We start from the raw sequence: 56,432 nt of genomic DNA on the forward strand, positions 1-56,432 counted from the left end.
GGCGGGCGCCCCCGCGCGGCGCCCCCCGCCCTGTGCTGCGTCAGGATCCGGGCCGGGCCGCGCGGCCCGCCCGGGCGCTCAGCGCCGACGTTGCCTGGAGTTCCAGTCGCGCATGCGCTGCGGGTAGCCCGTGAAGTTCACGTCGTAGACCGGGAGCTCGAGCTGCTCGGCGAGCTTGCGCGCGGTCCTGGCGTCGGGGACCCGGCGTCGCGTCCACTCCCCCGTGGTCGCGATCAGCATGAGGGTCGTGGGCGTGTCGTTCGTCGGTGGCTCGATGTACGCCTCGACGCCGACCCGGGTGCGCGCGAACTCGGCCAGGTGCTCGACCGTGGCCCGTCGCTGGTCTGCGGCGGACGGCGAGCCGGTGGCCCCCGGCGACGCGGAACCGTTCGCGGGCTTGCGGGAGAAGAGCTGGGACAGCCTGGACATGGAGGCAGAGTACTTGCTCTCCCTGGAGCGGGCCTGAGATCGTCCGTCGGCCGGGTTCGTGTCGCGGACGGCGGTGTCGCCTGGCGGCCTGCGCGCACCGCCTGCCTGCGTCGGTCCGCCGACCACCCGAGGGCCCGACGGCGAGTCCCCGGCCCTCGTCGTTCCCGTCCGCACCTGTCTTGAGCGTCACACCACCGACCGTGCGTTCCGATTGGGGTACGGGTGCCCAAAGTGCCAAGATGTCACAAGAACTTTGCTCTCCCTCTTTTCGTATGCCCCTAAGGAGCTGCACGTGGCCGAGACCGGCACACCTTTCGACGTCGTCGTCCTGGGCGGAGGCAGCGGCGGTTACGCCACGGCGCTGCGCGCCGCCGAGCTCGGCCTCGACGTCGCCCTCGTCGAGGCGCACAAGCTGGGCGGGACCTGCCTGCACAACGGCTGCATCCCGACGAAGGCCCTGCTGCACGCCGCCGAGCTCGCCGACAACGCCCGCGAGGGCAGCGCGTACGGCGTCCTGAGCCAGCTGCAGGGCATCGACATGAACGGCGTGAACGCGTACAAGGACGGCGTCATCGCCGGTCTGTACAAGGGCCTGCAGGGCCTCATCAAGTCGCGCAAGATCACGGTGATCGAGGGCCACGGCACGCTCGTCGCCGCGGACACGGTCGAGGTCGCGGGCCAGCGCTACACGGGCAGGAACGTCGTGCTCGCCACGGGTTCCTACGCCCGCTCGCTCCCCGGCCTGGAGATCGGCGGCCGCGTCATCACGTCCGACCAGGCACTGAACCTGGACTACGTGCCCAAGAGCGCGATCGTCCTGGGCGGCGGCGTGATCGGTGTCGAGTTCGCGAGCGTCTGGAAGTCGTTCGGCGCCGACGTGCAGATCATCGAGGCCCTCCCGCACCTCGTCCCCAACGAGGACGAGTCGCTGTCGAAGGCCCTCGAGCGCGCGTTCCGCAAGCGCAGCATCGGCTTCACGCTGGGCGACCGGTTCTCGGGCGTGACCCAGGACGACTCGGGCGTGCACGTGACCCTCGAGTCCGGCAAGACGTTCGACGCGGACCTCCTCCTGGTCGCCGTCGGCCGCGGTCCCCGCACCGCGGACCTGGGCTACGAGGCGCAGGGCATCACCATGGACCGCGGCTTCGTGATCGTGGACGAGCGCCTGCACACGGGCGTCGGCAACATCTACGCGGCCGGCGACATCGTCCCCGGGCTCCAGCTCGCGCACCGCGGGTTCGCCCAGGGGATCTTCGTGGCCGAGCAGATCGCGGGCCTGAACCCGACGCCGATCGTCGAGTCGGGCATCCCCCGCGTGACGTACTGCGAGCCCGAGGTCGCGTCGGTCGGCCTGACCGAGGCCAAGGCCAAGGAGCTGCACGGTGCCGACGGCGTCGAGACGCTCGAGTACAACCTTGCCGGCAACGGCAAGAGCAAGATCCTCGGGACCACGGGCTTCGTCAAGCTCGTCCGCCAGAAGGACGGCCCCGTCGTCGGTGTGCACATGGTCGGCGCGCGCGTCGGCGAGCTCATCGGCGAAGGCCAGCTCATCGTGAACTGGGAGGCGTACCCCGAGGACGTCGCCGCCCTGGTCCACGCGCACCCCACGCAGAACGAGGCTCTCGGAGAGGCCCACCTGGCCCTCGCCGGCAAGCCGCTGCACGCCCACAACTGACCCAACGATCGAAGGAGACCCGAGAGGTCATGTCTGACAACGTGCAGATGCCCGCACTGGGCGAGTCCGTCACCGAGGGAACCGTCACCCGCTGGCTCAAGGCCGTCGGCGAGAGCGTCGAGATCGACGAGCCCCTGCTCGAGGTCTCGACCGACAAGGTCGACACCGAGATCCCCTCGCCGTTCGCCGGCGTGCTCGAGCAGATCCTCGTCCAGGAGGACGAGACCGTCGAGGTCGGCACCGACCTCGCCGTGATCGGCTCCGGCGCAGGCGCAGCCCCGGCTGCTCCCGAGGCACCGGCCGCTCCCGCCGCCGAGGCTCCGGCCCCGGCGGCCGCGCCCGCCCCGGCCGCCGCTCCCGCAGCCCCCGCCCCCGAGGCCCCCGCCGCACCGGCGCCGGCCGCCGAGTCCCCCGCCGCCTCCGGTGGCGAGGAGATCAAGCTCCCCGCGCTCGGTGAGTCCGTGACCGAGGGCACCGTGACCCGCTGGCTCAAGGCCGTCGGCGAGACCGTCGAGATCGACGAGCCCCTGCTCGAGGTCTCGACCGACAAGGTCGACACCGAGGTCCCGTCCCCCGTGGCCGGCACCGTCCAGCAGATCCTCGTCCAGGAGGACGAGACCGTCGAGGTCGGCACCGTGCTCGCGATCGTCGGGTCGGGTGCTGCGGCTCCTGCCCCGGCAGCAGCAGCTCCGGCCCCCGCCGCAGCACCGGCACCCGCACCGGCTGCCCCGGCACCGGCCGCTCCTGCAGCACCGGCACCCGCCGCCGCGCCCGCTCCGGCACCGGCTCCGGCTCCCGCAGCCGCGCCTGCTGCGGCGCCCGCCGCAGCAGCTGCTGCCGCCCCCGCGGCCCCTGCCTCGCGTGCCACCTCGGGCGCGACCGGCGGCTCCTACCTGACCCCGCTCGTGCGCAAGCTCGCTGCGGAGAAGGGTGTCGACGTCGCGTCCCTCACGGGCACCGGCGTCGGTGGCCGCATCCGCAAGGAGGACGTCCTCGAGGCGGCCGCCAAGGCGGAGGCTGCCAAGGCGACTCCTGCACCTGCCGCTGCCGCGCCGTCGGGCACCGCGCCCAAGGCCCCCAGCGTCCCGGCCGTCTCGCCCCTGCGCGGGACCACCGAGAAGATGTCGCGCCTGCGCAAGCTCGTCGCGACGCGCATGGTCGAGGCCCTGCAGACCCAGGCCCAGCTCACCACGGTGGTCGAGGTCGACGTGACCAAGGTCGCCAAGCTGCGCGCCCGGGCCAAGAACGACTTCAAGGCTCGCGAGGGCGCCAACCTCACGTTCCTGCCGTTCTTCACGCTCGCCGCGGTCGAGGCCCTCAAGGCCTACCCGAAGATCAACGCGAGCATCGACGGCGACTCGGTCGTCTACCACCCGCAGGAGAACGTCGGCATCGCGGTCGACACCGAGCGCGGCCTGGTCGTGCCGGTCATCAAGGACGCCGGTGACCTCAACCTCGCCGGGATCGCCCGCAAGATCGCGGACCTCGCCGGCCGCACCCGCATCAACAAGATCGGGCCGGACGAGCTGGGTGGCGCGACGTTCACGATCACGAACACCGGTTCCGGTGGCGCGCTGATCGACACGCCGATCGTCCCCGGCGGCCAGGTCGCGATCCTGGGCACGGGCACGATCGTCAAGCGCCCGGTCGTCGTGACCGACGCCGACGGCAACGAGTCGATCGCGATCCGTTCGATGAGCTACATCTTCCTGTCCTACGACCACCGCCTGGTCGACGGCGCGGATGCAGCCCGCTTCCTGGGTGCGATCAAGAACCGCATCGAGGAGGGCGCCTTCGAGTCCGAGGTCGGTCTCTGACCCTCGGAGCTCGCTGAGCCCCACCACGGCCGACGGCCCCTCGACCCTCACGGGTCGGGGGGCCGTCGTCGTTCGTTCGTGGTCGGCGCACCGGACACGCCGGACGACGCGAGGCCCGAGCGGCGCAGGCAGGCCGCACGGGCCGTACCGTGGTCGCATGGACATCGTCGTGGCCGGCTCGCACGGTCTGATCGGGACCGAGCTGCTCGAACGCCTCCGCGAGCGGGGGGACACCGTGCGCCGCCTGGTGCGCCGTCCTCCCCAGGCAGCGCACGAGATCTTCTGGGACCCCGACGAGGACGCCCTGGACCCCCACGCGCTCGAGGGCGCGGACGCCGTGGTCAACTTCGCGGGCGCAGGGGTCGGCGACCACCGGTGGACCACCGAGTACAAGCGCACCATCCTCGAGTCCCGGACCCGCACCACCGGGCTGCTCGCCCGCACCCTCGCGCACCTCGACGCTCCCCCGCCCGTGCTCCTCCAGGGGACCGCGGTGGGCTACTACGGGGACCGGGGCGCCGAGGTGCTGACCGAGACGTCGGGCCCGGGCACGACGTTCCTCGCGCGCGTCGTCACCGAGTGGGAGGCCGCCACAGCCCCCGCGCAGGACGCGGGGGTGCGAGTGGCGCACCTGCGCACGGGGATCGTCCTGTCGCCCGACGGCGGCGCACTCTCGCGCATGCTGCCCCTCCTGCGGCTCGGCGTGGGGGGCCGTCTCGGGAGCGGTTCCCAGTACTGGAGCTGGATCACGCTGCGCGACCACGTCTCGGCCGTGCTGCACCTGCTCGACGCCGACGTGCACGGCCCCGTGAACCTGACGGGCCCCGCCCCGGCGACGAACACCGAGGTCACCCGCGCGCTCGCCCGGGCACTGCACCGTCCCGCAGCGCTGCCCGTGCCGTCCGTCGCGCTCAAGGTGGTGCTGGGCGAGTTCGCGTCCGACGTGCTGGGGTCCCAGCGCGCCCTGCCGCGCGTGCTGGAGGCGAGCGGCTTCAGGTTCGAGCACGACGACCTGGAGTCGGCAGCCCGCTGGGTCACGAGCGGCTGAGCACCTCTCAGCCGACCTCCCCGACGCGCCACGCGCCGTCGGCCCAGCGCAGCGTGAGCACCGCGACCTGAGGACTGGCCGCGGGGACCTGGATCACCGCGCCGTCCGCGGTGCGCTGCGTGTGGGCGCCCACGACGTAGGTCACCTCGACGCTCGCCTCGTCCGGGCTGCCGGCGGGGCTGCTGGCGGCGCCGTCCGCGCCCACCGCGTCCGGCCTGCCGGAGGCCGTGCTCCGGGCGTCGAGGACCTCGGCCCGGGCCCCCTCGACGACGACACCAGCGCCCGTGATGCGCTCGAGCAGCTCGGCGTCGGCCTGCTCCGCGGGCGAGCCGGGCACCACGACCTCGGCGAGGGCTCGGTCTCCCGCCAACAGCTCGACCCTGCGCTCGGTGAGTTCGACCGCAGCGGCGAGCGGATCGTCGTGGCGACGGGTCGGGTCGGTGCCCGCTGCGACCCGGTCTTCCGCGCGAGGTCCGGCGACCGCTGGGTCCCGGACATCCGTGGCGGCCCCGGCCCAGGACCGCAAGGCCAGCCCACCTCCCGCCAGCGCTGCACAGAGCGTGAGCACGAGCACCGCGACGAGCACCGGGTGGCGCGGCCCGCGCGACCGGCCGCCGCGGTCCCGGCCCGGTCCGGTGCGTCCGCCCGTTCGGCCCCCGGTCGGCGGGGCCTGGCCCGCCGTTCCTTCAGCCCGGCCCCTGCCACCGGCCCGCGCCCGGGCCGCGGCGCGGGTGCCCGGTGCGGGGTCACCGCCGTCGTGGCCCCTCGCCCGACGGGCGACGCGTCGAGGAGGGGCGTTTTCCTGGGAGACCGTGCCGCCTGCTGAGGCCCCGCGCCGAGGCCGTGGCCCCGGAGCATCCTCGGCGACCGCCCGGAGCGTTCCCCCCACGCCTCGGGGGCCAGGTCGTTCCGCGATGGCCGCGGCGGCCAGCCGCGCGGGGTCCGGGAGGACGATCGGGAGCGGCATCGCGGCCTCGTAGCAGAGCGCGGCGAAGGTCCCGGCCTCAGGGCGCCCGCGGGGGTCGGCGCGCTGGGCGGCGGCGAGCTCGGCGTGCAGCGCGGAGAGCGCCTCGTCGTTCCCCTCTCCCGGCCCGACGGCGCCGCGGGCTCCCGCGTGGAGCGTCGCCGGGGGCGGCACGAGCCCCGTGACGAGCGCGGCGAGCGCCCGGACGTCCTCCGCGGGGCTCCCGGTCGAGACCTCGAGCGGTGCGCGGAGCACCGCTCGACCGTCGGCGCCGACCGTCACGTCCTTCCGGTCGAGCGCTCCGTACGTCTGGCCGGCGACGTGGAGCGCCGCGAGCGCCTGCGCGAGCGGGACCACGAGGGTCACCGCCTCGCCCGCGCTCAAGGGTGCGCGGCACGCCAGGAGAAGGTCCAGGCTGGTCCCGAGCGAGCGTCGGGTCAGGACTCCGAGGTGCGCAGCGTCCCCCTCGACGACCTCGTCGATCGTGGCGAGGTGCTCGTGGTCGAGCGCACGCAGCACGCCCAGGCGCTCGACGACCTGCGCGCGCTCACCGGGCTCTGCGGGCACCGGCACGAGCGTCAGGTCGTCCTGGCGCCCGGCGCCGTCGACGACGACCCACACCGGGCGGTCGGCGCGCTGCGCGTCCCGGGACGGCCCGCTGCCGGAGACCTTCCAGCCCCGTCGCGCGAGCTGTGCGGCGAGCGCCGGCGGGAGTGGCGGTTCGTCGGGCCCGCCCCACGTCCTCCCGGGTCGCCGAGGGCGTGACTCGCGGACGGGGCGTGCACTCGACATGCCCCTATCCCATCAGGGCGGGCCGACCGTCCCGACTTGTCCACAGGCCGAACCTGGCCGTCGGGCCGCAGAGGGCTCAGACGTCGAGGCGACGTCCGCTGCGCGCGCTCTCGCGTGCCACGTCCAGCACGTGTGCCGTCCGCACGGAGTCGGCCGGGTCGACCGGGACCGGCCCGCCCGTGAGCCACGCGCCCACCGCGCGGTAGAAGTCGGCGTGCCCCCCGGGGGCGCGCGGCACGGGCGTCCTCTCGCGTCCGCGGGTGATCCACCCCTCCGTGCCCTCGGGAGCCGCGTCGTCGAAGACCTCGAAGGGGGAGGCGTCGTTCTCGAACGTGGTCACGACGTACGCGCCCGCGGTGCCGAGGACGCGCGTGCGCGGGCCGGGCGCACCCACGACGGAGGCCGCCCAGAGCCGGCTGACGACCTCTCGCCCCTGGCGGCCCTCGTGGTGGAGGGTCAGGAAGACGTCGTCCTCGGTCGGGGTCGTCAGGGCGCGCAGCTCGGCGTAGACCGAGCGCACGGGTCCGAAGAGCTGGGTCGCGGAGTCCACGAGGTGCGGGCCGAGGTCGAGCAGGAGCCCGCCCCCGACCGGGTCGTTCTCCTTCCAGCGCTGCTGCGGCACGGGTCGCCACCGCTCCCACCGGCGCTCGAACGTGTGCACCTCGCCGAGCTCGCCCGACGCCAGGACCGACTCGAGCGTGAGCTGCTCGGGGTCCCACCGCCGGTTCTGGAAGACCGTGAAGGGAGTCCCTGCAGCGGCCGCGACCGCGACCACCTCGGCCGCCTGCGTGCCGTCGAGCGCGATGGGCTTGTCGAGCACGAACGGGACGCCGGCCGCGGAGACCTGCGCGGCGTGCTCGGCGTGCAGCGCCGACGGGCTCGCGACGACCACCACGTCGTAGGCGTCCCGGTCCGCCAGCAGGCCGGCGAGGTCGTCGTGCAGGTGCACCCCCGGCCAGTCCTGCTCGGCCTCGGCGCGACGACCGGGGTCGCGCGCGACCACGGCGGTCACCCGGAGGCCCGCCTCGCGAGCGAGGCGGGCGTGGATGCCTCGGCCCGCGCCGCCGTACCCGACCAGCCCGACGCGCGCGACCTGTTCCTGCGTGCTGCTTCCGCTCATGGCGACCAATCTAGCGGCCGTCCCGGAGCACTCCCGAAGACTGGCAGAATGTACCGAATCCTCCTGGAACTGTCGTTCTCGGCATGTGTCCGAGTTCGGGAAGGTCGTCCGTTGAGCACCAAGAGCTCGAAGAGTCAGAAGAGTCAGAAGAGCGCGCGCCTGCGCCGCGCCGTACGCATCACCCTCATCGCACTGGCGCTGGGCGTCGTCATCGCCAACGCCGTGAACCAGCAGACGATCGAGGCCCACGAGGCCCCCGCCTCGGGGACCGCGCTCGCGGCGCTCGCGACACTCGACGTCAAGGGGCCCGCGGCCTCGACAGGGTACGAGCGCGAGAACTTCGGCTCGGCCTGGGCAGACGTCGACGGCAACGGCTGCGACACCCGCAACGACATCCTCGCGCGCGACCTCACCGATCTCACGTACTCGACGCGCGACAAGGCGTGCGAGGTCCGGACGGGCACGTTCGACGACCCGTACACGGGCCAGGTCATCAGCTTCGTGCGGGGCAACAAGACCAGTGCGGCGGTCCAGATCGACCACGTGATCCCGCTCATGGACGCGTGGCGCAAGGGCGCGCAGGCGTGGGACGCGCAGACGCGTCTGCGCTTCGCGAACGACCCGCTCAACCTGCTCGCGTCGGACGGTTCGGCGAACCAGTCGAAGGGGGCGCGGGACGCGTCGGCCTGGCTGCCGCCCAACAACGCGTTCCGCTGCACCTACGTCGCGCGGCAGATCGCGGTCAAGGTGACCTACGACCTGTGGGTCACCCCCGCCGAGCGCGACGCCATGGCCACGGTCCTGGACGGCTGCCCGTCGGAGCCGCTCCCCGTCGCCTCCTGAGGCTTCCGCACCGTGCAGGCCGTCCTGCACGGTGCGACCCCCTGGCTCGCGCCGACCCGGCAGCCCCGCGGCACTTCGCGACCTGCGGAAGGACCCGCAGTCACCTCACGCGGCACCACGAGCGGGTCCCGGGCGGCCGCCTGACGCGAGGCGACCGCCCGGGCCCGCGGCTCAGGGTGCGGCCCGGCGGAGGGAGCCCGGCCACCAGACGACGCGTCCGACGTCGTGCACCAGCGCCGGGACCAGCAGGCTGCGAACGATCAACGTGTCCACCAGGACACCGAACGCGACGATGAACGCGAGCTGCGCGAGGAAGAGCAGCGGGATCACCCCGAGCGCCGCGAACGTCGCGGCCAGGACGACGCCCGCCGACGTGATGACCGAGCCCGTGACCGCGAGCGCCCGCAGCGTGCCGCGGCGCGTGCCGATGATCCCGGACTCCTCGCGCACCCTCGTCATGAGGAAGATCGAGTAGTCGACGCCCAGCGCGACGAGGAAGCAGAACGCGTAGAGCGGGACGGTGGGGTCCGCGCCAGGGAAGTCGAGCACGTGGTTGAACACCAGGGCCGCGACGCCCAGGGCCGCGCCGAACGAGAGCACGTTGGCCGCCATGAGCAGGACCGGCGCGAGGATCGAGCGCAGGAGCAGCATGAGGATCAGGAGGATCACGACGAGCACGACCGGGACGATGACCCGCAGGTCGTGGTCGCCCGCGATCTGGGTGTCGAGCCGCTCGGCGCTCGCCCCGCCGACCAGCGCGTCGGGGGAGACCTCGTGCACCGCGTCGCGCAGCGCGGCGACGGTCGCGGTCGCGGCGTTGGTGTCGCTGGGGTCCTCGGTCACGACGTCGACACGGACGTCACCGTCGACCACCAGCGGCGGCCCCTGCGCAGGGGCGCCCGGGGCACCGCCCGTCCCGGCCTCGGTCACCGCTGCGGCCGACGCGACGCCGTCCGTCGCGGTCGCGGCCTGGAGCACGGCGTCGAGGTCCTCCTGGGGCGCGATGACGATCGCGGGCTGCACGCCCACTCCCCCGAAGTGCTCCTCGAGCGCCTGCTCCCCGTCGACCGAGTCGACCTGGGTGAGGAAGACGTCGGAGTCGCTCGTGCCCTCGGCCTGGAACGTGGGGACGAACGCCGCGCACCCTGCGAGCACGAGCGCCGTGACGATCCACACCGCGCGGTCGCGACGGCCCACGAAGCTCGCGACACGGGACCAGATCCCGTGCCCCGCGACGTGCACCTCGACGTCGTGGCTCGCGGCGAGCGCGACGTCGCGTGCGCCCTCGCCCGCGGGGGTGCTCGGAGCAGCACCCCCGCCCGCGGGAGCAGTACCCTCCTCGGCCGCGGCCGGGTCGTAGGCGGGCTTCTGCGGCCAGAAGATGCCGCGCGACCGCTTGCCGCCGAGCACGAGCAGCGCGGGCAGGAACGTGAGCGCGGCCAGGAACGCGGCGGCGATGCCGATCGCCCCGACGGGGCCGAGGCTGCGGTTGGACCCCAGGTCGGACAGCAGCAGGCACAACAGGCCCGCGATGACGGTCCCGGCCGAGGCGGCGATCGGCTCGATCGAGGCGCGCAGCGCCTTGCGGACCGCGGTGTACGGGTCACGGACCACGCGCAGCTCCTCGCGATAGCGCGCCACGACGAGCAACGAGTAGTCGACCGCGGCTCCCACGACGAGGATCGAGAGGATGCCCTGGGCCTGCCCGTTGAGCGTGAGCGTGCCGGCGTCGGCCAGGAGGTAGACGACGAGCCCTGCGAGGCACAGCGCGAAGACCGCCGTGAGGATGACGATGAACGGCAGGACCGGCGAGCGGTAGACGATCGCGAGGATGATGAGCACGGCACCGAGCGCGACGAGCAGCAGCACCGTGTCGATCCCGCCGAACGCGTTGACCAGGTCGGCGACGAAGCCCGCGGGGCCCGTGACCCAGGCCTGCAGGCCCGAGTCGGCCAGGGCGGTCTCGAGCTCGGCGCGCACCTCGGCGATCACGACGTTGTTGACGCGCTCGTCGTCGGCCATGAGGTCCGACACCTGGGACGCGTCGAGCGACGCGACGATCATGGCCGCCTCGCCGTCCTGGGACGGCACGACGACGGGGTCGCCCGTGAGTGCGTCCCCGACGGTCTGCGGGTCCTCGGGCCCTGCGCCGGGGAGGGGGAGGCCGGGCAGGTCGGCGGCGACGTCCTGGAGGAGCTGGAGCTGCTCGGGCGTGATCGCTCCCCCGGCGGTGGGCACCGCGACGACGAGGGCAGGAAGGCTCTCGTCGGACACGAACGCCTGCGCCTTCTCGGCGGCCTGGGTCGACTCGGCGCTCGAGGGCAGGAAGGCGGCAGAGTCGTTGGTCTGCACCGTGCTGAGCTTGCCCTGCGCCTGCCCGCCGAGGGCACCGATGGCGAGCCATACTCCGAGTACTGCGACAATGACCAGGCCTCGGAGCACACCACTCCAGCGATTACTCAGCATGCTGAGTACTATTGACGACGGAGGTCTCAGAAGCAAGTGGACGCCAACCCCGTGAGCAGGGAACCGAAGGACTGGCCGACGGGCCGGCTCCTGTCGGCGGTGACCCGTCGCATCGAGCGCGAGTGGAACCACCACCTCGACGGCTGGGACCTCAACCACGCCTCGATGCCCGTCCTGCTGCACCTCCTCGCCGGCCCACGGACCCAGCGTCAGCTCGCGGCCGAGTCGCACATCACGGAGCAGACCATGAGCCGAGTCCTGGCACGCCTCGAGCGGTCCGGGTACATCACGCGCACGGACGACCCGTCGGACCGCCGCCGCCGCGCAGTGGCCATCACCCCCACCGGCCGCACCGCCGCGCTCGCGGCCGCGAGCCCCCGACCGGCCGAGGCGCTCAGCACCCGGGGGCTGACCGACGAACAGGTCGCCACGCTGCGTGAGATCCTCATCACCATGGTCGAGGCGCACCCCCGCCCCGGCGAGGACTAGCCTGACCGCATGCACTTCCGCACCGAGGGGCCCGGCCTGACCGACTACCAGGACGCCTGGGACCTCCAGCGCCAGGTGCACCAGGACGTCGTGGACGGCGCCGCACCGGACACCGTGATCCTCGTGGAGCACCCGAGCGTCTACACCGCGGGCCGGCGCACCAACAGGTCGGAGCGGCCCGACGACGGCACACCGGTCGTCGACGTCGATCGCGGCGGGAAGATCACGTGGCACGGTCCGGGCCAGCTCGTGGCCTACCCGGTCGTCCGTCTCGCCGAGCCGGTCGACGTGGTCGCCTACGTGCGCGCCCTCGAGGGCGCGGTCATGGACGTGTGCACGAGCCTCGGCGTCGAGACCTTCCGGGTCGAGGGGCGCAGCGGCGTCTGGCTCGCCGCGACACCTGCCCGGCGCGAGCGCAAGGTCTGCGCGATCGGGGTCCGCGTCGCACGCGGCGTGACCATGCACGGGCTCGCGCTCAACTGCTGCCCCGACCTCGGCGAGTTCTCCCGGATCGTGCCGTGCGGCATCAGCGACGCCGACGTCACCTCGCTCTCGCTCGAGACCGGCCGCCGGGTCACGCTCGACGAGGTCTCGCCCCTGCTCGTCAGCGCCTTGCGCGCACACCTGGCGCCGCTGCTCGCGGAGCAGGTGGCGGCACCTCTCCCCTTCTCGGACGTTCGCCGCTAGAATAGGCCTCACCTCAAGGGAATCCTTGCGCAACCGGAGTACGGGTGGGTCGGTGCGCGGATCGGTTGACCCCTGAAGGACCCTCATGACCCGCACTCCCAGCCCTCTCGCGCCCTCTCGGCGCGACGTCGAGCCCGCCGCCGTCGGCACGCTCGGCTCTCCCGCTCCGGCTCCTGACGACGTCGAGCCCCGCCGCGGGACCCTCGCCACGTACGGTGAGCTGCCCCGCCTGGCCGGCAAGGCCTTTCTCCCCATCGCCTTCCTGGCGCGGCTCCCGTTCTCGATGATCACGATCGGCACGCTGCTGCTGGTCAGCACGACCACGGGATCGCTCGCGCTCGGCGGGCTCGCGAGCGCAGCCGCCGCCGTCGGGACGGCGCTCGGCGGCCCCACCCAGGGGACCCTCGCGGACCGCATCGGACAGCGCACGGTGCTCCTCGTCGTCGTGCCCCTCAACGTCCTGGCCGTCCTGGGGCTCGTGCAGGCCGCGAGCGCCGGGGCTCCCTCGGCCGTGATCCTCGGCACCGCCGCGCTCGTGGGGGCGTTCGCTCCGCAGGTCGGGCCGCTCGCACGCGTGCGCTGGATCGCCATGACCCAGCACCGACCGCGGACCCTGCTCGCCGCGATGGGCTACGAGTCCACGGCCGACGAGATCGGGTTCGTGCTCGGCCCGGCGCTCGTGGGCATCCTCGCGAGCGTCTGGTCGCCCCAGGCGGCGATGCTCTTCGCCGCGGGCGTGTGCGCGGTGTTCGGGCTGGCGTTCGCGCTGCACCCCACCGCGACCCCCGGCGCACCCAAGCCCTCGCCGGAGGCCTCGGCCGCCGCCGGGCAGGACGCCCACGGCTCGTTCGCTGGGCTCCTGCGCAAGGTCCTGGTCCCCGTGCTCGGCATGCTCGCCATGGGCATGCTCTTCGGCAGCACCCAGACGGCCGTCACGTCGTTCATGCGCGACGCGGGCTCCGAGTCGCAGGCGGGCCTCGTCTACGCCGTGCTCGGTTTCGGCTCCGCGATCACGGCCCTGGCCGTCGTGGCGCTGCCGGCCCGCTTCGGCGCACGTTCGCGCTGGGTGGCGTTCGCGTCGGGGCTGTCCGTCGCAGCCGTCCTGACGTTCGTCGCGGGCGGCAGCGGGTCGCTCGGCACCCTCATCGGTGCGCTCGCGCTCCTGGGCCTGTTCGTGGGCCCCGTCATGGTCACGATCTTCACGGTCGGCGGGGACTTGAGCCCCACGAGCCGCAGCGGTGCCGCCATGACGATGCTCGCGAGCGCGAACGTCGTCGGCGTGGCGATCGGCGCGAGCGTCGGCGGCCAGGTCGCCGAGGGGGTCGGGACCGCGGCCGCGTTCGCGCTGCCCGCGGTCGCCGCGGTGCTGCTCGTGGTCACGGGACTGTCGCTCAGGTCACGTCCGGCACCCGTGGACGCCCCGGCGCCCTCCGGGGCTCCTGGCGTACGCTGACTTTCACCCGATACCGGGCACGACTCCAGGGGGCCACCGCCCACCACGGACTGGGAGAGACCGCGTGACGATCGCACCTGAAGGGCGGCGCATGCTGCGGGTCGAGGCCCGCAACGCTGCGACACCCATCGAGAAGAAGCCCGAGTGGATCAAGACCCGGGCGACCATGGGACCCGAGTACACCGAGCTCAAGGGCCTGGTGCGCAAGGAGGGCCTGCACACGGTCTGCGAGGAGGCGGGCTGTCCCAACATCTTCGAGTGCTGGGAGGACCGCGAGGCCACGTTCCTCATCGGCGGCGACCAGTGCACGCGGCGGTGCGACTTCTGCCAGATCGACACGGGCAAGCCCGCCGACTTCGACGCGGACGAGCCGCGCCGCGTCGCCGAGTCGGTCCAGGCCATGGGTCTGCGCTACTCGACCATCACGGGCGTCGCCCGCGACGACCTGGCCGACGGCGGTGCGTGGCTCTACGCGGAGACCGTCCGCCAGATCCACGCGCTCAACCCCGGCACGGGCGTCGAGCTCCTCATCCCGGACTTCAACGCGATCCCCGAGCTGCTGGACGCGGTCAACGAGTCGCGCCCCGAGGTGCTCGCGCACAACGTGGAGACCGTGCCGCGCATCTTCAAGGAGATCCGCCCGGGCTTCCGGTACGACCGCTCCCTGTCGGTCATCACGCGGGCCCGCGAGGCCGGCCTGGTGACCAAGTCCAACATCATCCTCGGCATGGGCGAGACGATCGACGAGGCGAAGGAGGCCCTGCAGGACCTCCACGACGCGGGCTGCGACCTCATCACCATCACGCAGTACCTGCGCCCGTCGCTGCGCCACCACCCGGTCGCGCGCTGGGTCAAGCCCGAGGAGTTCGTCGAGCTCTCCGACGAGGCCGAGCGCATCGGCTTCCTCGGCGTGATGTCCGGCCCGCTCGTGCGGTCGTCGTACCGCGCGGGCCGGCTGTGGGGCCAGGCCATGAAGCGTCGCGGCATGGAGATCCCTGCCGCGCTCTCGCACCTGGCCGAGCCGCGCACGTCCCGCCAGGAGGCGGCGAGCCTGCTGGCCCGCTGACCTCCGCAGGACCGTTCGGCACCGCTCGACCGCGGGCCGGTCCCCGCTCCCGATCCTTCGCCGACGTGCGAGAGAATCGTGGGGCGGGGTCCGGCTCGCCGCCGTCCTCGCCCCTTCACCGGAGCACTCTCCGCCACCACTAGACTGAGGCACCATGGCCCGCAACAAGAGCACCGACCCCTCGACCGGGGTCGACGGCACCAAGCCGAAGAAGCAGAAGAAGCAGCGCTGGTATCACCAGGTCTGGGACGCGTACAAGATGACGCGCACCGAGGACCCGGCGGTCACCTGGATCATGCTCGCCGTGTTCGTCGGCATCCTCGCCGTCGCGATCGGGATCGGGCTGGCGTGGGGTCCCTGGGTCTACACGCTCATCGTGGGTCTGCCGTTCGCGTTCCTCGGCTCGCTGTTCGTCCTGACCCGTCGCGCCGAGACGGCCGCCTACAGCCGGATCGACGGCCAGCCCGGTGCGGCCCGCGCCGCGCTCGGCACGATCCGCCGCGGCTGGACCTTCGACGACGAGCCCGTCGCCCTGAACCCGCAGCAGGACCTCGTGTTCCGTGGCATCGGTCGCGCCGGCGTGGTCCTGGTCGGAGAGGGCCCCGCGCACCGCGTGAGCAAGCTGCTCGACGCCGAGAAGCGTCGCATCACGCGCGTGCTGCCGAACGTCCCGGTCACCACGATCCAGTGCGGCAACGGCGAGGACCAGGTGCCTCTCAAGAAGCTCGCACGCACGGTCCAGAAGCTGCGTCCGACGCTCACCAAGCCGGAGGTGGCGGAGGTCAGCAAGCGCCTGCGCGCGCTGGGTGGCGCCAAGCTCCCCATCCCCAAGGGGATCGACCCGACGCGTGCACGCCCCGACCGCAAGGGCATGCGCGGGCGCTGAGCCTGCGCACACCCGCACCGGCAGCCCGTCGACAGCCCGTCTGTCGGCGGCTGTCCGCGTCCTGGGCCGCTCAGCGACACCCTGCGCCGACGACGCCGGAGGAGAACGGTGAGCGACCCGTACTGGAACCACAGCACCCACTACCACCCTGGGCTCGCACGGCTCGTGACCCCCGGGACACGCACAGCCCTGGACGTCGGGTGCGGCGAGGGGCTCCTGACCCGCCGCCTGCGGGCGGCCGGTGCGCAGCACGTCCTGGGGGTGGACCTCGACCCCGACCAGGTGGGGCGAGCGCGGGCCGCAGCGGGCGGCCCGCCCGAGGCGACCGGGCTCGACTACGTCGCGGGCGACGTCCTCGCCCCGCTACCCGGGCTCGCCGAGCCGTTCGACCTCGTCACGACGGTCGCGACGCTGCACCACCTCCCGCTCGACGAGGGGCTGCGGAGGCTGCGCGAGCTGGTCGCGCCGGGAGGCACGCTCGCGGTCGTGGGGCTGACACGGCCGCGCACGGCCTGGGACCGCACGGTCAGCGCGGCCGCGATCCCCGTGGCCAGGATCGCCCGACGGCGCCGCGGCGAGTGGGAGCACGGCTCACCGATCGCGGAGGTCACCACGAGCCACGCCGAGCTGAACGCGGCGGCTCGCGTGATCCTGCCGGGGGCGCGCCTGCGCCGACGCCTCTACTGGCGGTACACGCTCGTGTGGCGCGCGCCCGCGAGGAGCGCGGACCAGGTCAGGCGCGGACGATGACCGTGCCCGCGGCCTTGTCGTGCATGCCGCGGCCGTCGCCGTCCCAGACCACGGCCGGGATGACCAGGCACAGCAGGGCCGTCCGCACGAACCCGCGCCACAGGCCGACCATGCGACCTTCGCCGCCCAGGACCCGCACCTGCAGGCCCATGACCCGGTGACCGACCGTGTAGCCGAGCGTGCTCACCAGGAGCAGGTTCTCGACCGCGAACACGCCGAGCGTCGCCATCGAGTTCGCGTCGAACACCAGGTAGCTGATGAGCATGCTCAGCAGCCAGTCGATGCACAGCGCGACGACCCTGCGGCCGAGCGTCGCCATCGAGCCGGGACCGTCGGGCGGCAGGCCGAGGCGGCCGCCTCGGCCGTCCTCCCCACCGGTCGGCGTACCCTCGAGCCAGGAACCCACATCTTCACGCGACACCACGGCCCCAGCCTACGTGTCGGCGAGCGAGGTTCCGGCGCCTGACCGGCTTGTCCTGGTTCGGGGTCCCCCACCACGCATCGTCGCGCCGATGTCACACGGCAGGGCGCTGTGTAACACGGACGAAACATTCGGTACACGGTGGGGAAACTCCCGGGGCCTAGGTTCGAGGCGCCACTGGAGGTACGGCCAGAGGACCCACTACCAAGGAGTTACGGATGTTCAAGAACGCGGAGGAGGCAATCGCCTTCACCCGGAACGAGGACGTCGAGTTCGTCGACGTCCGGTTCTGCGACCTGCCGGGCGTCATGCAGCACTTCAACATCCCGATCTCGCAGTTCGCCGAGTCCGCCTTCACGGACGGCATGATGTTCGACGGGTCCTCGATCCGCGGCTTCCAGGCGATCCACGAGTCGGACATGAAGCTCATCCCTGACGTCACGACCGCCTACATCGACCCGTTCCGCAAGCGCAAGACGCTCATCGTGAACTTCTCGATCGTGGACCCCTTCACCGACGAGGCGTACTCCCGCGACCCGCGCAACGTGGCCTTCAAGGCCGAGGCGTACCTGCGCAGCACCGGCATCGCCGACACCGCGTTCTTCGCCCCCGAGGCCGAGTTCTACATCTTCGACGACGTCCGGTTCAAGACGAGCCAGAACGAGTCGTACTACCACCTCGACTCCAAGGAAGCGGCCTGGAACACGGGCCGCGTCGAAGAGGGTGGCAACCTCGGCTACAAGACCCGTTACAAGGGTGGCTACTTCCCCGTCTCCCCCAACGACCAGATGGCGGACCTGCGCGACGAGATGTGCGCCGTCCTCGACCAGGTCGGCCTGGACGTCGAGCGCGCGCACCACGAGGTGGGCACCGCCGGCCAGCAGGAGATCAACTACCGCTTCTCGACGCTGACCGCAGCGGCCGACGACCTGATGAAGTTCAAGTACGTCATCAAGAACGTCGCCTGGGAGGCCGGCAAGTCCGCGACCTTCATGCCGAAGCCGATCTTCGGTGACAACGGTTCGGGCATGCACTCGCACCAGTCGCTCTGGAAGGACGGCGAGCCCCTCTTCTACGACGAGAAGGGCTACGGCGGCCTCTCCGACCTCGCTCGCTGGTACATCGGCGGCCTCCTCAAGCACGCTCCCGCGCTGCTCGCGTTCACCAACCCGTCGGTCAACTCCTACCGTCGCCTGGTGCCCGGCTACGAGGCCCCCGTCAACCTGGTCTACTCGGCGCGCAACCGCTCCGCGTGCATCCGTATCCCCGTGACGGGCAACAACCCCAAGGCGAAGCGCGTCGAGTTCCGCGTCCCGGACCCGACGGCCAACCCCTACCTGGCGTTCGCGGCGCAGCTGCTCGCGGGCATCGACGGCATCAAGAACCGCATCGAGCCGCCGGAGCCGGTCGACAAGGACCTGTACGAGCTGCCCCCCGAGGAGCACGCCGCGATCCAGCAGGTGCCCGCCTCGCTCGAGGAGGCCCTGTCCGCACTCGAGGCCGACCACGACTTCCTGACCGTCGGGGACGTCTTCACCCCCGACCTCATCGAGACGTGGATCGCGTACAAGCGCGACCACGAGGTGGACCCGATCCGTCTGCGCCCGCACCCGCACGAGTTCGAGCTCTACTACGACCTCTGATCGTCGGTGCTCGCGGTGGTAGTCGTGAGCTCCTGACCTGCAGTGATGGCACCCCGGCCGCCCGACGTGGCGACCGGGGTGCCACACTTTTGCCACCCGGCGCCCCGGCACGGCCTCCCGCCGGGCGATCACGGGCGCCGACTGCGCCGCCCCGCGCGACCGGGACGGTACGCGCCATGCACCCTCGGACCACTCCCCTGCCCCCGGTCGAGCTCACCGACCCCGTCTGGACGATCGAGCCGGGTCCGGGAGAGAACCCAGCGCTCTGAAGATATGGGCGGGAACACGCACGACAAAACACCCCGTGATTCGCTCAGTGCCTCAGAATTCACCCGCCCCACAGACGGTTCGCCGCCCATAGCCGTATACCCCGATCTTTCGCCGTGCCAGACTTCTCATGCCGATGCACCAGAATCTCCAGAGGAGTGGCCATGGCACTGCGCTACATTTCCCCGCCGAACTGGCCCCCGCCTCCTGCTGGATGGACACCTCCGCCAGGCTGGACATCCGATCCCTCGTGGGGCCCGGCGCCGCAGGGCTGGGAGTTCTGGGTCGACGACTCCGTCGGCGGTATCGCGGGATCATCGGAGCCCCCTTCCGCCACGACAGGACCCACGGAGCCTCCTCCCCCACTATTCACGGGAAAGCCGAGGACGAATTCCTGGTTCGCCCGCCACAAGATTCTCACTGGAATCGGCGCAGCCTCGATTCTGCTCATCGTGCTGGCTGCTGCACTGAGCGGAGGAGGCAGCGGCGGAAATCAGGAAAGGCCCGTCGCGGACAGTGCAACCACGCAGACCCCGGACGACGAGAAGTCAGCAAAGGACCTTGCTGCCGAAGAGGCCGCCGAGGCTGAGCGTCTGGCCGAGGAGGACGCGGCGGCTGCTGCGCAGGCTGAGGCGGACCGCATCGCGGAGGAGCAGCGCTTGGCGGACGAGGCAGCCGCTGCCGAGGCCGCTGCCGCCGAGGCCGCGCGGCTGGGCTCGGTCGCCCAGCAGAATGCCTATCGCTCGGCCGTGAGCTATCTCGACTTCACAGCCTTCTCGCGCTCCGGCCTTGCCGGCCAGCTCGAGTTCGAAGGCTTCGGCACCCCGGATGCAGAGTTCGCGATCGCCCGCTTGGAGACCGAAGGTGGCGTCGACTGGAACGCGCAGGCCGCGGCCAGCGCGGCGAGCTACCTTGAGTTCACCTCCTTCTCGCGCTCCGGGCTCATCGACCAGCTCATGTTCGAGGGCTACACCGCGGAGCAGGCAGAGCACGGTGTGAGCACGACGGGCCTCTAGTTCTGAGGTGGGACCGCCGCCGGAGCTTGTCCATCCGTTGACTTCCACGTCGCGCCGCAGTCACAGCCAGTACGACCACCGTCGGTCGTTGCGCGCGAACCAAGGCCTCGGGCCACACACCGAACCGCAGCGGTCCCGCACACCTGAGGGGAAAGCCCCTCGCAGGCCTCCGGGGTGGTAGGAAGGACGCGCCCACCCGCCACGAGCGGGTCCGTCCTGAGGAGACCCATGGCCTACTTCCGTCGCACCGGCGTGACGACCTTCGACCCGACCGAGCACGTGGGGGGCGCGTGGCGCACCGACGAGCAGCACGTCGCGCCCTCGCTCGGCCTGCTTGCCCACCTCGTCGAGACGGACCGCGACGAGCGCGGGCGCGGCGACCTCGCCGTGACCCGGCTGTCGTACGACATCTGGGGGACGTACCCGCTCCGCGAGGTCGACACCCGGCTCACGGTGCTCCGCGCAGGGCGCACGGTCGAGCTCGTCGAGGCGGAGCTGACGTGCGGCGACCGCCGCGCGATCACGGTCCGCGCGTGGCTCGCCCGGACCTCCGACACCACGGCCTTGGCGGGCGGCGCTCCCCCGCCCGTGTCCGGCCCGCAGGAGACACCCGCCTGGGATCCCGCGACCGTGTGGCCGGGCAGCTTCATCGAGTCGATCGACGTGCGTCGCGCCCTGGTCGAGCCCGGGCGCGGGACCGTGTGGGTCCGGACCGACCACGCGCTCGTCGAGGACGAGGACGCGAGCCCGCTCGCCCGTGCGGCGGGCCTGCTCGACGCGGCCAACGGCATGTCGGTGCGCGCGCACCCGCGCGAGGTGGCCTTCCCGAACCTGGACCTGACCGCCCACCTGCACCGCTCTCCTCGCGGGGACTGGGTGGGGCTCGACACGACCGTGACGTTCGGCCCGACCGGTGCCGGACTCACGCAGGCAGTGGTGCACGACGAGCACGGAGCTGTCGGGGCGCTCGCGCAGTCGCTCGTCGTGCGCCCGATCTGACGCGAGCCCTCGCCGCGTGCGCACCGACGGGGTGAGCGCCGCCGTCGGGAGGCCCGACGACGGCGCGCGGCCGGGTTGGCAGGCTCACCTGCCAACCCGGCCGTCGGAGGAGAGCGCCGCTCAGAGGCGACGCTCCCGACGGAACAGCGAGCGGGCCCACACGTAGCCGGCGACGCCGATCACGACGCACCACGCCACGGCCTGCACCGCGGTCGAGCCCTCGAGGCCCGCACCGCCCGCGAGCAGGCCGCGCACGGTGTCGATGATGGGCGTGAACGGCTGGTGCTCGGCGAACCAGCGCACGGCGGTCGGCATGGTCTCGACGGGCACGAACCCGCTGCCGAGGAACGGCAGGAGCAGCAGGATCATGGGGGTGTTGCTCGCGGTCTCGACGCTGCGCGCGTTGAGCCCCATGGCGACGCACAGCCAGTTGAGGGCGATCCCGAGCAGGACGAACAGGCCCAGCAGCGCGAGCCAGTCGAGCGCGTCGGCCTCGGGGCGGTAGCCCATAGCGACCGCGGCACCCAGCACGAGCACGAGCGCGATCAGGGCCTGGACGACGAACCCGAGCACGTGGCCGGACAGCACCGACCCGGGCGAGATCGCCATGGTCTTGAACCGGGCCATGATGCCGCTCGCGGCATCCATGGCGGCGCTCACGGCGACCGACGTCGCTCCCCCGACCACGGTGATGACGAGGAGCGTGGGCGTGATGTAGTCCAGGTAGGCGGCGCGTCCGTCGGCACCGGGCGTGACCCCGGGGGCGACGCCCGCGCCGAACGCCCCGCCGAACACGTACACGAACAGCAGGAGCATGACCAGGGGGCCGGCGACGATGAACATCGTCAGTCCCGGGTAGCGCACCGCGCGCAGCAGGCTGCGGCGCAGCATCGTCAGGACGTCGGCGAGCGGTCGGGGGCGCGCGACGGTGGTGGGTGCGGTGGTGGCGATGGCGGTCATCGGACGTTCTCCTTGTCCTGTGTCGTTCCGGTCTCTTCGTCGGTGGTCGGTTCGGTCAGCGCGAGGAACACCTCGTCGAGCGAGCCGGCGTCGTGCACGGCCTTGAGCTCGGCGGGCGTGCCCTCGGCGACGACGCGCCCGTCGTGCAGGACGGCGACCGAGTCGGCGAGCCGGTCGGCCTCCTCGAGGTACTGCGTGGTCAGCAGGATCGTGGTGCCGCCTGCGACGAGGGCCCGCACCTCGTCCCACAGGGTGATGCGGCTGCGCGGGTCGAGGCCCGTGGTCGGTTCGTCGAGGAACACGACCGACGGCGTCCCGACGAGCGTCATCGCGAGGTCGAGCTTGCGCTTCATGCCGCCCGAGTAGGTGGCCACGGGCTTGCCCGCGGCCTCGGCGAGTCCGAACTGCTCGAGCAGGTCGGCCGTCCGGCGGCGGCCGGCCGCCCGGCCCAGGTGGTTCAGGTCGGCCATGAGACGCAGGTTCTCGGTGCCGGTGAGGAGCTCGTCGACCGCGGTGATCTGACCGGTCACGCCGATCGAGGCGCGCACCGCGTCGGGCTCGCGAGCCACGTCGTGACCGGCGACCCGCACCGTGCCGGCATCCGCCGCCAGGAGGGTCGACAGGACGCCGACCGTGGTGGTCTTGCCGGACCCGTTCGGGCCGAGGAGCGCGGTCACGGTCCCGGCGGGGACCACGAGGTCGACCCCGTCGAGCACGAGCTGCTTGCCGGACTTCGACGTGTAGGACTTGCGCAGGCCGGCGACCTCGATCGCGGGCCCGCGGGCTGTGGTGGTCATGGGCTTCTCCTTCGATGGTGGTGGACGTGCGGGTGGAGCGACGATCAGGTGGGGCACGGGGTGCAGAAGGGCGGGGAGACGTTCAGGCGTGCGGCCGGCGGACGACGACGTCGCCGTAGCTCGTGCCGGCACGGACCTCGACGGTCAGGTCGCTCTCGTCGGGCCCAGCCGCGTCCTGCAGGAGGTTGCGGACGGCACCGTGCTGCGACGTCGCGTCGAGCCATGCGGCGGTCCCCTCAGGGACCCCGACCTCGATCGAGCCGTACGAGCTCTCGAGCTGGACGCGACCGCTCGCGGCCTGCTCGACACGGATGTTCCCGTGCGCGCACCTCGCGACGGTGTCGCCGAGCGAGCGGTCGATCGCGATCTCCCCGTGGGCTCCGTTCACCTGCAGGCTCCCGGTGGTCTGCCCGATCTCGGTCGTGCCGTTCGGGACCTTGACGACCGCGTCGCCGTCGAGCGCGCGGGCGCGCAGTCCTCCCGCCGAGACCACGGCGTCGACGGCGCCGGAGACCCTGCCGACGGTGAGCGAGCCCGCCGAGACCTTGATGTCGAGGCGTTCGACGTCGTCGAGCCGGGCGTTGCCGCCGTTGAGGTTCAGGTCGACCACGCCGAGCCTGCCCTCCGCGTACAGCGAGCCCGCCTTGCCGCGGAGGTTCGACCCGGCGGGGAGCTCGATGGTGACCTTGGCGCCGCCCGACGCGAACGGCAGGACGTACTGCTTCCACGAGCTGGGGTAGACGATCCTGATCGTGTCGCCGTCACGCTCGACGCGCGTCTCTTCGGCGGCTCGCACCGAACCGGACTTGGTCGGGTCGCCCGGCAGCACGGTCACGACGACGTCGTCGCGCTCGCCGGCGACCACGTACAGGTTGCCGAACGGGACGTCGATGACGACCGGGACGGGGGTGGGGGCAGCGAAAGTGGGCATGACGGATCCTCCAGAGGGCTGTTCTTGTCCGCCTCGCGGTGGCGGGGCGCCGTGATGTGGTGTGTCGGGTGGTGTCAGCGCACCCAGCCGGTCACACGACCGGAGGTGCTCGTGGCCCGGACGGGCGGGCGGGACGTGGCAGCGGGTGCGAGCGCCGCGGCGACCGCACGCACGAGCCACGTGTTGACGGACATGCCCTCACGAGCCGCCGCTTCCTCGACCTGTGCCTTGAGCTGGTCAGGGAGGCGGAGGGTCGTGCGGGACGTGCTCACGTCGTCGGGGTCGAGGACCGCTGCGCGGGCGGGTTCCGCAGGCGGGGTCGTCGCTTCCTCGAAGCGCGAGCTCGGGGCCGGGGTCACGACGAACTCGGGGTCACGACCGCGCAGTCGCACGTCGACCGCACCCGGGGCGAGCTCGGCCGTGATCTCGTCGGCCGCGGTCGAGAGCGCCTCGAGCAGGACGAGACGGACGGCGGCGTCGAGCGGGGCCGTCAGACGACCGGCGAGCTCACGCGCGTCGTCCCCGCCTGCGGCGGCCGCGGTGGCGAGCTGGTGCTGCAGCTCGTCGACATATCTCGTAAGTTCCATGACGCCACTATGACACCACGAATGGTGTCAGTGCAATAGATGTGGCGTCACTCTTTTGACAACATGGTGTCATCGAGACATCACGGCGATGTTTCCGCAGGTCAGGGCGCTGACGCCTCCCGTCCTGCCTGCCCAGCCCACCGAGCAGGAATCGAGAAGCCCCACGTCGGTGCCCCCGGCTAACGTGTCCCGCAGACCTGTCCGCGCGTCACGTCGATCCTGCGTGCGGAGCAGGTCCGGTCGTCCGACGATGGACGGACCACGTCCGGCGCCACCGGCAGGGATCGCGACCTGCCCACCAGGAGGAGACAGATGAGCACCGCCACGAGCACGGGCACCGCCGTGCCCGCACCGCACGTCGCCGACACCCACGACATGATCCGCGTGCAGGGCGCCCGGGAGAACAACCTCAAGGACATCAGCGTCGAGATCCCCAAGCGTCGGCTCACGGTCTTCACCGGGGTCTCCGGCTCGGGCAAGAGCTCGCTCGTCTTCAGCACCATCGCGGCCGAGTCCCAGCGCATGATCAACGAGACGTACAGCGCGTTCCTCCAGGGCTTCATGCCCTCGCTCGCGCGCCCTGACGTCGACCTGCTGGACGGGCTGACGACCGCGATCATCGTCGACCAGGAGCGCATGGGGGCCAACCCTCGTTCCACGGTGGGCACCGTGACCGACGCCAACGCGATGCTGCGCATCCTCTTCAGCCGGCTCGGGCAGCCGCACATCGGCTCGCCGCAGGCCTACTCGTTCAACGTCCCCTCGGTCTCGGGCAGCGGTGCCATCACGATCGAACGTGGCGGCAAGACGCAGGCGGAGAAGGCCTCGTTCCACCAGCTGGGCGGCATGTGCCCGCGCTGCGAGGGCAAGGGCAGCGTGACCGACTTCGACCTCACGGCCCTGTACGACGACAGCAAGTCGCTCAACGAGGGCGCGCTGACGATCCCGGGCTACTCGATGGACGGCTGGTACGGGCGCATCTACCGGGGCAGCGGGTTCTTCGACGCCGACAAGCCGATCAGCAGGTTCACCAAGCGCGAGCTGCACGACCTCCTCTACAAGGAGCCGACCAAGATCAAGGTCGAGGGCATCAACCTCACGTACGAGGGCCTGATCCCCAAGATCCAGAAGTCCTTCCTGTCCAAGGACGTCGACGCGATGCAGCCGCACATCCGGGCGTTCGTCGAGAAGGCCGTGACGTTCCAGACCTGCCCCGAGTGCGACGGGACGCGGCTGAGCCCCGAGGCCCGCTCGTCGAAGATCCGCGGCAAGAGCATCGCGGACGTCTGCACGATGCAGATCAGCGACCTGGCCGAGTGGGTCCGCGGTCTCGACGAGCCCTCGATGACGCCCCTCCTCAAGGGGCTCCAGCACCTGCTCGACTCGTTCGCGGAGATCGGCCTGGGGTACCTCTCGCTCGACCGCCCCTCGGGGACGCTGTCGGGTGGCGAGGCGCAGCGCACCAAGATGATCCGCCACCTGGGTTCTTCGCTCACCGACGTCACCTACGTGTTCGACGAGCCGACCATCGGGCTGCACCCGCACGACATCCAGCGCATGAACACGCTGCTGCTCCAGCTGCGGGACAAGGGCAACACGGTCCTGGTCGTGGAGCACAAGCCCGAGGCGATCACGATCGCGGACCACGTCGTCGACCTCGGCCCGGGGGCCGGGCGGCACGGGGGCACCATCTGCTTCGAGGGCACGGTCGACGGGCTGCGCGCGAGCGACACCACGACGGGCCGCCACCTCGACGACCGCGCGAAGGTGAAGTCGAGCGTGCGTGCGCACCGGGGCGCGCTCGAGGTCCGGGGCGCGACCGAGCACAACCTGCAGGGGGTGGACGTCGACGTCCCGCTCGGGGTCCTGTGCGTCGTGACGGGCGTCGCCGGGTCGGGCAAGAGCTCGCTGATCCACGGCTCGGTCGCGGGCCGTGAGGGGGTCGTCGTGATCGACCAGAGCGCGATCCGCGGCTCGCGACGGAGCAACCCGGCGACCTACACGGGCCTGCTCGAGCCGATCCGCAAGGCGTTCGCCAAGGCCAACGGGGTCAAGCCCGCCCTCTTCAGCGCCAACTCCGAGGGGGCGTGCCCCGTGTGCAACGGCGCAGGCGTCATCTACACCGACCTCGGTGTCATGGCCACGGTCGAGACCCCCTGCGAGGAGTGCGGCGGCAAGCGGTTCCAGGCCTCGGTGCTCGAGTACACGCTGGGCGGGAAGAACATCGCCGAGGTCCTCGCGATGTCCGTCACCGAGGCCGAGGAGTTCCTCGCCACGGGCGAGTCACGCATCCCGGCCGCCCACTCGATCCTCACGCGGCTCGTCGACGTCGGGCTGGGCTACCTGAGCCTCGGCCAGCCCCTCACGACGCTCTCGGGCGGTGAGCGCCAGCGGATCAAGCTCGCGACGCAGATGGGGGCCAAGGGCGACGTCTACGTGCTCGACGAGCCCACGACGGGCCTGCACCTGGCCGACGTCGAGCAGCTCCTCGGCCTGCTCGACCGGCTCGTCGAGTCGGGCCGGTCGGTCGTCGTGATCGAGCACCACCAGGCGGTCATGGCGCACGCCGACTGGATCATCGACCTCGGCCCGGGAGCGGGTCACGACGGCGGCCGGATCGTCTTCGAGGGCACGCCCGCCGACCTGGTGGCCGACCGCTCCACGCTGACCGGTCAGCACCTCGCGGCGTACGTCGCCCCCTGACAGGGCAGCGCGGCGGTCCCGTCCGGGACGCCCGTGCCCGACGGCGCGACTCACCGAGGAGGTGAGCGGCGCCGTCGGGCTGGGGGCGGCGCACGCGACGCGGGGCCACCCCTCGGACACGCCACCAGCAAGGGCGGCCCTGTCTCACCGCTCCCCCGGCACTCCCCTCACTGCCGGGCCATCGCGATCCGCAACCGCTCCTCGGGGTCGATGAAGTGGTCGTGGTCGTCGCTCCCCAGGTCGATCTGGACCCAGTGGATCTTGCCCGTGAAGCGGCTCGTCCGCGGCGTGTAGTCAGGACTGACGGGGGTGCCGGACTCGTACCCGACGTCGGTCGTCTCGTCCGCCGAGAAGATCATGGGCTGCGTCGCACCGACCCGGCCGGTCCCGACAGGTGCCCCGTCGTGGAAGAGCGTCACGTCTCCGCCCTTGCCGAGGCCGCCGCCGTCGTAGGCGAGCTCCATGCGGACCTGGTGCGTGCCCGCGGGGACCGGGACGTCGGCCTCGGTCGCGAACTCCTGGATCCCGAGCACGTTGTAGACGAACTTCACCGTGCCCTCCTTGGCGTAGACGGACCAGCCCCCGAAACGCCCACCCTGCGCGACGATCACCCCGTGCGCGCCGCCCTGGGGGACCTCGATCTCCGCGGTGACCGAGAACGACTTGTTCTTGATGTTGATCACGCTGTTCTCGGAGAGGCGCCCCATCCCGGGGAACAGGAGCTGGCTCGTGCCGTGGACCAGCGTGGGGCGCCCCGCGAGGTCCGAGCTCAGCCGTTCTCCCCCGCGGTCGTCGAGCGGCAGCACGTCGTGCTTGACCGCCTCGATGAGCCAGAGCCGCTGGAGCTCGTGCAGCTTCTCGGGGTGCTCGGCGGCGAGGTCGCGCGCCTGGCTGTAGTCGGCGCTGCCGTCGTAGAGCTCCCAGACGTCGTCGTCGAACGCGACCGTCGTGCCGCCCACGAGGATCCACGGGGTGCGGTGCTTGGTGACCGCGCTCCACCCCTTGTAGTAGACGCCTCGGTTGCCGAACATCTCGAAGTACTGCAGGTCGTGCCGCTCGGGGACGTCGGCACCGGCGAACGAGTAGAGCATGCTCGTGCCCTCCATGGGCGACTGGAGGACGCCGTTGACCATGGTCGGCTCGGGCAGCCCCGCGGCCTCGAGGATCGTCGGGGCCACGTCGATGCAGTGCGCGAACTGCGAGCGCAGCCCGCCCTTCTCCGCGATCCCGTTCGGCCAGTGCACGATCGTGCCGTTGCGCGTGCCGCCCCAGTGCGAGGCCACCTGCTTGGTCCACTGGAACGGCGTGTCCATCGCGTGGGCCCAGCCCACCGCATAGTGGTTGTACGAGGACGGGGAGCCGAGCTCGTCCAGCTTGGAGAGCAGGAACTCGGGGGTCTCGATCCCGGCCATGCCGTTGAAGTTCGCCATCTCGTTGAACGCCCCGTTGACCGTGCCCTCGGCCGAGGCGCCGTTGTCCCCGATGATGTAGTAGACCAGCGTGTCGCCCAGGACCCCGAGGTCGCTGATCGCGTCGATGACCCGCCCCACGTGGTGGTCGGTGTGCTCGAGGAAGCCTGCGTACACCTCCATCTGACGCGCGAGGACCGGCTTGAGGTCGGCCGGCATGTCCTCCCAGGAGGGGATCTCCTCGTGCCGGGGAGTCAGCTCCGCGTCGCCGGGCACGACCCCGAGCTCCTTCTGGCGCGCGAACGTCCGCTCGCGCAGCGCGTCCCAGCCGTCGTCGAAGACCCCGGCGTACCGGTCGGCCCACTCCTTCGGGACGTGGTGCGGCGCGTGCGTGGCCCCCGGCGCGAAGTACGCGAAGAAGGGCCTGTCCGGCATGAGGGCCTTCTGGGTGCGGATCCAGCTGATGGCACGATCGGCCAGGTCCTCGGTCAGGTGATAGCCCTCCGCGGGCGTCGCGGGCGGCTCGACCGGCGTCGTGCCGTCGTAGAGCGCCGGGTCCCACTGGTTGTTCTCCCCGCCGATGAAGCCGTAGAACGTCTCGAACCCGCCGCCCGCCGAGGGCCACGCGTCGAACGGCCCCAGGGGCGAGGACTGCCACACCGGCACCTCGTGGCACTTGCCGAACTGCGCGGTCGAGTACCCGTTGAGCTTGAGGGTCATCGCGAGCGGAGCCTTGGTGTTGGGCTTGATCGAGCTGTTGCCGGGCGCGGACGTCGCGGTCTCGGTGATGCTCCCCATGCCCACCGAGTGGTGGTTGCGCCCGCTGAGCATGGCGGCCCGCGTGGGGGCGCACAACGCCGTGGTGTGGAAGCGGTTGTACGTCAGCCCGCCGGCAGCGAGCCGCTCCGCCGTCGGGGTGCTGCACGGGCCACCGAACGCGCTCGACGCGCCGAAGCCCACGTCGTCGAGCAGGACGATGAGGACGTTCGGGGCTCCCTCGGGCGGGAGCAGTGGCTCGATCGGCGGGTACGACGTGTCGGGGTCCTTGGCGTCGTACGTCGTGAGCCCAGGTCGCGGCCGGTCCGGGACGGGCAGCATGGTGCGGGCGTGCTGGTCGGGACGCATGAGGGCTCCGCTCGGTCGAGGACGAGGACGAGGACGCAGGTTCCTCCCACGGTAGGAACGGCTGCTCGCGGGCACATCACCCAGTCCGCGTGATCGTCGGCGCCTCGGCCACCGGTCGCTCCTCGGCGCAGGGTGGCTCGGCGCCCGCTGGAAGTACCTCCGACGACCGGCGCGGCGCGCACCTGCGCCCTATGGTGTGAGGGTGAGCGACGAGCCGGCGACGGCACGAGCGGTCCAGGGCCTCGACGGACTGCTCCTCGAGGCCAAGTTCGCCGTGCCGAAGCGGCACGCCCCGGTCGTGAGCCGGGCCCACCTGATCGACGCGACCCGCGCGAGCGGTCGGCGCGTCGTGGGGGTCACGGCGCCGCCCGGCTACGGGAAGTCGACCCTGCTGGTCGAGTGGGCCGAGCGTGACCCCCGTCCCGTCGCGTGGGTCACGCTCGACCGGCTCGACGACGACCCGGCGAGGCTGCTCGTCGTGCTCGCCTCGGCCTTCGCACGCCTGGGCGAGGGACGCCCCGACCTCGTGGCGGACATGGTCGGGCCTGACACGTCGCTCCTCGGCCGAGCAGCGCCTCGGCTGGCGTCGGCACTGCGCTCGAGCCCCGAGCCGTTCGTCCTCGCGCTCGACGACCTGCACGAGGTGCGGTCGACGGCCTGCCACGACGTGCTGGGCGTGGTGCTCGAGGGCATCCCCGAGGGATCCCAGCTGGTCGCGGCGAGCAGGGACGAGCAACCCCACCTCGCGCGCCTGCGCGCGGCGGGCGAGTCGGTCGAGATCGTCGCGGAGGACCTCGCGCTCGACGTCTCGGGTACCGAGCAGGTCTTCGCCGCCTCGCAGGTCACTCTCACGCGGGACGTCGCGACGAGCGTGACCGAGCGGACCGAGGGCTGGCCCGTCGGCGTGTACCTCGCCTCGCTCGTGGCCGCGGACGACGGCTCGGGCCCCGAGACCGTGACCGGCACGGATCGGTACGTCGCGGACTACCTCCAGCGTGAGTCGTTCCGTCGGCTGTCCGCCGAGACCCGGCTGTTCCTGCGGCGCACCGCGGTGCTCGACGAGCTCGGCGCACCGTTGTGCGACGCGCTGCTCGGGGTCCGCTCCTCGACCCGGATCCTGCGGGCGATCGAGGCCTCGCACCTCTTCCTCGTCCCGGTCGACCGGCACCGGCAGTGGTTCCGCTACCACGCGCTGTTCCGCGAGTTCCTCCTCGACGAGCTCCTCGCGACCGAGCCCGAGCTCGCCGACGCACTGCGGACGCGGGCCGCCGACTGGTACGAGGAGAACGGCTCGCCCGAACGCGCGATCGAGATGCTGCTCGCGACCCCCGACGTCGAGCGGACCTCCCGGCTCGTCGCGCGCGTCGTGATGCCCCAGGTCCAGGCAGGCCGGGTCACCACGATCGACCGCTGGCTGGCAGCGCTCGGCGACGAGGCCATCACGAAGTACCCGCCGCTCGCGGTGCTCGCGGGCCTGGTCGCGGTGCACGAGGGGCACGCGGCCACGGCCGAGCGGTGGGGAGCCGTGGTCGACGCGGCCTCGTTCGACGGCGAACCGGTCGACGGGACCGCTTCGTTCGCGTCGGCGCGCGCCATGTTCCGGGCGCTGCGCTGCCCCGACGGACCCCAGCAGATGCTCGACGACGTCGGCACCGCCCTGGACTGCGAGCCCGCGTGGAGCCCGTGGCGGGACACGGCGCTCGCCCTGAGCGGCGACGCCCTGCGTCTCGTCAGGGACGAGGACGCGGCGACCGACCAGCTCGAGCGGGCCGCTGCGGCGGCCGAGGAGCTCGACCACGCGAGCACGCTCGTGCTCGCCGAGGCCCAGCTCGCGCAGCTCGACATGGATCACGACCGCTGGGCGCGCGCAGGCGACCGGGTCCTCCGGCTCCTCGACGTGATCGACGCACGCCGGATGCACGACTACCCGACGAGCGCCCTCGGGTTCGCGCTGGCCGCGCGGTACCGCCACCATGCGGGCGACCTCGCGGGAACGCGCGCGCTGCTCACCCGGGCGATGCGTGCACGGACCTTCAGCACGTACGCGTTCCCGACGCTCGCGGTCCGCACCCGGCTCCAGCTCGCCCGGACGAGCTGGGCCACCGCTGACGCCTCGACCGTCAACCACCTCCTGCGGGAGATCGACGACGTGCTGCTGCGTCGCCCGGCGCTCGGCGCACTCGCGGACGAGGTGGTCGAGCTGCGCCGTGCGTTCGACGCAGCCTCGCGCGCGACGGCCCTGCCGACGTCGGGCACCCCCCTGACCCCCGCCGAGCTGCGCCTCCTGCCCTACCTGCAGACCCACCTGACGATCCGCGAGATCGGGGAGCGGCTCTTCGTGTCCCGGAACACGGCCAGCTCGGAGATCGGGTCCATCTACCGCAAGCTCGGGGTCTCGAGCCGGAGCGACGCCGTGCGCACCGCGATCGACCGAGGGCTGCTGGGCGCCTGAGCGCTCACCCGGGCTCCCGGGCGTCAAAGGGGTCGAACCCGAGGGCGAGGGCGAGCTTGGGGGCTGCGGCGACGACGCTCGGCAGGCCGACGATCGGGATGGTCGCCGACAGGACGTCGACGATCTCGGCCGTGGTCGCCCCGGCGTTGACGGCGTCGTCGACCTCGCTGCCCCAGGTCGGCTCGGCCCCTCCGACCGCGACGAGCGCCGCCAGGCGGACGAGGGCGAGGGTCTTGGGATCGAGGACCACCTCTTCGACCTCCAGGTCCTCCTCGAGCCGTGCGTCGTTGGCGGCGAAGCGCCGTAGTCGGTCGGTGTAGTCCACGTCGTCCCCTTCGGTCCGGTCACCGGGTCCTGTCCACCCATTGCCGCACGCGGGCCGACGGGCGCGCATCACCACGATCACATGATTCGCGCCGGCACCGGGTGCGTCCCACGACCCGAACTTCATGCGGTCTGCATGACGACGCGCGCCCACCGTCGGCGCACTCTGGTCCCAGACAGGGCGAAGCGCGCGGCTGTGGGCCGGTGCCCGCCCCCCCGGAGGAAAGGACGACCGACCCATGACACAGGAGCCGACCGACCTGCAGGAGTCGGGACCCATCGACTACCTGATCGTCGAGTTCCCGTCGGAGGCCATGACGGGCGAGGCGTTCCCCCTGCTGGTCGACCTGGTCGACCGAGGGATCGTCAGGGTGCTCGACCTGCTCGTGCTCCGCAAGGAGGACGACGGGACCGTGACGGGGCTCGAGCTCGACGAGCTCGCCGACGGCACGACCGGGCTCGAGATCTTCGCGGGGGCCGTGTCCGGCCTCCTGGGGCACGAGGACCTGGTCGAGGCGGCGCAGGCCGTCGAGCCGGGCAGGACGGCAGCGGTGCTCGTCTACGAGAACGTCTGGGCCGCCCCCTTCGCGACGGCCCTGCGCCGAGGCGGCGCACAGCTCGTCGCGGGAGGCCGCATCCCCGTGCAGGCCGTGCTCGCCGCGCTCGAGGCCGACGAGACCACCGACTGACCCGGACCGACCGAGGAGGCTCACCATGCCAGGACTCATCCGAGGAGTCGCACGCACCGCCGTCGTGGCCGGGACGGCGACCGCCGTCTCCAACCGTGTCTCGCGGCGTCAGGCGGGACGCTGGGCTGCCCAGGAGGCCCCGCCACCGCAGCAGCAAGCACCCCAACCGACGTACGCGCCCGCGCCGCCGGCCCCCGCACCGGCACCGGTCGACATGGACGCCCGGATCGCCCGGCTCACCCAGCTCGCCGCGCTGCGCGACCAGGGCGTCCTGAGCCCCGCAGAGTTCGAGGCCCAGAAGTCTCAGATCCTTGCCGGTTGACCGGCACCCGTACGAGGAGGACGTCAGATGGACAGCTTCATGGACTGGTTCTGGTTGATGATCTGGTGGTTCTTCTTCTTCATGTACCTCATGATCCTGTTCCGGATCCTGGCAGACCTCTTCCGCGACCACGAGCTCAGCGGCTGGTGGAAGGCGTTGTGGATCATCGCGCTCGTGCTGGTCCCGTTCCTCACCGCGCTGGTCTACGTGATCGCGAGGGGCCGTGGCATGGCCGAACGGCAGATGCAGGACGTCTCCCAGGCCAAGGCCCAGACCGACGCGTACATCCGCGACGTCGCCGGTGCGGACGCCTCGGCCGCGTCCCAGATCAGCCAGGCCAAGACCCTGCTCGACTCGGGGGCGATCACCGAGGACGAGTTCGCCACGCTCAAGGCCAAGGCGCTCGCCTGAGGCACGAGCTCACACAGGGGTGGCGCGACACGACCACGGGAGTCCCGGCCCCCGTGGTCGTGTCGCGCCCGCGGCCGTTGCCCCATCGCCCGGCCCAGGAGCCCTCATCGCGGCCATCTTCGTCTTCATGAGGTGACGCCCCGGGGGGCGCGGCGCTGGTGCGACGGCGCCGCACGGTGCCCCGTGCTCGGGCCCGGACCGCGGGCCCCGGCGAGCGGGAGAGCTCAGTCCTCGCCGTAGAACACGCGCTCCATGACGGCGCGGGCGCGCCGGGCCGTGCGCAGGTACCGCTCCTCGAGCTCGGCCCCCGACTCCTCACCGATCACCCGGGCCAGTCCGGCGAGCGCACGGACCTCGTGCGGCAGGACGTCGGCCGTGGGTCCCCCGGTGCGCCCGGACCAGAGCACGAGCGCGCTGCGCAACCGCGACGCGAGGTGCCAGGCCTCGCCCAGGGTCGCTGCGTCGTCGGGCGTGACGATGCCCGCGTGCGAGGCCGCCTCGAGCGCGTCGATCGTCGACGTCGTCCGCAGGCCCGCCACCTCGTGCGCGTGCTGGAGCTGGAGGAGCTGGACGGTCCACTCGACGTCGGAGACCCCGCCACGGCCCAGCTTGAGGTGGCGTGAAGGATCGACGCCGCGGGGCAGCCGCTCGGCCTCGACGCGCGCCTTGATGCGTCGGACCTCGCGCTCGGTCGCGGGGTCGACCCCGCCCGCCGGGTAGCGCATCGGGTCGACGAGCGCGACGAAGCGCTCGCCCAGGCCCGGGTCGCCGGCGACAGGTCGCGCGCGCAGCAGCGCCTGGCTCTCCCACGCGGCCGACCACCGGTCGTAGTACTCGGCGTAGGACTCGAACGAGCGCACGAGCGGGCCGTTGCGTCCCTCGGGCCGCAGGTCGGCGTCGACCGGCAGGCCAGGCTCGGGGCCCATGTCCCCGAGCAGCGAACGCAGGCGCGTCGCGACCAGGAGCGCGAACGCTTGGGCGTCGCGGTCCGCCGCGCCGTCGACGGGCTCGTACACGAAGAGCACGTCGGCGTCCGAGCCGTAGCCCATCTCCCGCCCGCCCAGGCGTCCCATGGCGACGACCTGCAGGCGCGCGGGGTCGTCGGCCGGTCCCGCGATCCCGAGCTCCTGGCGCGCCACGAACTGCGCGACCCGCAGCCCGCCCACGAGCAGCAGGTCCGCGGCGTCGGAGATCGCGCGCGCCGCGTCGACCGCGTCCACGACGCCGAGGATCTCCGCGGCCCCCGTCCGGGCGAGCTCGCGGCGCCGCACCGCCCGCAGCGCCTTGGCCGCGGGCCCCGCGACGTCGGCGCGCGTGAGGATCGCGTCGGCCTCGACCGCGAGCCGGGCCGCGCCGCGCGGGGCCAGCTCGGCGTCGTCCGCGAGCCAGGCCACGGACTCGGGCGAGCGCGACAGCGCGTCGGCCATGTAGCGCGAGCTCGACAGGAGCGTCGCGAGCCGGTGCGCGGCCGAGCCCGAGTCGCGCAGCAGCTTGAGGTACCAGTGGGTCGACCCCAGTTCCTCGGACAGCGTGCGGAAGTTCAGGAGACCCGCGTCCGGGTCCGCGCCCTCGGCGAACCAGCCGAGCATCACGGGCAGGAGCTGGCGCTGGATCGCGGCACGCCGGCTCACACCCTCGGTCAGCGCGACGACGTGACGCATCGCGCCCGCGGGGTCGCGGTAGCCGATCGCCTGGAAGCGGGCCTTGGCCGCCTCCGGCGCGAGGCTCGCCTCCTCGGTCGACAGCTGGGCCGTGGCCGGGAGCAGGGGCCGGTAGAACAGCTCCTCGTGGAGAGCGCGCACCTCGCGGCGCGTCGCGCGCCACCGTTCCATGAGCCCCTCGGCTCCCTCGGAGCGCATGCCCACCGACCGGGCCAGACGGCGCAGGTCGTCCTCTCCGGTCGGGATGAGGTGGGTTCGGCGCAGGCGGAAGAGCTGGATGCGGTGCTCGAGCGAGCGCAGGAACCGGTAGCAGGCGGCCAGGCGCGCGGCGTGCTCGCGACCGACGTAGCCGCCCGCGGCCAGCGCGGCGAGGGCGGTGAGCGTGCTGGGGCTGCGGATCGACTCGTCTGCCCGGCCGTGCACGAGCTGCAGGAGCTGGACCGTGAACTCGACGTCCCGCAGTCCCCCCTTGCCGAGCTTGAGCTGGCGGTCCGCCTCGGCGGCCGGCACGTGGTCCTCGACCCGCCGACGCATGGCCTGGGAGTCCTCGACGAAGTTCTCGCGCGCCACGGCCGTCCACACGAACGGGTTGATCGCGTCGTGGTAGGCCGCCGCGAGCTCGGCGTCCCCCGCGACCAGCCGCGCCTTGAGCAGCGCCTGGAACTCCCACGTCTTGGCCCAGCGCTCGTAGTACGCGAGATGGCTCGCAAGGCTCCGCACGAGCGGCCCGTTCTTGCCCTCGGGGCGCAGCGCGGCGTCGACGGGCCACAACGGTGGCTCCGAGGACGTGCCAGAGCAGACGCGCGCGAGCCCCGTCGCGAGACGTGCGCCCACGCTCGTGGCGTAGGCCTCGTCGTACCCGTCGGCGGGCTCGGCGACGTAGATCACGTCGACGTCCGACACGTAGTTGAGCTCGCGTCCCCCGCACTTGCCCATGCCCATCACAGCGAGCCGGACGCCCACGCCCTGGTCGTCGAGCTCGGAGCGGGCGACCCCGAGCGCGGCCTCGAGCGCGGCCGCAGCCAGGTCCGCGAGCGCCGCGGCCACGGCCGGCATCGCGGCCAGAGGGTCCGACGCGGTCAGGTCGGTCGCGGCGATCCGCAGGATGCGCGCCCGGTAGGCCCGGCGCATCGCGTCGGTGGCCACGGCCGCAGGGAGCGCCGCGACGGGCTGCCCTGCGTCGGGGTCCGCGTCCACGGCACGCAGCAGCTCGGCGCGCACGGTCTGCGCGGGAACCCCGGTCCCGGGGGCGGGGTCGGCCACGACGTGCAGCAGCTCGGGGTGGGAGACCAGGTCGTCGCCGAGCGCGACCGAGGCTCCGAGCACGGCCAGGAGCCGGTCACGACCGGTCGGCGCGGGGCCGTGCGACGCCGCGTCTTCCGCGGTGTCGTCCGAGCCTGGGGGTGAGTCGGTCGCCAGGGCGCCCGCATCCTTGTCGGCTATGTCGGCCGTGCCGGCCGGCGGCTCGCCGGCGTCCGCTGCGTCAGCGACCGACGCCACCCCCGAGAGCACGTCCCTGAAAAGCGTGCACGACGCCTCGTCCCCGGCCACGGCGGACGACAGCCGAGCGAGCTGGAGCAGCGCGAGATCAGGGTCCGCGGTCGCGCCGACCGCGGCGAGCAGCTCCTCGGGCAGCGGCCCGAGGACGCCCACGAGGTCCTTGTCGTCGAGCAGCGACACCGAGCGGGTGACGTCGGCGAACCCGAGCCTGCGCAGGCGCGAGGTCGGGGTGGTGCGCCGCGACCCCGCGGGCGCGCCGAAGCTGCTGAGGTGAGCGCCGCCGTCGGGCCCCGGGATCAACGCGACCACCAGGACCCGACGTGCCGAGGCAAGAACGGGCTCACAGGACCTGCAGGAACCGCTTCAGCTCGAACGGCGTGACCTGCGAGCGGTACGCGTCCCACTCCTGGCGCTTGTTGCGCAGCACGAAGTCGAACACGTGCTCGCCCAGGGTCTCGGCGACGAGCTCGGACGTCTCCATGATCTGGATCGCGGCGTCGAGCGACTGCGGCAGCGGCTTGATCCCGAGCGCACGGCGCTCGGAGTCGGTGAGCTCCCACACGTCGTCCTCGGTCTCCTCGGGGAGCTCGTAGCCCTCCTCGATGCCCTTGAGGCCCGCCGCGAGGATGACCGCGTACGCGAGGTACGGGTTGGTCGCGGAGTCCAGGGCGCGGTACTCGATGCGGCTCGAGTTGCCCTTGCCCGGCTTGTACATGGGCACGCGCACGAGCGCCGAGCGGTTGTTGTGGCCCCAGCAGACGTAGCTCGGGGCCTCGGCCCCGCCCCACAGGCGCTTGTAGGAGTTCACGTACTGGTTGGTGATCGCGGTGATCTCCGCCGCGTGGACCAGCAGGCCCGCGATGAACGAGCGTGCCGTCTTGGACAGCTCGAACTGCGCGCCGGGCTCGTGGAACGCGTTGCGGTCGCCCTCGAACAGCGACAGGTGCGTGTGCATGCCCGAGCCCGGCTGGTCGGCCATGGGCTTGGGCATGAACGACGCGAAGACCCCCTGCTCGAGCGCGACCTCCTTGACGACCGTGCGGAACGTCATGAGGTTGTCGGCCGTGGTCAGGGCGTCGGCGTAGCGCAGGTCGATCTCGTTCTGGCCGGGACCGGCCTCGTGGTGGGAGAACTCCACCGAGATGCCCATCGACTCGAGCATCGTGATCGCCGCGCGACGGAAGTCGTGCGTCGATCCGCGGGCCAGGTGGTCGAAGTACCCGCCCTGGTCGACCGGGACGAGCGGCGACGAGGCGTCCGCCGGGTGGTTGAAGAGGTAGAACTCGACCTCGGGGTGCGTGTAGAACGTGAAGCCCTTGTCGCTCGCCTTGGCCAGCGCGCGCTTGAGCACGTTGCGCGAGTCCGCGAGGGAGGGCTCGCCGTCGGGAGTGAGGATGTCGCAGAACATCCTGGCCGTCCCGTGACGGTCGCCGCGCCACGGCAGCACCTGGAACGTCGTCGGGTCGGGGCGCGCGATCATGTCCGCCTCGTACACGCGCGTGAGGCCCTCGATCGAGCTGCCGTCGAAGCCGATGCCCTCCGAGAAGGCCGACTCGAGCTCCGCGGGCGCGATCGCGACCGACTTGAGCATCCCCAGCACGTCGGTGAACCAGAGACGGATGAAGCGGATGTCGCGCTCCTCGACCGTGCGGAGCACGAACTCCTGCTGCCTGTCCATGGCTACATCCTGCCTGATGAGTGTGTCGAGCGGGTTACGACGCGTCCTGACGGCGCGACGTGTCGCCAGCGTGCCACGACCACGCGCGCAACGGTACCGATGGGCACCTGACCGGCGGGTTCGCATAGGCTGGCGAGCATGGCAGAACTGCGCATCGCCCTCGCACAGATCGACACGTGCGTCGGCGCGATCGACCAGAACACGGCGAAGATCCTCGAGTGGACCCGGCGCGCGGCGGGTGAGGGCGCCCAGCTCGTCGCGTTCCCCGAGATGACGCTCACGGGCTACCCGATCGAGGACCTGGCACTGCGGGCGTCCTTCCGTCGCGCCGCGTGGGCCGCAGCGGCCGACGTCGCCGCGCAGCTCGAGCGCGAGGGCCTGGGCCAGGTCACGGTCGTCCTGGGCACCGTGGGGACCGCCGGGGCGCCGGACTCGGCCGAGCGCGAGGCCTCCGGGGCCCCCGCGGACCTTCCGACCAACCGCGCGGTCGTCATCCAGCACGGCGAGGTCCTCGCCGCCTACGACAAGCACCACCTGCCGAACTACGGCGTGTTCGACGAGTTCCGCATCTTCGCGCCCGGCACCGAGCCGCTCGTCGTCGAGATCGAGGGCCGCGCGGTCGGCATCGTCATCTGCGAGGACATCTGGCAGGACGGCGGGCCGATCACCACCCTGGGCGGGCTGGACGAGGCCGGGCACGGGATCGACCTGCTGCTGGTCCTCAACGGCTCTCCCTACGAGGAGGGCAAGGGGCACGTCCGCACCGACCTGGCGGCGCGCCGCGCGGCCGAGGTCGACGCACCTGTCGCGTACGTCAACATGGTCGGCGGGCAGGACGACCTGGTGTTCGACGGCGGGTCGTTCGTCGTGGGGCCCGACGGCTCGGTCCTCACGTCCTCGCCGCAGTTCGTCGAGGACCTGCTGGTCTGGGACCTGCCCGCGCGGACGTCCTCCGCCGACGGGGTCGCCGACGCCTCGGCGACCGTCTACCCCAGGGGGCGCATCGCTCCCCCGCTGCACCCCGACGAGGAGGTGTACCGGGCCTGCGTCACGGGCCTGGCCGGGTACGTCCGCAAGAACGGCTTCCGGTCGATCGTCCTGGGCCTGTCCGGCGGGATCGACTCGGCGCTCTCGGCGACCCTCGCGGCCGACGCGATCGGCGGGCAGAACGTCGTGGGCGTCTCGATGCCCTCCTCGTACTCGTCCGAGCACAGCAAGGACGACGCCGCCGACCTCGCCAAGCGCCTCGGCGCCGACTACCGGGTGCAGCCCATCGCGCCCATGGTCGAGGCGTTCCAGGGCGAGCTCGCGCTCGAGGGCGTCGCCGAGGAGAACCTCCAGGCGCGCGTGCGCGGCGTGGTCCTCATGGCGATCTCGAACCGCGAGGGCCACCTCGTCATCGCGCCGGGCAACAAGTCCGAGCTCGCGGTCGGGTACGCGACCATCTACGACGCGGGCAGCATCGGCGGCTACGCACCGCTCAAGGACGTCGACAAGTCGCGCGTGTGGGCGCTCGCCCGCTGGCGCAACGACGCCGCGCTCGACGCGGGCGAGATCCCCCCGATCCCCGAGTCCTCGATCACCAAGCCGCCGTCGGCCGAGCTGCGGCCCGGCCAGACCGACCAGGACTCCCTGCCGCCCTACGACCTGCTCGACGAGGTCCTCGACGCGTACATCGAGCACGCCGAGGGACGCGCCGAGCTGCTCGCGCGCGGGTTCGACCCCGAGGTCGTGGACAAGGTCGTGACCCTCGTGGACCGCGCCGAGTGGAAGCGCCGCCAGTACCCGCTCGGCCCCAAGGTCACGTCGCTGGCCTTCGGCCGCGACCGCCGCCTGCCCGTCACGTCCCGCTGGCGCGAGCCCGTCGAGTAGCACGGCCGCCACACGAGCCCCAGCCGCCAGTCACCTATCCCGAACGACCGGCCCACCGACCACCGGCGGGCCGTACGACCTGGAGAGACGAGAGCATGTCCGCACACACCCAGCCCGGCCAGACCCCGGCCACGCCCGCCAAGCGCTTCCGCGTCCACCACCTCGCGGAGGCCAAGGCACGGCACGAGAAGCTCACGATGCTCACCGCGTACGACGCGGTGACGGCCCGCATCTTCGATGAGGCCGGCATCGACATGCTCCTCGTCGGCGACTCGATCGGGAACACCATGCACGGGCACCGGACCACGCTGCCCGTCACGGTCGACGACATGATCCCCGCCGCACGTGGCGTCGCGCGCGCCGCGCAGCGCGCGCTCGTGATCGTCGACCTGCCGTTCGGCTCGTACGAGGCCGGGGCCGAGCAGGCCCTCGCGACCGGCGTGCGGATCATGAAGGAGACCGGGGCCCACGCGGTCAAGCTCGAGGGAGGGCGCCGCTCGGCAGCGCAGATCCGTGCGCTGACCGACGCGGGCATCCCCGTCGTCGCGCACCTGGGCTTCACGCCCCAGTCGGAGAACATCCTGGGCGGGCCGCGCGTGCAGGGACGTGGGGACGACGCCGCCGAGCGCCTGTGCGAGGACGCCGTCGCGGTGACCGACGCGGGCGCGGTCGCCGTGGTCCTCGAGATGGTCCCGGTCGAGGTCGCGGCGCGCGTCACGGAGATCGTGCGCATCCCGACCATCGGCATCGGCGCAGGACCCGAGTGCGACGGCCAGGTCCTCGTCTGGACGGACCTCGCCGGGATGACGGAGTGGTCGCCGCGCTTCGCGAAGCGGTTCGCGGAGATCGGCGCGGCCCTGGGCCGGGCCGCGCAGGACTACGCGGAAGAGGTCAAGGGCGGCACGTTCCCGGACGCGGCGCACAGCTTCGAGAAGTAGCCCCTCCCCGCCCGACGGCGTCGCTCCCCCGGGTGCACCGGTGCACCCGGGGTGCGTGGCGTCGTCGGGCGTCGTCGTTCCTGAGTGCCCCGCTACCCCGCCCAGGCCGCCACGCCCGCGGCGATCGCGTCCGCGTAGCGCTGGCGCCCCTCCTCGGAGGACATCAGCGCAGCCTCGTCGGGGTTGCGCATCTCGCCCAGCTCGAGCAGCACCGCGGGGCGCTCGGCGAAGTTGAGGGTCCCGAGGTCGCCGCGCCGCGAGACCGCGCCGGCGACGCTGCCCGAGGGCGGGAAGCCCGCTGACGCCAGGGCTCCGACCATGTCGGTCGCGAGACGCTCGCTCGACGCCGCGTTCTCGGCGCGCAGCCCCTCGTCGATCTCGACGGCCGGCGGCGGGTCCGCCACGATGACGAAGAACCCCCGCGCTGCCTTGTCGTCGCTGCCGTTGGCGTGGACCGAGACCAGCACGTCCGCGCCCGCGTCCTGGGCGGACCGCCCCCTGACGTCGACGCACGGTCCGACGCCCTGGTCGTCGGACCGGGTCAGCACGACCTGTGCGCCGAGCGCCTCGAGCGCGGCACCCGCCTTGGACGCGACGTCCCAGGTGAACGCGTGCTCCGGGTAGCCCGCGTCGGTGGACGTGCCGACCGTGTTGCACGCCTTGGAGCCCCCGCGACCGTCCGGCACGGGGGCACCGACCTGGTCCGGGTGCTGGGCGTTCGCGCCGTTGTGGCCAGGGTCGAGCGCGACCGTCAGCCCGGTCAGCGGGAGCGACGCAGGGTCCGGTGGGGACGACCTGCCGGAGCCGGCGACGCCTGCGAGGCCGGGCACGTCGCCGGCGTCGGACGCACCCGAGGTGCGCTCCGTCGTCGGGCTCGGGGAGGGCGCCGGACGCCCGTCGTCGCCGCTGCCGAACGCGAGCCAGGACACCCACCCCACCGCGAGGCCCGCGAAGAGCACGGCCAGTGCGACCGTCCACCGCCGCGCCGGACCGGACGGATCCGTCACTTCTCGCGCTCGCGCTCCCGTTCCTCCTCGTCCCAGGCCTCGGAGCGGGCCCGGGCCAGCTCGAGCGCCTGGGCCGCGGCCTCACGCGTCGGGTACGGGCCCATGCGTGAGGACCACGCCGACTGCGGGCCCTTCGAGACCTCCCCCGTGCGCGTGTCGAAGTAGTACTGGTCCTCGGAGACCGGGTCGCCGTCGTCGGAGAATCGTTCCTTCGTCATAGGACGATCCTGCCTCACGCGTGCGTGCGACGTCGGCCGTACGCTCCGCCGCGGGCACTCCGTAGACTGGCGGCATGCCCGACTCCTCCGTCCTGACCGCCCCACGCGGACCGTTGGTCCCGGGGTCGGTCTCTCCCCTGCGCGTCGTGCCACGCTCGATCGCGCGGCCCGAGTACGTGGGACAGCCCGGCCCGCAGCCCTTCACGGGCGACGACGTCGTGGACGCCGAGACCCTCGACCGGATCCGGGTCGCGAGCCGCATCGCGGCCCAGGCCCTCGCCGAGGTCGGGATGCACGTCGCCCCCGGTGTGAGCACCGACGAGCTCGACCGGATCGGGCACGAGTTCCTCCTGGACCACGGCGCCTACCCCTCGACGCTCGGCTACCGCGGTTTCCCCAAGTCGTTGTGCACGTCGCTCAACGAGGTCGTGTGCCACGGGATCCCCGACTCGACCGTCATGGTCGAGGGCGACATCGTCAACGTCGACATCACGGCGTTCATCGGCGGCGTCCACGGCGACAACAACGCCACGTTCGCGGTCGGGGAGATCAGCGAGGAGGCCGCGCTCCTCGTGCAGCGCACGCGCGAGTCGCTCGACCGGGCCATCAAGGCCGTGCGCCCCGGGCGCGAGGTCAACGTCCTGGGCCGCGTGATCGAGAAGTATGCGCACCGGTTCGGCTACGGCGTGGTGCGCGAGTACACGGGCCACGGCGTGGGCGAGTCGTTCCACTCGGGGCTCGTGATCCCCCACTACGACGCGGCCCCCGACCACGACACCGTGATGGAGCCGGGCATGGTCTTCACGATCGAGCCCATGCTGACGCTCGGCAGCCCCGAGTGGCGCACGTGGGACGACGGGTGGACCGTAGTCACCGCGGACAGGTCGCTGACCGCCCAGTTCGAGCACACCCTGGTCGTCACCGAAGACGGAGCGGAGATCCTGACCCTGCCATGAGCAAGCACTCACACCACCACCACGGGCTGGCCTTCGGGATCGACGTCGGCGGCAGCGGCATCAAGGGCGCACCCGTCGACCTCGCGTCGGGCGAGTTCGCCCAGGAACGCCACCGCATCCCGACGCCGCAGCCCTCCACGCCCGAGGCCGTCGCCAAGGTCATCGCCGAGCTCGTCGACGAGTACGACCTGCCGCACGACGTCCCGATCGGCGTGGCCTTCCCCGGCCCCATCCACCACGGCGTGATCGGGTTCATCGCGAACCTCGACAAGTCCTGGAAGGGCGTCGACCTGCCCGCTCTCCTCAAGAAGGAGACCGGGCGCCACGTCGTCGCGGTCAACGACGCCGACGCCGCCGGCATCGGCGAGGTCCGCTACGGCGCGGCCAAGGACACCAAGGGCGTGGTCCTGCTCGCGACGCTGGGCACGGGCATCGGCAGCGCCCTGGTCGTCGACGGGATCCTCGTGCCCAACACCGAGCTGGGTCACCTCGAGATCGACGGGTTCGACGCCGAGTCACGGGCCGCGGAGTCGGCACGCGGACGCGAGGACCTCTCGTGGGAGGAGTGGGCCGCTCGGCTCCAGCGCTACTTCGAGGTCGTCGAGATGCTGTTCTCGCCCGACCTGATCGTGGTCGGAGGCGGGATCTCCAAGCACCACGAGAACTTCCTGCCCCTGCTGCACCTCAAGGCGCCCATCATCCCGGCCGAGCTGCGCAACGCCGCGGGCATCGTGGGCGCTGCCGCACTGGCAGCCGAAGGAGCCGGGCTGGCCTGATCGCCGGTCGGCCTGACGGCTGGCCGGCCCAGCCAACTGTCCGGCCGCGCTTGGTCGGGCCAGACGCCGACGGACGTGGTCCGTCCCGCTCCGCCGGGCGTGGTCCGGCCCGCCGCGAGGTGGGTCAGACCGCGCTCTGGTGCTGTGGTTCGTCGTGCTCGACGTGGTGCGTCGGCAGCCCCGGGAAGATGTCGATCACGCCCAGCATCTCCAGGACGTCCGTGACGACCGTCGGAGGGTTGCGCAGGCTGACCTGCAGTCCCTCTTCGCTGCCGATCGTGTAGAACTGCACGAGGAACGCGATGCCCGTGGAGTCCATGAACGTCACCTTCGAGGTGTCGATCACGACAGGCACGTCCCGGTCCAGTGCGTTCGCCAGTGCGGCGCTCGCCTCGCTGCGCAGCGCCACGTCGATCTCGCCCCACATGTCCACGACACTCGATTCCGGCTGCTCGAGGAGAGTGATACCGCCGGTGGTCGTCGTCTTGCTCGGAGTCATGAGTCCAGAGCCCCCGCTCGTCGTGTTCTCGGCACCCGACGTCTAGAGCGCCGTCAACAGAGCCAGGGTACCCCCAAGTGGCACCGGCATGACAGCATTCTGGGGAGTGCTTTACCTGGGATGCCCTCGGCGTGCGTTTTTGGGCGAATCCTCCTCCTGGTCGTCTTCGCCGCTCTTGACCTGCTCTGGCCCGGTGCCACGTGCCGAGCAAGTGCTGCGGGGTCGTCGTACGGTCGAGAGACCTGTTCATCGAGACCTCGAGAGGTGATCCTGTGCCCAGGCGAGACCCCGGTCCTTCGGTCAAGGACAAGGAGCTGTACGAGACCCTGCGCGACGAGGGGAACTCCAAGGAGAAGTCCGCGCGCATCGCCAACGCCGCGGCGGCGTCGTCCCGCAGCACGGTCGGGAAGAAGGGCGGGTCGTCGCCTGCCTACGAGGAGTGGACCGTGGCCGAGCTGCGCGCGAGGGCTCGCGAGATCGGGATCGAGGGCCGCTCGACCATGCGCAAGAGCGAGCTCGTGTCGGCTCTCCGGAACCACTGAGCGGGGCCGGCGTGGACACGGGCGGTGGGGGTGGCCGGGAGCCCGTGGGCGATCGGGCTAGCGGCTCGGGGGCCGGCGGCTCGGGGCCCCGGCACTCGCGGTCTTCCGGGGACGACGAGGCGGGCAGCGCCGACTCGCGCCACGAGTCGGCCGAGGAGCGCGCCGACCGCAACTGGGCCGAGCTCCTGCAGGAGCTGCGCGTCACGCAGATGGGCGTGCAGATCCTCACAGGCTTCCTGCTGACCCTGCCGTTCCAACAGCGGTTCGGCGAGCTCGACGACACCCAGCGCACGATCTACCTGTGCCTCGTGGTGCTCTCGGTGCTCGCGACGGGCCTGCTCGTCGCGCCCGTGTCGTTGCACCGCCTGCTGTTCCGCAAGCACCTCAAGGCCCGGCTCGTGACGTCGGCCGACCGCCTGGCGCGCGTCGGGCTCGTGGTGCTCGCGCTCGTCGTGGCCGGGACGGTGCTGCTCATCTTCGACGTGGTCGTGGGGCCGGCCGCCGCGGTGATCGCGGCCGTCGGGGCGCTCGTGCTGTTCGCGCTGCTCTGGGTGGCGCTGCCGCTCGAGCTCATGCGGCGAGCGCGGTCAGCCGACGGGTGACAGGTGACCGGTGACGGCTCAGACGCGGTGGTCGTAGACCGCTTCGACCGCCTCGTAGGGCGCCTCGCCGGGCACCAGGTTGAGCATGGTCATGCGCCCGCCCCCGCCCTCGACCGGAGCGACGAAGATCTGCCAGCCCCAGTCCGGCCCTTCCGGTGCGGCATAGCTCCCGGTCAGCCGGACGACGCCGTCCTCACCGACCGTCCCGTCGAACAGCATCCAGGCGGGCGACGAGTGCCACGAGTCGAGCCAGACCGCGGAGACCCCCTCCGGTCCGGAGCCGCCGCTCAGGAGGAGCAGCCCCTCCTGGGGAGCGTCGCCGTCGGACCACGTGTAGGCGAGCGAGACGAACTCGCGGGCCGTGACCGTCACCGACGCCGTGGCGTCCGACGCCACGAACTCGTCCGTGGGCAGGAGCCGTTGACGGTGGACGCCCTGCCACTGCCCCAGCACCGGGGCCAAGCACTCGACGATCCTCATCCAGCCAGCCTACGCAGGGGGCGGTGCGGGCGACAGAGGAGGCGGGGTCGCCGGACGGGTGAGGGCGGATGAGTCGGTCGGTACGCCGGGTTCTGTCCCCGCGCGCGGTTGCCCCCGCGCGGGTGACGGCCATCCATCTACGACGTACGTTGCCGCACGCCTCCAGCGGTCTACCCGGAAGCTCGGGCGAGCAGCCCTCGAACGCTTCCTGTCTGACCTTGCTCCAGGTGGGGTTTACCTAGCCGGACCAGTCACCTGGCCCGCTGGTGGTCTCTTACACCACCGTTTCACCCTTACCGCCCACGGCCGAGGCCGTGGGAGGCGGTCTGTTCTCTGTGGCACTGTCCCGCGGGTCACCCCGGGTGGGCGTTACCCACCACCTTGCCCTGTGGAGCCCGGACGTTCCTCGGCGGTGCCACGAGGGCACCGACGCGGCCGTCTGACCGACTCATCCGCTCCCGCAGCCTACACGTCCACGCGGTAGCCCAGCGCGAGCTCGTCGCCGCTCTTGCCGCGGATCCCCCAGCTCTCGGGCGAGCTCTCGAGGATGACGACCTCGAGGTCGTCCGCCGCCAGCCCCAGGAAGGGCGCGACGTCGTCGAACATCGCGGCGATGAGTGCCCGCTTGGCCTCGCGCGAGCGACCCGTGAAGCACACGACCTCGATGACGAGGTAGGCGTCGCTGCGCTGCGGCGCGATCAGGTCACCGTCCTCCATGAGGAGGAAGCGGTGGAACCGCTTCTCCTCGGGCAGCCCCCAGGCCCCGACGACCGCCCGGTGGATCGCGTCGGAGATGTCCTCGCGCTTCATCTCCCAGACCGTGCGGGTGCCGTAGACCTTGACCTGAACCATGCGGCACAACCTAGTGCCGGGGCGAGCGGTCCGCCACGGGTGACCATCACCACGCCCCGCCGCGGGCCGTGGCCGTGCGAGTCCGCCCTAGAGTGGCGGTGTGCTTCTGCTCCTGCCGCCCTCCGAGGGAAAGTCCGTGCCCGACGACGGAGCTCCCGTCGATCTCTCGGCCCTCGGCTCGCCGCCGCTCACCCGGCACCGCAAGGCCGTGCTCCGCGCGCTCGTCGCCGCGAGCAGGCGGCGCGACGCGCTCGACGTCCTGGGCGTGAGCAGCGGGCTGGCCGACGAGGTGGCGCGCAACGTGTCGCTTCCCACGGCCCCCGCCGCACCTGCCTCCCAGGTGTACAGCGGCGTCCTGTACGCAGCGGCCGGGCTGGCCGACCTGCCGCCTGCCGCTGCTGCGCGGGCCGAGGAGTCGATCCGGATCGTGTCGGCCCTGTGGGGTGCGGTCTCCCCCGCCGACCGCATCCCCGCCTACCGGTTGTCGATGGGGACCAAGCTTCCTCCTTTCGGCGCGCTGGCCCCGTCGTGGCGCCCGCACCTCGCCGCGGCGCTCGACGCCCGGGCCGTGGGCGACGTCGTGATCGACTGCCGGTCGGCGCCCTATGCCGCCGCGTGGAAGGTGCCTGCGGGCGCCGAGCACGTCGCGGTGCGCGTGCTGCGAGAGCTCGACGGCCGGCGCAGCGTCGTCTCGCACAACGCCAAGCACACGCGCGGTGTCCTCACGGGGCACCTGCTGACCCGAGCCGAACCCGTCCACTCGGGCGAGGAGCTGCTCAAGGCCGCGTACGAGCTGGTCGGGACCGAGCTGCTCGACGCGACCCTGCTGCCCGGGGCGCGCGGCGCCTCGACGCTGGAGCTCGTCGTCTCCTGATCCCCTCGGGGTGGCGTGCAGTTGGGGGGCGTGGATCGGGAGGCGTGGCATGCCCGTCAGGACCGTGACCCTCTGCGACTGCTCGGCCCCTGCGACTGCGCGATCTTCTGCCTGCGCGAACCTTCTGCTCCTGCTCGACGGATCCGGGCGCCTGGGCGTGAGGTCGGTCGCCGAGAACGAGGTTCCGTGCGGTCGAGCACGAGGTTGCGAACGCTGAGGCCCTCAGAACGACCGCAACCTCGTGCTCGGCACCGTGCGGGGGCTGGGCGCTGCAGGTGGGCCTACGGCTCGCTCGGGCATCCGACGACGGTCAGCTCGGTCGCGCCGTCGGCCCACAGCCGCAGGATGCTGACCGATCCCGTTGGCACCCGGAAGCCTGCCCACCGCGAGGGCGGCGCCTCGATCGCCCGACCGACCGCGGCACGCACCTGCACCGCGTGCCCCACCACGACCACGGTCCGGCCCGTGCCACGGGCCAGCAGGTCCTGCAGCCCGGCCCAGACCCGGTCGCCGACGTCTGCCATGGACTCCCCGCCCGGCGCGACCTCGGTGCCCGACGCGAGCCACCTCTCCGGATGCCCGTCCCACCGCTCCGCGATCTGCGGGGCGGTCAGGCCCTCCCACTCGCCGAAGTGGACCTCGGCGAAGCGGTCGTCGGTCCCGACGTGCAGGCCCAGACGGCGGCCCACCGCCCGTGCTGTCTCCTGAGCACGCACCATGGGGGACGCGACGATCGCGGACGGGCGCGGTAGGTCGGTCCAGCGGTCGCGACCGATGCGGTAGACCAGGTCGGCGGCCTGCGCGGCCTGCACCCGACCTCGCGCGGTCAGCGACGGGCCCGGGACCGAGGAGCCCGAGTAGGCGCCGGCCACCGTGAGCGGGGTCTGACCGTGGCGGACCAGGACGACCGTGAGCGGCTCGGCGCCGTCGAAGCGCACACGGGCCCCCGAGGGGCGTGAGGGCGTGTCGAACGCGGGAGCGGCGTCGGCAGCGCCGGGACGACCTGCGTCACGATCCTCTTCCTCACCGGGTCGGGACGCGGCCTCGAAGAGAGCGTCGGTGTCCTGGTGGGCGTCGTCGTCCTGGCGCGTGCGCTCGACGCCCGCAGGCGAGTCTGCGTCGAGGTAGTCGCGCGCGATCGTGCCCCCCGCGTCCATGGCTTCGTTGGCGAGCGCGTCGGCTGCGGAGTTGTCGGCGCGCGGCACCCACTCGTACGAGACCTGGGACGGCGGAAGAACCCGGGCTGCCTCGGCGGCGAGGCGCCGCATGTCGTCGTGCTTGATCTTCCATCGACCGGACATCTGCTCGACGACGAGCTTGGAGTCCATACGCACGAGCACCCGTGCCTCGGGGTCGATGCCACGCGCGGCCTCGAGGCCCGCGACGAGCCCCGAGTACTCGGCGACGTTGTTCGAGACGATGCCGAGGTAGCGCGCCCGCTCGGCCAGGACCGCTCCCGTCGCGGTGTCGCGCACGAGCGCGCCGTAACCCGCCGGTCCAGGGTTGCCACGCGACCCGCCGTCGGCCTCGACGATCAACGACCTACCCATGCTGTTCCTCCACGTCCGTCTCGCTCGTTCATCCGGCGCCCGGTTCTCGGCCGCGGGTCGACCGGCTCCTCCTGGCCGCGGGATCGGCGGTCCTGGAATCGTCGGCGCGGAGATCGCCGCCTGGCGACGTTCCGGTGCCGAGGAGCGCCACCCGGCACCTCAGTGTTCCTGGTGCTGGTCGCGGCGTCGAACAGCGTCGAGGTGGGCGTGTCTGGTTCGGGTCAGTCGAGGGGGTCGGTGACCAGACGGGAGCGGGCCTCGTAGATGGTCAGGGGTGGGGCGGCGGCGGTGGTGCGGGCGGTGCCGGTGATGGGGGTCCAGGTCGATGTGCCGGTGATCTGGAAGCGTCCTTGCCAGGTGGTGTCGAGAGTGATGGTGGCCGTGCCCTCGTCCGTGTAGGTGTGGAAGACGCTCTGGGCGGGGTAGGGGGCGCCGGGGTCGGTCGTCTGGGTCGGGGTGGTGCCGTCGTCGTAGTCCCAGGTGTAGGTCGTGGGGGTGGCCTCGATCGTGACCGGGATGCCGAGCAGGGTCGCGGCGAAGGTCTGCGGGGTGGGGGTGGTGTAGGTGATGGTCTCGAGGTTGACCAGGGTCCACCCGTCCGGGGGTTGGACCGTGACCGGTGACGGCGTGATCGTCAGGCGTTGGAACTCGATCTCGGCCAACGGTGCGAGATCGACCGCGGTCAGGCAGTCGCCCTCGTTGAGCAAGGTCCAGCCGGTCAGGCCGGTGATGGTTCCGTCCGGGTTGTTGGTCCAGGTCTGCACGAAGATGGGCTCCAGAGCGATCTCGCCCTCTTGGCACGAGACCTGGTACTCCCCCTCGACCTCGCTGTCTGCGCACGACCCGATCTGGCCCTTGGTCGTGGTGAAGTCAGCGTTGTGGCACAGAGCTGCGGGCATCCGCCGGTACTCGGAGGACGCGGGGGTTCCGTCGGAGTTCTTCGGACGATGGGCGGTGCCGTCGGCGGAGACGTCGATGGCGACTACCTCGACGATGTTGTCCTCGGCGTTGCCGAAAATGTCCTTGCCAGTCGGCAAGGGCGACGCGAGCGGCAAAGAGGCAAAGCAGACCCCGAGCGCGAGGGTAATGGCATTCACGACGTGGGCATGTCGGTCGAGACTTCGAGCAGAAGCCAGTCACTGCCGTCATGCATAACCTCGACACGGAGGGGGCCAGAGGCCGATTCGGTAGTTTCTATCTTCGCTCCGCTCATGTCCGCAATGTGCGAGGACGCCTGTCGGAGCATGACATCGACTGGATACGCGCCAAGAAGTGTGTCGATTGGGTATGTCTTTGTCACGGTGACATCTACCCCTCCACCGACATACGTACTTCCCGCGGCCTGGTACGCGGCCACGTCCGCAGAGACCTTGACACAGAACTCGCAAAGGTCAGTCAAGGAGAGTTCATCCCATTCAGCTACTTCCCCCGTCGCCATCACGTATGGGTAGAGCTCCAAGAAGTACGTCGCTGCCGCTGCTGCCCCGACCTCGTCGGTGCGGTCCATGTCAGCGGGTCGCTCGGGCTTGACCGGCCCTGTCGGGGTCGGGGTCGACGTCGGCGTGGGGCTCGGAGCCTGGCTCACGACCGGCGGCGTCTTCTCCACCTCGGGCGCAGGCGTCGAGCAGCCCCCCAGGACCACTCCCATCCCGATCACCAGCGCAATCGCTCCCACCGACCACGACCGACCCCAGCCGCCATCGTCACGTCTGCGCTCAGCGCGATGCGCTCCCTTGCGCGCACGCGCGGCAGCCCTGTGCAACCCCTGCCAACCCATCCCTGCCCCCTCGGTAGGTTCCGGCACAGGGCCACACCGCCCCCCACCTCCCAGGAACCTAACGGGTCAAACCACCACCCCACCACCCCCCGTCCCAGGCTGTGGACAACCAGGCTCCGTCGACGCCGGCGAGTGCCGACCACGACGGTCGACCGCCATCCGACCTCCGGGCCACCGCCGACAGTTCGACCAAGCCCCCACCCTCCACGAACATGCGGTTGGCGTCTCACGAGCATGCGGTTGCCGTCCCCCTGGCTCCGAATCACGACGACAACCGCATGCTCGGCGCCGACGGGATGTTCAGCTCCAGGAGTCCGGCCACAGGCATCGCCCACCGCACACCCGGCAGACGAGCGAGCGCCACAACGACGACCGCACGCCGAGCACGACGTTGCGCGCACTCGAGCACGACCTTGCGGTCGTCAGACCCGCGATAGCGACCGCAACCTCGTGCTCGGCACCGAAGCCACCGAAACCACCGGAAACAGCGCGACCCCGCCCCATGAGGGACGGGGTCGTGTCGACCGTTCAGGCCGGCCGGGCCAGCACGCCCGATCACGCCGGGCGAGCCGTAACCTCAGGCGTCGAGCCGCACCAGGATGCGCGAGCACTCCTCGCAGCGCGCGACCTGGTCGGGGCTCTTGGCCTTGATGATCTCGACGTCGGAAGGGTTGAGCTCGAGGCGGCACCCCTCGCAGCGGCGGCCGCTGAGCACGGCAGCGCCCAGACCGCCGAGCTGTGCACGGAGCCGGTCGTAGAGCGTGACGAGGCCCGCGTCGAGCCCTTCGACGGCCTGAGCGCGCGCGGCCGTCACGGTCGCGACCTCGGCGTCGAGCTGCGCGAGCTCGGCGTCACGCTCGGCCACGACGGCGGCCTTCGCGGCGAGCAGCTCGTCGTTCGCGGCGTCGAGCTTGGCGAGCGCGTCCTCGTGCGCCTCGAGGCGCTCCATGACGCCGAGCTCGACCTCCTCGAGGACCTCCTGGCGACGGGCGAGCGACGCGAGCTCCCCCACGAGCGCCTGGGCGTCCTTGGCACCGACCTGGCCCGAGTCGAGGCGGGTCTGGTCGCGGGCGGCACGGGTGCGAACCTGCTCCACGTCCCCCTCGGCCTTGGTGAGCTCGCGCTTGAGGTCGCTCACGGCCGTGCGGGAGGCGACGAGCGAGGTGCTCAGGTCGGAGATCTGCGCGTCGAGCTCCGCGATGCGGGCGATCGAGGGCAGCGTGGTGCGCTTGTGCGCGAGCTGCTGCAGGCGGGTGTCGAGCGCCTGGACCTCCAGCAGTCGTCGCTGGTCCTCGGGGGGTGCAGTGGTCACAGGGTGCGTTCCTTTCGATGCAGTTGTGGGGCGCCGTCTCAGGCGCGGGGCGCGGAGCCGATCCGGGCGGTCCAGGGGTCGGTCCGTCGGACGCTCACGCGGGTCTCCACCGTACCCGCATCTGCGAGCCGTTCCGTCAGGTCGGCGGCCGCGTAGCGCAGCCAGGGCCACTCGCTCGCGAAGTGCGCGACGTCCACCAGGAAGGGACCACCCGCCGCGCCGCCCTCGAACTCGGCCCGCTCGCGCAGCTCGGAGGCCGGGTGGTGGCGCAGGTCCGCGGTCACGTACACGTCGGCCCCAGCGCTGCGGACGGCGTCGAACAGCGAGTCGCCCGAGCCGCCGACGACGGCCACGGTGCTCACGGTCGCGTCCAGGTCGCCCGCGACGCGGACACCCTGCTCGGTCGCGGGCAGCGCGGCGGCGACGCGCTGCGCGAAGGCGCGCAACGTCGTCGGCTCCTCAAGGTGTCCCACGCGACCGATGCCGGTCTCGACGGGGCGCGTGCCGTCGTCGGGCCCCGAGGGGACGAGCGGGGTCCGGTCCACCAGACCGATCGCGTCCGCGAGCGCGTCCGCGACCCCGCGCGGCGCGGCGTCCGCGTTGGTGTGCGCGACGTACAGCCCGACGCCGGCCCGCACCAGACGGTGCACGAGCGAGCCCTTGAACGTGGTCGCCGCGATCGAGTGCACAGGCCGCAGGAAGAGCGGGTGATGGGTCACGATCAGGTCGGCGCCCCACTCGATCGCCTCGTCGGCGACCGTCGCGACCGGGTCCACCGCGAAGAGGATCTTGCGGACCGGCTGGGCCGGGTCGCCCGTCACGAGCCCGACGGCGTCCCACCCCTCCGCTGTCGACGGCGGGTAGAGCGACTCGAGGGTCCGGACGACGTCGGCGAGCGTGGGGTGTGCGGTCACGGGCACCAGGCTATCCGCCGCGCGCGGTCCGGTGGATGTCACGAACGGTCCTGGGAGCGCTCCCTACGTGTGTCCGGCAGGGGAGCCGGACCTCGCGACGACGCCCAGGCGTCCACCGGCACGGTCAGGCCAGTGCCCACGGTGCGCAACGCACCGCACATCACCGCACTCCACTCACCGGCGAGCGCCGGGCGCACCGGGCCGTCCACGACGGACGGTCCTGCCCGCAGCGCCGCCCAGACCACGGGCGCCCGACGTCGACGTCCCGCGCCCGAGGAGAGAATCGATGATCACGAAGACCAAGAGCATCAGACGGCCGCGCACCACGCGCGGCCCGCAGCGGACCGGCACGATCGGGATCGCGCTCGCCCTCGTCGGGGCTCTCGCGCTCGGCGCGGCTCCCGCCCAGGCGCACGACGACCGGCACGGCGGAGGCGGGGGCGGCCTGCCGACCCCCGGCGCCCCCCAGACCCTCGCGACCGGGCTGCTCGGCCCGCTCTCGTTGGGGCTCGGCGACGACGGCTCGCTGTACGTCTCCCAGAACTTCGGCGGGTTCGTCACCGAGGTGAACCGCCGCGGGCAGCAGAACGTCTACGCGGCTGCGGTCCCCGGCTCGGAGATCAGCGCGGTCTCGACCGACGGGCGACGCGTCCTGTTCACCGAGGGCACCCCCGACGGCGCGAGCGTGCTCCTCAAGGAGCGCGACAAGCGCGGGAAGATCCGCACGGTCGCCGACATCGGGGCCCACGAGCAGGCCACCAACCCCGACGGCGGCGTGATCTACGGCTTCCGCGACCTCACGCCGGACTGCGCGGCCCAGGTGCCGCCCGAGGTCGGCGGCGCGAGCCACCCGGGCGAGGTCTTCTCGCACCCGTACGCCTCCACGACGATCGACGGCACGACGTACGTCGCCGACGCCGGGGCGAACGCCATCTGGTCGGTCGACCGGCGCGGCACGGTGCGCACGGTCGCCGTCCTGCCCGCCCAACCGCTGGCCGTGACCGCCGAGGTCGCCGCGGCGACCGGGATGCCCGGGTGCACGATCGGTCACACGTACTACAACGAGCCCGTCCCGACCGACGTCGAGCGCGGCCCCGACGGGCGCCTGTTCGTCTCGCTCCTGCCCGGCGGGCCCGAGGACCCCTCGCTCGGAGCCCGCGGAGCGGTCTACACCGTGAGCCAGCGGGGCACGGTCTCCTTCTACGCGGGCGGCCTGCTCACGGCGACCAACCTCGCGGTCTCCCCGCGGGGGGACGTGTACGTCGCCGAGCTCTTCGCGAGCCGCATCTCGGTGATCCGCAGGGGCACCACGACGCCCGTACCGTTCGCCGAGGTCGTCATGCCCGGCGCGCTCGAGTGGACCTCGTCCGCGCTGTACGTGACCTCCGACGTTCTCGCGGGGCTGCCGACCGGACCCGAGGAGCCGGGTGAACCGGGTGGGACGGCCCTGCTCTCACCGACCGACTCCGCGAGGCACCGCCCCACGCCCACGCCGACCCCCGAGCCGGTCCCGGGCGGGACGCTCGTCAAGATCCCGCTCAAGGGCGGGCGGTAGCACCAGAGCGACGCGACGGGCGTCGGGCGCAGGGATCCCCTGCGACCGGCGCCCGTCGCCATGTCGCCTCCTCCCCGGGCCGGTCAGCCACCAGCCGGGGCACGGACCGCGACGCCACCCTCCGGGACGTCCTACGGTGGAGGGATGAGCCAGCACTACGTGCGCTCCTCGCCGACCGGTCCCCTGGCGTCCGCGGTCGGTTCGATGCTGGGCTACGAGATCGCCGACGACTCCCCGTCGGTCCATCGCGGGCTGCCCTCCCCCTGGCTGACGCTCGTCATCAGCCTCGACGGGCCGGTCCCGACAGCGACCGGCCCCGGTGCGGACGCACCGCTGCACCGCTACGAGTCGCTCGTGGGCGGCCTGCACACCACCCCCGCCTACATCCATCAGCCCGCGCACCAGGCCGGCGTCCAGCTCGCGCTCGACCCGCTCGCCGCCCGCACGCTGCTCGGCGTGCCCGCCGGAGAGCTCGGCATCGTCTCGGACGCCGACGACGTGCTCGGGGATGCCTCGCGCGCGCTCCGGGAACGGCTCGGCGAGGCCGGCTCGTGGGCCGAGCGGCTGGTCCTCGTGGAGGACGCCCTGCGGCGCGCGGCGGACTCCCGGCGTCCCGCGCTCGGCCCGGTGCGGGCCGAGATCGCCGAGGCCTGGCAGCTCGTGGTGCGTCGGGGCGGGCGGGTCCGGGTGCCCGACGTCGCCGCGCACGTGTGGCTCAGCACCCGCCAGCTCTCGTCGCTGTTCACGGCCGAGCTCGGCCTGAGCCCGGGAGCCGCCTGCCGCCTGGTCCGCTTCGACGCGGCCCGGGACGCCGTCCGCGCGAGGTCCCTGACACAGTCGGGCCCGAACCTCACGGCGATCGCCGAGCGCACCGGTTACGCCGACCACTCCCACCTGGTGCGGGACTTCCACGCCTTCGCGGGCCTGAGCCCCACCGCCTGGCTGGTCGAGGAACGCGCAAACATCCAAGCCGGGGGCGGCGCCCCGCGCGCAGGCTGAAGGCATGGACACCGACAGAACACCTCAGGCACAGGTCTGGCCCACGCTCCAGGCCCACGACGCGCCCGCGCTGATCGACTTCCTCGTCGACGTCGTGGGCTTCCGGCGCAACACCGTCATGACCGAAGAGGACGGTCGGGTCGCGCACGCGCAGCTCGACTGGCCGCCCGGCGGGGGAATCATGCTGGGGTCTCACAAGCCCGATGGCGAGTGGTCCCGTCAGCCCGGCACGTTCGGGGGGTACGTGGTCGCCGGGGACTCCGGGAGCGGCGTCGGGGTCGAGGAGATCGAGGACCGGGCGACGCGCGCCGGGGCCACGATCGTCGCCC

The 56,432-nt window shown here is 72.3% G+C and carries 51 protein-coding genes and 1 other RNA gene (1 of these 52 running past the window's edge); 28 read left to right on the top strand and 24 right to left on the bottom strand.

Annotation, left to right across the window (positions count from 1 at the left end; all coding sequences use genetic code 11):
- Positions 1-78 precede the first annotated feature (78 nt).
- Positions 79-429 carry an oxidoreductase gene (locus ACFWGN_RS12050; protein ID WP_377617060.1) on the bottom strand — a complete coding sequence of 117 codons (351 nt, stop codon included), beginning with the start codon at positions 427-429 and terminating at the stop codon, positions 79-81.
- A 292-nt stretch (positions 430-721) separates the two neighbouring features.
- On the opposite strand from ACFWGN_RS12050, the gene lpdA reads away from it, so the two are divergent.
- The 3 genes from lpdA (at position 722) to ACFWGN_RS12065 (ending at position 4,969) form a co-directional block, all read left to right on the top strand.
- Positions 722-2,104, top strand: coding sequence for a dihydrolipoyl dehydrogenase (gene lpdA, locus ACFWGN_RS12055; RefSeq protein ID WP_377617061.1), 1,383 nt, complete (start codon positions 722-724; stop codon positions 2,102-2,104).
- Between the two features lie 29 nt (positions 2,105-2,133).
- Positions 2,134-3,921, top strand: coding sequence for a 2-oxoglutarate dehydrogenase, E2 component, dihydrolipoamide succinyltransferase (sucB, locus tag ACFWGN_RS12060; protein WP_377617062.1), 1,788 nt, complete (start codon positions 2,134-2,136; stop codon positions 3,919-3,921).
- A gap of 157 nt (positions 3,922-4,078) precedes the next feature.
- The gene (locus ACFWGN_RS12065) at positions 4,079-4,969 is read left to right on the top strand and encodes a TIGR01777 family oxidoreductase (protein ID WP_377617064.1); all 891 of its coding nucleotides are present in this window, start codon (positions 4,079-4,081) and stop codon (positions 4,967-4,969) included.
- Positions 4,970-4,976: 7 nt separating this feature from the next.
- Here ACFWGN_RS12065 and ACFWGN_RS12070 read toward each other — a convergent pair whose 3' ends face one another.
- Together ACFWGN_RS12070 and ACFWGN_RS12075 are read right to left on the bottom strand one after the other, a co-directional pair.
- On the bottom strand, positions 4,977-6,725 hold the full coding sequence (locus ACFWGN_RS12070) for a hypothetical protein (protein WP_377617066.1): 1,749 nt from the start codon (positions 6,723-6,725) through the stop codon (positions 4,977-4,979).
- 76 nt (positions 6,726-6,801) lie between these two features.
- Entirely contained in the window at positions 6,802-7,845 is a 1,044-nt protein-coding gene (locus ACFWGN_RS12075) for a Gfo/Idh/MocA family protein (protein ID WP_377617067.1), read from the bottom strand.
- Between the two features lie 111 nt (positions 7,846-7,956).
- Here ACFWGN_RS12075 and ACFWGN_RS12080 point away from each other — a divergent pair, with 111 nt between their 5' ends.
- Positions 7,957-8,688, top strand: coding sequence for an HNH endonuclease family protein (locus tag ACFWGN_RS12080; RefSeq protein ID WP_377617069.1), 732 nt, complete (start codon positions 7,957-7,959; stop codon positions 8,686-8,688).
- A 171-nt stretch (positions 8,689-8,859) separates the two neighbouring features.
- Here the strand turns inward: ACFWGN_RS12080 and ACFWGN_RS12085 are convergent, their stop codons facing one another.
- Entirely contained in the window at positions 8,860-11,154 is a 2,295-nt protein-coding gene (locus ACFWGN_RS12085; RefSeq protein WP_377617071.1) for an MMPL family transporter, read from the bottom strand.
- 51 nt (positions 11,155-11,205) lie between these two features.
- Here ACFWGN_RS12085 and ACFWGN_RS12090 point away from each other — a divergent pair, with 51 nt between their 5' ends.
- From ACFWGN_RS12090 to ACFWGN_RS12115, 6 genes are all read left to right on the top strand, one after another.
- Entirely contained in the window at positions 11,206-11,643 is a 438-nt protein-coding gene (locus tag ACFWGN_RS12090) for a MarR family winged helix-turn-helix transcriptional regulator (protein ID WP_318244684.1), read from the top strand.
- A gap of 9 nt (positions 11,644-11,652) precedes the next feature.
- Entirely contained in the window at positions 11,653-12,330 is a 678-nt protein-coding gene (lipB, locus tag ACFWGN_RS12095; RefSeq protein WP_377617073.1) for a lipoyl(octanoyl) transferase LipB, read from the top strand.
- Between the two features lie 85 nt (positions 12,331-12,415).
- A complete protein-coding gene (locus tag ACFWGN_RS12100) occupies positions 12,416-13,783 on the top strand; it encodes an MFS transporter (RefSeq protein WP_377617075.1) in 1,368 nt (455 codons plus the stop codon).
- A gap of 64 nt (positions 13,784-13,847) precedes the next feature.
- Positions 13,848-14,849, top strand: a complete 1,002-nt coding sequence (gene lipA, locus ACFWGN_RS12105) for a lipoyl synthase (protein WP_191805844.1) — start codon at positions 13,848-13,850, stop codon at positions 14,847-14,849.
- Between the two features lie 154 nt (positions 14,850-15,003).
- Positions 15,004-15,735: a DUF4191 domain-containing protein gene (locus tag ACFWGN_RS12110; RefSeq protein WP_191805843.1), complete on the top strand. Its 732-nt coding sequence runs from the start codon at positions 15,004-15,006 to the stop codon at positions 15,733-15,735.
- A gap of 108 nt (positions 15,736-15,843) precedes the next feature.
- Positions 15,844-16,485, top strand: coding sequence for a class I SAM-dependent methyltransferase (locus ACFWGN_RS12115; protein ID WP_377617077.1), 642 nt, complete (start codon positions 15,844-15,846; stop codon positions 16,483-16,485).
- On the opposite strand, the gene ACFWGN_RS12120 is transcribed toward ACFWGN_RS12115, so the two are convergent.
- Entirely contained in the window at positions 16,469-16,909 is a 441-nt protein-coding gene (locus ACFWGN_RS12120) for an RDD family protein (RefSeq protein ID WP_191805842.1), read from the bottom strand. The genes ACFWGN_RS12115 and ACFWGN_RS12120 overlap by 17 nt on opposite strands.
- A 215-nt stretch (positions 16,910-17,124) precedes the next feature.
- Here ACFWGN_RS12120 and glnA point away from each other — a divergent pair, with 215 nt between their 5' ends.
- The 3 genes from glnA (at position 17,125) to ACFWGN_RS12135 (ending at position 20,831) form a co-directional block, all read left to right on the top strand.
- Positions 17,125-18,549: a type I glutamate--ammonia ligase gene (glnA, locus tag ACFWGN_RS12125; protein ID WP_377617080.1), complete on the top strand. Its 1,425-nt coding sequence runs from the start codon at positions 17,125-17,127 to the stop codon at positions 18,547-18,549.
- Positions 18,550-19,268: 719 nt separating this feature from the next.
- Entirely contained in the window at positions 19,269-19,832 is a 564-nt protein-coding gene (locus tag ACFWGN_RS12130; RefSeq protein WP_377617081.1) for an Ltp family lipoprotein, read from the top strand.
- Positions 19,833-20,060: 228 nt separating this feature from the next.
- A complete protein-coding gene (locus ACFWGN_RS12135) occupies positions 20,061-20,831 on the top strand; it encodes a thioesterase family protein (RefSeq protein ID WP_377617082.1) in 771 nt (256 codons plus the stop codon).
- A 120-nt stretch (positions 20,832-20,951) separates the two neighbouring features.
- Here ACFWGN_RS12135 and ACFWGN_RS12140 read toward each other — a convergent pair whose 3' ends face one another.
- From ACFWGN_RS12140 to ACFWGN_RS12155, 4 genes are all read right to left on the bottom strand, one after another.
- Positions 20,952-21,791: an ABC transporter permease gene (locus tag ACFWGN_RS12140; RefSeq protein WP_191805520.1), complete on the bottom strand. Its 840-nt coding sequence runs from the start codon at positions 21,789-21,791 to the stop codon at positions 20,952-20,954.
- Entirely contained in the window at positions 21,788-22,588 is an 801-nt protein-coding gene (locus ACFWGN_RS12145) for an ABC transporter ATP-binding protein (RefSeq protein WP_377617083.1), read from the bottom strand. Before ACFWGN_RS12145 ends, ACFWGN_RS12140 begins: the two co-directional genes overlap by 4 nt.
- An 82-nt stretch (positions 22,589-22,670) precedes the next feature.
- Positions 22,671-23,519, bottom strand: a complete 849-nt coding sequence (locus tag ACFWGN_RS12150; RefSeq protein WP_377617084.1) for a DUF4097 domain-containing protein — start codon at positions 23,517-23,519, stop codon at positions 22,671-22,673.
- A 74-nt stretch (positions 23,520-23,593) separates the two neighbouring features.
- On the bottom strand, positions 23,594-24,106 hold the full coding sequence (locus ACFWGN_RS12155; protein WP_377617086.1) for a ribbon-helix-helix protein, CopG family: 513 nt from the start codon (positions 24,104-24,106) through the stop codon (positions 23,594-23,596).
- A gap of 312 nt (positions 24,107-24,418) precedes the next feature.
- Here ACFWGN_RS12155 and ACFWGN_RS12160 point away from each other — a divergent pair, with 312 nt between their 5' ends.
- Positions 24,419-26,809, top strand: coding sequence for an ATP-binding cassette domain-containing protein (locus ACFWGN_RS12160; RefSeq protein ID WP_377617087.1), 2,391 nt, complete (start codon positions 24,419-24,421; stop codon positions 26,807-26,809).
- Between the two features lie 167 nt (positions 26,810-26,976).
- Here ACFWGN_RS12160 and ACFWGN_RS12165 read toward each other — a convergent pair whose 3' ends face one another.
- Positions 26,977-29,343 (bottom strand): arylsulfatase, encoded by a 2,367-nt coding sequence (locus ACFWGN_RS12165; protein ID WP_377617089.1) that lies wholly within the window; start codon positions 29,341-29,343, stop codon positions 26,977-26,979.
- Positions 29,344-29,545: 202 nt separating this feature from the next.
- Between ACFWGN_RS12165 and ACFWGN_RS12170 the strand changes: the two genes are divergently transcribed.
- Positions 29,546-31,795, top strand: a complete 2,250-nt coding sequence (locus ACFWGN_RS12170; RefSeq protein WP_377617091.1) for a LuxR C-terminal-related transcriptional regulator — start codon at positions 29,546-29,548, stop codon at positions 31,793-31,795.
- 4 nt (positions 31,796-31,799) lie between these two features.
- Here ACFWGN_RS12170 and ACFWGN_RS12175 read toward each other — a convergent pair whose 3' ends face one another.
- Positions 31,800-32,120 (bottom strand): carboxymuconolactone decarboxylase family protein, encoded by a 321-nt coding sequence (locus ACFWGN_RS12175; RefSeq protein ID WP_191805527.1) that lies wholly within the window; start codon positions 32,118-32,120, stop codon positions 31,800-31,802.
- Between the two features lie 238 nt (positions 32,121-32,358).
- Between ACFWGN_RS12175 and ACFWGN_RS12180 the strand changes: the two genes are divergently transcribed.
- From ACFWGN_RS12180 to ACFWGN_RS12190, 3 genes are read left to right on the top strand one after another with little or no spacing between them, the layout of a single operon-like run.
- Positions 32,359-32,808: a DUF6325 family protein gene (locus tag ACFWGN_RS12180; protein ID WP_191805528.1), complete on the top strand. Its 450-nt coding sequence runs from the start codon at positions 32,359-32,361 to the stop codon at positions 32,806-32,808.
- A gap of 25 nt (positions 32,809-32,833) precedes the next feature.
- The gene (locus ACFWGN_RS12185; RefSeq protein ID WP_191805529.1) at positions 32,834-33,130 is read left to right on the top strand and encodes an SHOCT domain-containing protein; all 297 of its coding nucleotides are present in this window, start codon (positions 32,834-32,836) and stop codon (positions 33,128-33,130) included.
- Positions 33,131-33,157: 27 nt separating this feature from the next.
- The gene (locus ACFWGN_RS12190) at positions 33,158-33,541 is read left to right on the top strand and encodes an SHOCT domain-containing protein (protein WP_191805530.1); all 384 of its coding nucleotides are present in this window, start codon (positions 33,158-33,160) and stop codon (positions 33,539-33,541) included.
- A 224-nt stretch (positions 33,542-33,765) separates the two neighbouring features.
- Here the strand turns inward: ACFWGN_RS12190 and ACFWGN_RS12195 are convergent, their stop codons facing one another.
- Positions 33,766-37,002 (bottom strand): bifunctional [glutamine synthetase] adenylyltransferase/[glutamine synthetase]-adenylyl-L-tyrosine phosphorylase, encoded by a 3,237-nt coding sequence (locus ACFWGN_RS12195; protein WP_377617322.1) that lies wholly within the window; start codon positions 37,000-37,002, stop codon positions 33,766-33,768.
- 40 nt (positions 37,003-37,042) lie between these two features.
- Positions 37,043-38,380, bottom strand: coding sequence for a glutamine synthetase family protein (locus tag ACFWGN_RS12200; RefSeq protein ID WP_191805534.1), 1,338 nt, complete (start codon positions 38,378-38,380; stop codon positions 37,043-37,045).
- A gap of 138 nt (positions 38,381-38,518) precedes the next feature.
- Here ACFWGN_RS12200 and ACFWGN_RS12205 point away from each other — a divergent pair, with 138 nt between their 5' ends.
- Together ACFWGN_RS12205 and panB are read left to right on the top strand one after the other, a co-directional pair.
- On the top strand, positions 38,519-40,252 hold the full coding sequence (locus ACFWGN_RS12205; RefSeq protein WP_377617093.1) for an NAD+ synthase: 1,734 nt from the start codon (positions 38,519-38,521) through the stop codon (positions 40,250-40,252).
- A 95-nt stretch (positions 40,253-40,347) separates the two neighbouring features.
- The gene (gene panB, locus ACFWGN_RS12210; RefSeq protein WP_377617095.1) at positions 40,348-41,190 is read left to right on the top strand and encodes a 3-methyl-2-oxobutanoate hydroxymethyltransferase; all 843 of its coding nucleotides are present in this window, start codon (positions 40,348-40,350) and stop codon (positions 41,188-41,190) included.
- Between the two features lie 92 nt (positions 41,191-41,282).
- Here the strand turns inward: panB and ACFWGN_RS12215 are convergent, their stop codons facing one another.
- Together ACFWGN_RS12215 and ACFWGN_RS12220 are read right to left on the bottom strand one after the other, a co-directional pair.
- Positions 41,283-42,197: an N-acetylmuramoyl-L-alanine amidase gene (locus tag ACFWGN_RS12215; RefSeq protein WP_377617097.1), complete on the bottom strand. Its 915-nt coding sequence runs from the start codon at positions 42,195-42,197 to the stop codon at positions 41,283-41,285.
- Positions 42,194-42,415, bottom strand: a complete 222-nt coding sequence (locus ACFWGN_RS12220; protein ID WP_191805539.1) for an SPOR domain-containing protein — start codon at positions 42,413-42,415, stop codon at positions 42,194-42,196. The genes ACFWGN_RS12215 and ACFWGN_RS12220 overlap by 4 nt, the downstream gene beginning before the upstream one ends.
- Before the next feature lie 74 nt (positions 42,416-42,489).
- Between ACFWGN_RS12220 and map the strand changes: the two genes are divergently transcribed.
- Positions 42,490-43,371 carry a type I methionyl aminopeptidase gene (gene map, locus ACFWGN_RS12225; protein WP_377617099.1) on the top strand — a complete coding sequence of 294 codons (882 nt, stop codon included), beginning with the start codon at positions 42,490-42,492 and terminating at the stop codon, positions 43,369-43,371.
- Positions 43,368-44,147, top strand: coding sequence for a polyphosphate--glucose phosphotransferase (gene ppgK / locus ACFWGN_RS12230; RefSeq protein WP_377617101.1), 780 nt, complete (start codon positions 43,368-43,370; stop codon positions 44,145-44,147). Before map ends, ppgK begins: the two co-directional genes overlap by 4 nt.
- A gap of 124 nt (positions 44,148-44,271) precedes the next feature.
- Here ppgK and ACFWGN_RS12235 read toward each other — a convergent pair whose 3' ends face one another.
- The gene (locus ACFWGN_RS12235) at positions 44,272-44,646 is read right to left on the bottom strand and encodes an STAS domain-containing protein (protein ID WP_068625897.1); all 375 of its coding nucleotides are present in this window, start codon (positions 44,644-44,646) and stop codon (positions 44,272-44,274) included.
- A 272-nt stretch (positions 44,647-44,918) separates the two neighbouring features.
- Here ACFWGN_RS12235 and ACFWGN_RS12240 point away from each other — a divergent pair, with 272 nt between their 5' ends.
- Both ACFWGN_RS12240 and ACFWGN_RS12245 read left to right on the top strand, forming a co-directional pair.
- A complete protein-coding gene (locus ACFWGN_RS12240; protein ID WP_377617102.1) occupies positions 44,919-45,188 on the top strand; it encodes a Rho termination factor N-terminal domain-containing protein in 270 nt (89 codons plus the stop codon).
- 44 nt (positions 45,189-45,232) lie between these two features.
- Entirely contained in the window at positions 45,233-45,790 is a 558-nt protein-coding gene (locus ACFWGN_RS12245) for a DUF6328 family protein (RefSeq protein WP_377617104.1), read from the top strand.
- A gap of 18 nt (positions 45,791-45,808) precedes the next feature.
- Here the strand turns inward: ACFWGN_RS12245 and ACFWGN_RS12250 are convergent, their stop codons facing one another.
- The 3 genes from ACFWGN_RS12250 to ACFWGN_RS12260 form a co-directional block, all read right to left on the bottom strand.
- Entirely contained in the window at positions 45,809-46,270 is a 462-nt protein-coding gene (locus ACFWGN_RS12250) for a DUF1579 family protein (protein WP_056763459.1), read from the bottom strand.
- 65 nt (positions 46,271-46,335) lie between these two features.
- Positions 46,336-46,721: RNase P RNA component class A (rnpB, locus tag ACFWGN_RS12255), an RNA gene on the bottom strand.
- A gap of 14 nt (positions 46,722-46,735) precedes the next feature.
- Positions 46,736-47,122: a tautomerase family protein gene (locus tag ACFWGN_RS12260; RefSeq protein WP_377617106.1), complete on the bottom strand. Its 387-nt coding sequence runs from the start codon at positions 47,120-47,122 to the stop codon at positions 46,736-46,738.
- A 100-nt stretch (positions 47,123-47,222) separates the two neighbouring features.
- Here ACFWGN_RS12260 and ACFWGN_RS12265 point away from each other — a divergent pair, with 100 nt between their 5' ends.
- A complete protein-coding gene (locus ACFWGN_RS12265) occupies positions 47,223-47,996 on the top strand; it encodes a YaaA family protein (protein WP_377617108.1) in 774 nt (257 codons plus the stop codon).
- 281 nt (positions 47,997-48,277) lie between these two features.
- Here the strand turns inward: ACFWGN_RS12265 and ACFWGN_RS12270 are convergent, their stop codons facing one another.
- The 5 genes from ACFWGN_RS12270 to ACFWGN_RS12290 form a co-directional block, all read right to left on the bottom strand.
- Positions 48,278-49,546, bottom strand: coding sequence for a bifunctional RNase H/acid phosphatase (locus ACFWGN_RS12270; RefSeq protein ID WP_377617110.1), 1,269 nt, complete (start codon positions 49,544-49,546; stop codon positions 48,278-48,280).
- Positions 49,547-49,767: 221 nt separating this feature from the next.
- On the bottom strand, positions 49,768-50,643 hold the full coding sequence (locus ACFWGN_RS12275; RefSeq protein WP_377617112.1) for a hypothetical protein: 876 nt from the start codon (positions 50,641-50,643) through the stop codon (positions 49,768-49,770).
- The gene (locus ACFWGN_RS12280; protein ID WP_377617113.1) at positions 50,640-51,323 is read right to left on the bottom strand and encodes a DUF6318 family protein; all 684 of its coding nucleotides are present in this window, start codon (positions 51,321-51,323) and stop codon (positions 50,640-50,642) included. The genes ACFWGN_RS12275 and ACFWGN_RS12280 overlap by 4 nt, the downstream gene beginning before the upstream one ends.
- A 577-nt stretch (positions 51,324-51,900) precedes the next feature.
- On the bottom strand, positions 51,901-52,635 hold the full coding sequence (locus ACFWGN_RS12285) for a zinc ribbon domain-containing protein (protein WP_377617115.1): 735 nt from the start codon (positions 52,633-52,635) through the stop codon (positions 51,901-51,903).
- Positions 52,636-52,673: 38 nt separating this feature from the next.
- On the bottom strand, positions 52,674-53,549 hold the full coding sequence (locus ACFWGN_RS12290) for a Nif3-like dinuclear metal center hexameric protein (RefSeq protein ID WP_377617117.1): 876 nt from the start codon (positions 53,547-53,549) through the stop codon (positions 52,674-52,676).
- A gap of 286 nt (positions 53,550-53,835) precedes the next feature.
- On the opposite strand from ACFWGN_RS12290, the gene ACFWGN_RS12295 reads away from it, so the two are divergent.
- The 3 genes from ACFWGN_RS12295 to ACFWGN_RS12305 form a co-directional block, all read left to right on the top strand.
- The gene (locus ACFWGN_RS12295) at positions 53,836-55,104 is read left to right on the top strand and encodes a ScyD/ScyE family protein (protein WP_377617119.1); all 1,269 of its coding nucleotides are present in this window, start codon (positions 53,836-53,838) and stop codon (positions 55,102-55,104) included.
- Between the two features lie 144 nt (positions 55,105-55,248).
- On the top strand, positions 55,249-56,103 hold the full coding sequence (locus ACFWGN_RS12300; protein WP_377617120.1) for a helix-turn-helix domain-containing protein: 855 nt from the start codon (positions 55,249-55,251) through the stop codon (positions 56,101-56,103).
- Between the two features lie 4 nt (positions 56,104-56,107).
- Positions 56,108-56,432, top strand: partial view of a VOC family protein gene (locus ACFWGN_RS12305; protein WP_377617121.1) — the 5' portion only. Its footprint extends 107 nt past the window's final position; only the first 325 of its 432 coding nucleotides appear in the window; it begins with the start codon at positions 56,108-56,110; the stop codon falls past the right edge of the window.

The organism is Oerskovia sp. NPDC060338, from assembly GCF_042726295.1.
GTDB lineage: Bacteria > Actinomycetota > Actinomycetes > Actinomycetales > Cellulomonadaceae > Oerskovia > Oerskovia merdavium.

Coding starts and splice junctions, on each gene's coding strand:
- map (WP_377617099.1), top strand. CDS start 42,490: ATGCCCGACTCCTCCGTCCTGACCGCCCCACGCGGACCGTTGGTCCCG.
- ACFWGN_RS12160 (WP_377617087.1), top strand. CDS start 24,419: ATGAGCACCGCCACGAGCACGGGCACCGCCGTGCCCGCACCGCACGTC.
- ACFWGN_RS12065 (WP_377617064.1), top strand. CDS start 4,079: ATGGACATCGTCGTGGCCGGCTCGCACGGTCTGATCGGGACCGAGCTG.
- ACFWGN_RS12110 (WP_191805843.1), top strand. CDS start 15,004: ATGGCCCGCAACAAGAGCACCGACCCCTCGACCGGGGTCGACGGCACC.
- ACFWGN_RS12085 (WP_377617071.1), bottom strand. CDS start 11,154: ATGCTGAGTAATCGCTGGAGTGGTGTGCTCCGAGGCCTGGTCATTGTC.
- ACFWGN_RS12140 (WP_191805520.1), bottom strand. CDS start 21,791: ATGACCGCCATCGCCACCACCGCACCCACCACCGTCGCGCGCCCCCGA.
- ACFWGN_RS12180 (WP_191805528.1), top strand. CDS start 32,359: ATGACACAGGAGCCGACCGACCTGCAGGAGTCGGGACCCATCGACTAC.
- ACFWGN_RS12190 (WP_191805530.1), top strand. CDS start 33,158: ATGGACAGCTTCATGGACTGGTTCTGGTTGATGATCTGGTGGTTCTTC.
- ACFWGN_RS12070 (WP_377617066.1), bottom strand. CDS start 6,725: ATGTCGAGTGCACGCCCCGTCCGCGAGTCACGCCCTCGGCGACCCGGG.
- glnA (WP_377617080.1), top strand. CDS start 17,125: ATGTTCAAGAACGCGGAGGAGGCAATCGCCTTCACCCGGAACGAGGAC.
- ACFWGN_RS12300 (WP_377617120.1), top strand. CDS start 55,249: ATGAGCCAGCACTACGTGCGCTCCTCGCCGACCGGTCCCCTGGCGTCC.
- lipB (WP_377617073.1), top strand. CDS start 11,653: ATGCACTTCCGCACCGAGGGGCCCGGCCTGACCGACTACCAGGACGCC.
- ACFWGN_RS12260 (WP_377617106.1), bottom strand. CDS start 47,122: ATGGTTCAGGTCAAGGTCTACGGCACCCGCACGGTCTGGGAGATGAAG.
- sucB (WP_377617062.1), top strand. CDS start 2,134: ATGTCTGACAACGTGCAGATGCCCGCACTGGGCGAGTCCGTCACCGAG.
- ACFWGN_RS12250 (WP_056763459.1), bottom strand. CDS start 46,270: ATGAGGATCGTCGAGTGCTTGGCCCCGGTGCTGGGGCAGTGGCAGGGC.
- ACFWGN_RS12200 (WP_191805534.1), bottom strand. CDS start 38,380: ATGGACAGGCAGCAGGAGTTCGTGCTCCGCACGGTCGAGGAGCGCGAC.
- ACFWGN_RS12295 (WP_377617119.1), top strand. CDS start 53,836: ATGATCACGAAGACCAAGAGCATCAGACGGCCGCGCACCACGCGCGGC.
- ACFWGN_RS12220 (WP_191805539.1), bottom strand. CDS start 42,415: ATGACGAAGGAACGATTCTCCGACGACGGCGACCCGGTCTCCGAGGAC.
- ACFWGN_RS12100 (WP_377617075.1), top strand. CDS start 12,416: ATGACCCGCACTCCCAGCCCTCTCGCGCCCTCTCGGCGCGACGTCGAG.
- ACFWGN_RS12050 (WP_377617060.1), bottom strand. CDS start 429: ATGTCCAGGCTGTCCCAGCTCTTCTCCCGCAAGCCCGCGAACGGTTCC.
- ACFWGN_RS12075 (WP_377617067.1), bottom strand. CDS start 7,845: ATGAGCGGAAGCAGCACGCAGGAACAGGTCGCGCGCGTCGGGCTGGTC.
- ACFWGN_RS12145 (WP_377617083.1), bottom strand. CDS start 22,588: ATGACCACCACAGCCCGCGGGCCCGCGATCGAGGTCGCCGGCCTGCGC.
- ACFWGN_RS12185 (WP_191805529.1), top strand. CDS start 32,834: ATGCCAGGACTCATCCGAGGAGTCGCACGCACCGCCGTCGTGGCCGGG.
- ppgK (WP_377617101.1), top strand. CDS start 43,368: ATGAGCAAGCACTCACACCACCACCACGGGCTGGCCTTCGGGATCGAC.
- ACFWGN_RS12155 (WP_377617086.1), bottom strand. CDS start 24,106: ATGGAACTTACGAGATATGTCGACGAGCTGCAGCACCAGCTCGCCACC.
- ACFWGN_RS12280 (WP_377617113.1), bottom strand. CDS start 51,323: ATGGGTTGGCAGGGGTTGCACAGGGCTGCCGCGCGTGCGCGCAAGGGA.
- ACFWGN_RS12135 (WP_377617082.1), top strand. CDS start 20,061: ATGGCCTACTTCCGTCGCACCGGCGTGACGACCTTCGACCCGACCGAG.
- panB (WP_377617095.1), top strand. CDS start 40,348: ATGTCCGCACACACCCAGCCCGGCCAGACCCCGGCCACGCCCGCCAAG.
- ACFWGN_RS12270 (WP_377617110.1), bottom strand. CDS start 49,546: ATGGGTAGGTCGTTGATCGTCGAGGCCGACGGCGGGTCGCGTGGCAAC.
- ACFWGN_RS12235 (WP_068625897.1), bottom strand. CDS start 44,646: ATGACTCCGAGCAAGACGACGACCACCGGCGGTATCACTCTCCTCGAG.
- ACFWGN_RS12165 (WP_377617089.1), bottom strand. CDS start 29,343: ATGCGTCCCGACCAGCACGCCCGCACCATGCTGCCCGTCCCGGACCGG.
- ACFWGN_RS12205 (WP_377617093.1), top strand. CDS start 38,519: ATGGCAGAACTGCGCATCGCCCTCGCACAGATCGACACGTGCGTCGGC.
- ACFWGN_RS12150 (WP_377617084.1), bottom strand. CDS start 23,519: ATGCCCACTTTCGCTGCCCCCACCCCCGTCCCGGTCGTCATCGACGTC.